Source organism: Pseudomonas cyclaminis (genome assembly GCF_015163715.1).
Lineage (GTDB): Bacteria > Pseudomonadota > Gammaproteobacteria > Pseudomonadales > Pseudomonadaceae > Aquipseudomonas > Aquipseudomonas cyclaminis.
Map to the genome: position 1 here is coordinate 56,955 of NZ_JADDUM010000036.1, position 56,724 is coordinate 113,678.

Consider the following 56,724-nt stretch of genomic DNA (forward strand, 5'->3'; position numbering starts at 1 on the left):
ACGGAACATGCCCATTTCCATATGGAATAGCAGGTGGCAGTGATAGGCCCAGCGACCTAAGGCATCAGCAGTGACTCGGTAGCTGCGTTTGGTTCCAGGCGGCATGTCGATCGTGTGTTTGCGCACCATGAATTTGCCGTTCTCATCCTCAAGGTCGCTCCACATGCCGTGGAGGTGGATGGGGTGGGTCATCATGGTATCGTTCACCAGGGTGATGCGCAGACGCTCGCCATACTTGAGGCGCAACGGCTCGGCGTCAGAGAATTTGATGCCATTGAATGACCACGAGAACTTCTCCATGTGACCGGTCAGATGCAGCTCAATGGTGCGATTGGGTTCGCGGCCGTCAGGATCTTGGAAAGTGCTTTTCAGATCTGAGTAGGTGAGCACGCGACGGCCATTGTTCCGCAAGCCAATGCCAGGATCGTTTAGCTTCGGTGTCGGGCTCATGGCTTGCATGTCAACCAAGGGGTTATTGGTTTCGGAGGCTGGGTGAGTCTGCATTTCGCCACCCATGCCGCCCATGCCTGCCATCTTGCTGTGGTCCATGCCGGCCATGTTGGACATGTCGCCTTTGTCCATTCCCGCCATCTTGCTGTGGTCCATGCCGGCCATGTTGGGCGTGTCGCCTTTGTCCATGCCCGCCATCTTGCTGTGGTCCATACCGGCCATGTTAGTCATGTCACCGCTGTCCATGCCGGTCATCCCGGTCATCCCGGTCATGTTACTTTGGTCCATTCCGGCCATCTTGCTGTGGTCCATGCCAGCCATGCCTGACATGTCGCCGCCGCCCATACCAGCCATGCTGCCATGGTCCATGCCCGCCATACCGCCCATACCCATGTCATCCATGGTCAAAAGCGGCCGAGGATCAATCGCAGGTACCTGTGCCTTTAATCCTTCGCGAACTGCCAAGGTTCCACGTGCATAACCGGTTCTATCCATGGACTGGGCGAAGATTGTGTAAGCCTCTTCGCTGGCAGGTTCTACGATCACGTCATACGTTTCTGCCACGGCGATGCGGAATTCGTCGACGCTCACCGGTTTGACATGTTGGCCGTCGGCGGCCACAACGGTCATTTTCAAGCCAGGAATGCGGACGTCGAAATAGCTCATCGCCGAGCCGTTGATAAAGCGCAGGCGTAGCTTCTCACCCGGTTTGAAAATACCGGTCCAGTTACCGTTAGGCGCCTGGCCATTCATGAGGTAGGTATAAGTATCCCCACTGACGTCTGCGAGATCAGTGGGGTTCATTTTCATTTCAGCCCACATCTTCCGGTCGGCTACGGCAGATGACCAGCCTTCCTTGCTGACATCGTCGATGAAATCGCCAACGGTACGTTTGTGATGGTTGTAGTAGTCAGATTGCTTCTTGAGCTTCGCCATGACGCGACTAGGATCTTCGTCGGTCCAGTCAGTCAACATCACCACGTAGTCGCGGTTGTATTGAAAAGGTTCAGGCTCTTTCGAGTCGATAACGATTGGCCCGTAAACACCGGCCTGCTCCTGTAAACCCGAGTGGCTGTGATACCAGTAGGTACCGTTCTGATGAACCTTGAATTTGTACTCGTACATGCCATCGGGTGCGATGCCATGGAAACTCAAGCCAGGTACACCGTCCATGTTGGCCGGTAGGATGATCCCGTGCCAATGGATTGAGGTGTCTTGGTCCAGGCGATTTTTCACACGCAGTGTGACCGTATCGCCTTCGCGCCAGCGCAGCAAAGGTCCGGGCAACGAACCATTGATGGTCATGGCTGTGCGCGGCGAGCCAGTTATGTTTACAGGGGTTTCACCAATAAACAGATCAAATTCGTTGCCGGTGAGAACGCTCGGCAGACCAGGACTGGTCACTGCCCATACAGGAGTGCGCCACAGACCAAGGCCGCCAAGAATGCCACCAGCGGCCAGGCCTTTAACGAATGTCCGCCTAGAGGTTTTGGAATGCATGCCGTTTATGTCCAATCAGTCAAAAGGGAAGCCGTACGAAACAACCAATGAGTTGCCCGGATGAGCTTCGCCCACCGTCACAAAAAACGAACTCTTACGGCAAGCGAGCTCAGAAATTGCCACATTTAAACCACCACAGTGATTACATTTCTGTCAGCTTGGGAATGTACCCAGCTATTTAGCAATTCTTGTGGTCCATCGCTTTGGCTTGGCTTTCTGCGACGGGAGGTTGGGAGCTTTGCGTTTGAGCTACTTGGTACGACTCCATCGAATTATTCCTAGCCACTTCCATACGTGCGAACGCCCGGTCACCACCGCCTTCAGCCATAGCCAAAGAAGAGACGGTCAGGGCTGCGATGACGAACAAAGTTTTGATGGGGTTCATTTGAATTTCCTCGGATGAGTATTGGTAACCCCTCGAATCCACATCAAGTGACGATTCTTAGGGGAGAGCTTAAGGCTCAATAGGACTATAAGACTCATACCCTGTCAGGAACCTTAGGCCAATATTACAGTTGTGTCAGGTTGCGATATTTCTCTTGAGGAACACGCTATTTAATCCGTAAGGTCTCGATCTTCCAACGTTACACCGCTATTAACTGAGTATCAGTTGAGGCGCTTAACATTGTAAGTGTCCGATAGCTTTCAAGGTGCAGATGTTTTTTTAGTTTCTGCACTGGAACTGCATATGTGAGCCTGGATGCACCGCGTCAACACTTAAGTGTTCGATGCTCATGAAAAATAGCAACGCTACTGAGGGTGATTGAGTGTGAGTATTAATTTTGAGAAAGCGCTTGGCTCCGCAGAAAGAGCGTTAATTTTTCGTAGCCAAAGAGCTGAAATCTTGAGTAACAATATCGCAAACGCTGATACGCCGAACTTCAAGGCCCGAGATTTAGATTTTTCTACTGTGCTTTTGCAAAGCCAGACAAAAGAAACTCCTGCTACTCCGATTTCTTTGAAAACAACAAATGTAAAACACATTACCGGAAAAGAATCAGTAAATGATATTTACGGAGGTGCTTTGCTTTACAGCACACCAGCTCAACCTGCCATTGATCAAAATACTGTCGATCAGCAGGTCGAGATCGCAAAGTACACAGAAAATGGAATACGTTTCGACGCCGCTTTTACTAGGTTGAATGGAGCATTCAAAGGTTTGCTCAAAGCTCTGCGAGGTGATTAGTAGCGCAAGGGCTTGCGAGCGGTAATTGTGGCCGACGTGGCTGCTTCGGTACTTCCTGAGGGTTAACCAAGGGGAGCCCCTGTATACGGGGCTCTGACCATGGAAAGGTGCCAGCATTCAAGCACTGATCTGGGAAGGAAAACCTAACGCCTCGACAGCTTTACGAATCTGCTCTGGGCTTTCGCTGCTTTCAACACTCACCTTACCGGCTGACCGATCCACGGAAACGGTAGCTTCGTTGTCCAGTGACTGAATCGCTTTGGTGATTTTGCTGACGCAACTGCCGCAACCGATGCCTGATACATCTAAGACGAACATGGTTATTCCTCTCGTGCTGAGCGGTCTCTTTTCACCGCACCGATAGCATCAACGTTGACACGACGGCAAGGTCAACAGTTATATGTTTCGGGTTGTGAGTGTCATTGACGGGTAATTGCACAGACTTAATCACTCGTTTGCTTTTGACCTGATAAACGATTTGCAGCGTATTCGACCAGTACGCTTCTTGGTCATGGCCGGGAGAGAACGGTCAGAGGCGGACATTCCAGCTACTCTCGCTCCTCACTCGCAGTTGAAGCCTCTTTACTGCCAGGCACTGTAGTTGCTCTCTCAGCTCCTTGGTCTTTCATAGGTATAGGGGGTATGCCTATCATGCACAATGCATAGCTAGGGAGGGTATCCTATGGGCCATATTGCAGCAAACAAAGAAAATCTTCTCAAACGCGTAAAACGCATAGCCGGACAAATCCAAGCCGTTGAACGGGCATTGGAATCGGATCTCGATTGCGCCAAAACACTACACCTTGTTGCTGCCACTCGCGGAGCAATCAACGGCTTAATGGAGGAAATCATCGAGGACCACGCGCGGGAGCATGTCGCGAACCCTGCGCTCAGCGAAGAAGAGCGTAACAAGGGCGTCGAAGAGCTTCTTGAAGCCATTCGCCGTTACGCCAAGTGAACGCATCTAGGTACAAACTCATGAGCAGCACCAACATCAATTACACACACGACCACGTGTTCCTTGGCTCAGCGCACGACGAAAATGCCAAGCGTACGCTTTGGGTTGTGGCACTGACGGTGGTGATGATGGTTGGCGAGATCACCGCCGGCTATATCACGGGTTCGATGGCGTTACTGGCCGATGGCTTCCACATGGCAACCCATGCCGGCGCATTGGGCATCGCGGCGGCCGCTTACGGATACGCAAAACGCCATGCTTCCAGCCAGCGCTACAGTTTCGGTACCGGAAAGGTTGGAGACTTGGGCGGATTCGCCTCGGCACTGATTCTCGGTATGGTCTCCCTGGGAATTGGCATTGAGTCTGTCATGCGCCTCTTGCAGCCAACGGAAGTTCAGTTCGGCACCGCTACGCTCATCGCGATTGCCGGTTTGATCGTCAACATTGTCAGTGCCTTGTTGCTGGGCCACGGGCACAGTCATGGGCACGATCACGATCACGGCCATGCCCACCACGGGAACGACAACAACCTGAAATCGGCCTACGTCCACGTCATCGCAGACGCGCTGACTTCGGTTCTGGCCATTGCTGCACTGCTCGCCGGCCGGTATCTCGGCTGGGTTTGGCTAGACCCGGTCATGGGCATTGTCGGCGCCATTGTTATCGCGCGCTGGGCATGGACCTTGATGGGGGCAACCGCAGGAGTACTGCTGGATCAGACAGACGCACACGTTGCCGAGGAAATCCGCGAAATGGTTGAGAAACCGGGGGATGCCACTATCACGGACTTGCACGTCTGGCGGATTGGACCGCAAGCCCATGCGGCCATCGTCAGCGTCCTTGGTGAGGCCACTGCGAACGCCGATAGAATTCGTGAACGTCTCAAGCCGGTCTACGAAGTCAGCCATCTGACGGTCGAGTTTCGACCTGTCTGATTCAGCGCCTCCCCACCATTGTCTCCAAAGGAACCCGCAATGCCTCCAGGGAAACGTGAACTGGCACGAATCGAACGTCGGTTGATGACCACGCTCACCGAAGCATGCGAAACAGCAAAAGGTGAAATCGAAGGCTTTACCTGGCTCACTCATGCCGCTGACCTGAACGCATTGGCTGAAACCCTGAATGTAATCTGGGTGTTCGAAACCCAGGCTGACAGAAAGCGCGCCCTGGTTAACGCTAAGGCGCGCATCTTTGAGTTGACGGCCTTAGCGTTGAATGAGGCCAACATCGATCTGATCCCTTCAAACCTTAACGTCCGCTTCGACTCTGAGGAGGAGTGCCAGCGAACTCACGGAGGTGACTGGAACACCCGCCTGACTCAATCACGTGTGTCCAAAGGTGGCTGACAATGGCTAAAGAAATCGAGAATCCCTGCATCTCAGTTTGCCAACTCAGTGGTGATCTGTGTGTGAGCTGTGGGCGAAGCAAGGAAGACATCAGAAAATGGAAACGCATGAAGCGGCCTGAAAAAATGGCCGCTGTTCAAAGGGCGAATGTGCGCTTGAAGGGACTGAAGAAAGCACATGGGTAGTCACTTGCCCAGGTTTACCGCTTTGGGTCGTTATGAGCCCCTCAGCTTTGATTCAACGCTCACCTTACCGGCGGAACGATCCACGGAAACCATGGCTTCGCTGTCCAGTGACTGAATTGCTTTGGTGATTTTGCTGACGCAGCCGCCGCAACCAATGCCTGATACATTTAAGACGAACATGGTTATTCCTCTTGTGCTGAGCGGTCTCTTTTCACCGCAACAACAGGATCAACGTTGACACCATGGCAAGGTCAAGAGTTATGTATTTCGGGCTGCGAGCATCGGTGATGCTCAATCTATTCGGGTATTCCTCAGTCTCAAAGCATTGAAAACTACAGACGCAGAACTGACGCTCATGGCTAGCGCAGCGATCATTGGTGACAGTAGGTGCCCCGTCAGCGGGTAAAGCAGGCCTGCGGCGAGGGGAATACCCATCGAGTTGTAAATAAAAGCGAAACCCAAGTTTTGCCGCATGTTTCTTACTGTTGCGACCGAAAGAGCCCTTGCTCGTAAAATCCCCATCAGGTCGCCTTTTACCAGCGTGAGTTGCGCGCTATTCATCGCAACGTCAGTCCCTGTCCCCATGGCAATGCCCACATCTGCTCGCGCCAGGGCCGGAGCATCGTTGATACCGTCACCAGCCATGGCGACCTTCCGGCCGTATTGCTGGAGGTCTGCGACCAGACGCTCCTTGTCCTGAGGTTTCACTTCACCGTGGACTTCTTCAATCCCCATCTCCCTGGCGACAGCCCGAGCGGTGGTGAGCCCGTCGCCAGTAGCCATGATGATTTTGATGTCATCAGCCTTGAGCTTGGTGACTGCTTCTTTGGAGGTCGGTTTAATTGGATCTGATACTGCCAGCAACCCTGCCAATACCCCGTCGACTGCGAGGTAGATGATGCTGATGCCGTCAAGACGCAACAACTCTGCACGCTTTTGTAGGGGCTTGGTGTTCACGCCTGCGGCTTCCATTAACGCGGTGTTCCCCAGCTGGATCTTCTTGCCATCAACGATGCCACTGACCCCGATACCTGAACCAGACTCAAAGGATTCTGGCTTGGTGAGCTTAATGTTCTCGGTTCGGGCGTGATCGACGATGGCATGAGCCAAGGGATGTTCGCTGCCCTGATCAAGGCTGGCAGCCAGCTGAAGAACATCGTGGGGATTGAAACTGGGTGTGGCCTCCACACTGTGAAACACTGGCCGTCCCTCTGTCAGGGTGCCTGTCTTATCGACAATCAGCGTGTCGATCTTGCAAAGGTTTTCGATGGCACTGGCATCCCTAAACAGCACGCCCATGCTGGCTGCTTTACCTGTCGAAACCATGATCGACATGGGCGTAGCAAGACCCAACGCACAGGGGCAAGCGATGATCAGCACGGCGACAGCGTTGATCAGACCAAACACCCAACTGGGCTCAGGGCCAAAAAGCCCCCAACCGACAAATGTCAGTATCGCAATCGCGATAACACCCATCACAAAGTAACCGGCAATCGAGTCGGCCATTCGTTGCATTGGTGCTTTGGAGCGCTGTGCCCGAGCGACCATCTGTACGATCTGTGACAGCATGGTCTCGGCGCCGACCTTCTGCGCCTCCATTACCAAGCTCCCATGTGTATTCAGCGTGGCGCCGATCAGGCTATCTCCAGCTCTCTTCATTACCGGCACTGGCTCGCCAGTGAGCATGGACTCATCCACCGCACTTTCACCCTCCAGTACTGAACCATCAACTGGCACCTTTTCACCTGGTCTGACCCGTAAGTGGTCTCCTAGGTGAACATGGGTGAGAGGAATGTCTTCCTCCTGGCCATCGGCATTGATCCGGCGTGCGGTTTTGGGCGACAGGCCGAGTAGGGACTTAATGGCGGCGGAAGTTTGCGATCGGGCTTTGAGCTCAAGAATCTGCCCAAGCAAGGTCAGCGAGATGATGACTGCGGCGGCTTCGAAGTAGACGCCGATGCGTCCATCTTGCATGAAAGTGGTGGGAAAACTTTGAGGAAATACCGTTGCCGCGACGCTGTAAAGATAGGCTGCGGCGGTACCCAAACCAATCAGAGTCCACATGTTTGGACTGCGATTTCTAATAGAGGCTATACCCCTTACAAAAAAGGGCCAACCTGCCCATAAGGTCACCGGAGTCGCCAGAGCGAGCTCGATCCAGTTTTGGATCGAGCCATGAAGGAGTTGTAACGGGTGTCCCACCATGGCGAGTACGGTCACTAGCACTGTTAATGGCAGCGACCACCAAAAGCGTCGGGCGAAATCACGGAGTTCAGGATTTTCTTCTTCATCGAGCGCGGGCATGACTGGCTCTAATGTCATGCCACATTTAGGGCAGTTGCCTGGTCCGGGCTGGCGTATTTCCGGGTGCATCGGACAGGTAAATTCAGTGCCTGTTTGTACCGCAGACTCTGGAGTGGTGGCGCGGGATTCGGCGCTCGAAACATTCCCGCTGTAGCGTTCAGGATCCGCTCGAAACTTCTCCTGGCATTTCAGGCTACAAAATTGATATGCCTGTCCCTGATAAGACTCACCAAATTTACTTGGTGAAGTGACTGCCATTCCGCACACCGGGTCACGCAGATCATCGTCATTGAGCGGAGCAGCATGGGCGTGACTGTGTTCGTGGTGGCTCGATATGGTAGGCATGGCTATTTCCCTTTTTCGTCCTTGTTGGTTGCTGTCTGATCGCCATGGCTATGTCCGCCATGTCCATGTCCATGTCCATGTCCAAAAAAATGCATCAATGGACAGATCAACAGAATCAGATAAGGCCAAAATGGATAAACGTGGCTGAAATGCTCCCGCAAAACGTAAAAGGCACCAATCGCAATAAGCATGATCAGTACAACGCCTGTTTTGCGCCTCCAAAATGGTGCGGTGGTGTTTCCATCCGGATGCTGATGGTTATTCATGATCTATACCCCACTGTGTGAGCATTGCTGTGATCTCTGCGACAGAGCGTAGCCAACTCTTGTATCGAAGCGGTGTTAGCAGCCAGCTCTGGCTTATTTCAGGTCAAACTGACCGACCATCCCCGATTGATAATGCGCCGGCATGTTGCAGGCAAACTGAAGCCCAGTGCTGTTGTTGAAGGTCCAGATTAACTCCTGGGTTGCGCCTGGCTCGATCAGGATGCTGTTCGGGTCGTTGTGTTCCATTCCGACCATCTTCATTCCACCCATGCTGTGGCCCATGTCGCTCATCGCTTTCCCGGTACCAGTGGGGGTCAGCGTCCCGTTCTGGAGCATGCTTACCATTTCTTTTTGGTGCGCTGCATGAGCAGCGGCTTTGCCGATGTTGAACTCGTGCAGCATCAAACCCTCATTGCGAAGGACAAATCGAATGGTTTCACCAGGTTTTACGTCGATGCTTTCAGGCTTGAAGAAAAGATCACCCATCTCAACCTCCACCGTACGGGTAACCTCAGAGGCGACTCCAGGACGACCGATGTCCTCTTTCCCATGACCTACGCCTGCCATGGCCGTTGCACCGAATAGCAGGGTGATTGCTGCGATGACTGGGGTAACGAGCTTAGCTTTCATGGTGACCTCGGGAGTAAGTGGGAAGCACCGGCTATGCTAATGATGCGGAGCTGCCAGTTAACTGACCTGAACATTACATTTCCGTCAGTTTTCGAAATAAATACGGCGTCCAGATGACGCCGCATTCAACAAGACTGTTTAAAAAGCTCTTTCCAGCGAGTTGCTCACTGGTGGTTCTCTGAAAGCATCAGCTTGTGCTCGCGTTGCATTTGACTCAGAACGTCGTCGACAATTTTGTCGTGTTTTTCCATCCAGGCCAGGTGCTGCTGGGGTGACATTGAGGCGTCTGGATGATCTTTATGGAGTTGGCTCATGATGTCGCCGAGCATCTTCATATGCTCGGCCATGTGGACATGACGTTGTCCTTCAGGGGCTTTTTCAGCTTGAATCAGTACGGCTTCAGCCCTGTCGCGCAGGCCTTCCATACGCTCTATCACCCGGTCTCCGCCACTTTCAGCCCATACAGAAGCTGAGACGAGTATTGAGCTCACAAAAAACAGCATTTTCAGGCGATTCATGGGGGCAACTCCTTATGGAATGATTTTTCCGGCTCCCAAACGTTTCATGCTGAAGAGTCGGTCGAGCACCAGGAAGTACTCATGCTTGAACCCTAGACAGCGCTCGCTGACATCTACCTGAAGCCAATATTACTTTTCTGTCAGTTGCTGGTTGGCTGGCGTGTTTCGTTGCAGACTGCGCTTCATCATTATCCGAGAGCCACCCTCATGAGACTTCTGGTTGCTGAAGACGAACCCAAAATAGGTATCTATTTGCAGCAAGGACTCACGGAGGCGGGGTTCAATGTGGATCGCTTTACCAATGGCAAAGTGGCGCTACAGCACGCTTTGAGCGAGGCCTATGACCTGCTGATTTTAGACGTCATGATGCCCGGGCTGGATGGCTGGGAAGTACTTCAGAAGGTTCGTGCATCCGGAAAAGATGTTCCCGTGCTCTTCCTCACGGCGCGGGACCGCGTTGAGGATCGAGTGAAAGGACTTGAACTCGGGGCAGATGATTACCTGATCAAACCCTTCGCATTTTCTGAACTGTTGGCTCGCGTCAGAACATTGCTGCGTCGGGGTAACGGCGCTCCCTCGCAAACCTATATGAAATTGGCTGATCTGGAGGTGGACCTGCTCAAGCGTCGGGCCATTCGTGGAGGTAAGCGCATAGACCTTACGGCCAAAGAGTTTGCGTTGCTTGAGCTGTTGCTACGACGTCGAGGGGAGGTGCTGCCAAAGTCACTTATCGCCTCCCAGGTTTGGGATATGAACTTCGACAGCGATACCAATGTTATCGAGGTTGCAGTGAGAAGGTTGAGAGCCAAGATAGATGACGACTTTGAGGTCAAGTTGATTCATACCTCAAGGGGAATGGGTTACATGCTCGACGCACCTGATTCGGAGTCGGAATGAACCGGATGTCCCTGACGACTCGCATGAGTCTGATGTTCATGCTCGCGGTAACGGCCGTTCTCACCGTTGCCGGACTCAGTTTCAATAACCTCAGCCGGCATCACTTCAAGATGCTGGATCAGCAGGCGCTGAACGAAAAACTCCATTCGACTCAAAGAATTCTAACGGGGTTGAACAGCATTGATCAATTCAGTGATGTTAAGCCTGAGCTGGAGGCGTTGCTTGGCGCTCACCGTGATTTGACTGCCCTGATAATCGATGGCGGCGGCAAAATACTGTTTGCTGATCCCGGTCCCGTCGATGTTCCGGAGGAATTCCGCACAATCCCAAACAACAACGTCTGGGAGTGGCGAGATCAAGAGCAGATGTTCCGTGGCGTGACAGCACAAGCCGTTGTGACGGGGCAAGACAAGCCATTGACTGTCATGTTGATCTTTGACGTTACTCAGCACATGTCCTTTTTCGAGACGCTAGAGCGATGGTTTTGGATAGGGCTGGTGATCAGCGCGCTGGTCAGTGCGGCGCTGGGCTGGATGGTTGCAAGCAGTGGCCTGCGGCCTATTCGCCAAGTCACTCAGGTCGCGGCCTCAATGTCAGCTAAATCACTCAAAGAACGAATTCCATTAGCACCGGTTCCCAAAGAACTTCAGCAAATGGTGCTGTCATTCAACGCAATGTTATCTAGGTTGGACGATGCGTTTGTTCGCTTATCGAATTTCTCTGCGGACATTGCTCACGAGTTGCGGACCCCCGTCAGCAACTTGATGACCCACACCGAAGTGGTGCTTTCTAGAAAAAGGAATATCGAGGACTACGAAGACAATCTGTACTCAAATCTTGATGATTTGAAGCGTATGGGGCGAATGATTGATGACATGCTTTTTCTGGCGAAGTCTGACAATGGTCTGATCACGCACGAGAACAAACCGATAGACTTGGTGGAAGTCGTAGAGAAATTGCTCGAATACTACCGCCTGTTGGCTGATGAGCGAGGTATTGAGCTCACGGTTTCAGGAAGGGGCAGTGTTCGAGGCGATGTTCTTATGCTCCACAGAGCCATTTCTAATCTGCTCTCAAATGCGCTGCGCTACACCTATGAAGGGAAGACGATCAGTGTCGAAATCCTCCAGAAGGAGATGTCGGTATTGGTCGTCGTGGAGAACCACGGAGAACCCATTGCCCCCGAACACCTTGAAAAGCTTTTCGATCGTTTTTATCGCGTGGACCCAGCGCGGCGAGAAGGAAGTCCAAGCAACGCAGGGCTAGGTCTGTCGATTACCCGATCAATTATTGAAGCGCATGATGGCAAGATCTGGTGTACGTCATGCGACGGGAAAACGGCCTTTCATCTAGAGTTTCCTAGTGTTGACTTGAAGGTCAGCTGAACAACGGCACATTTGTGATCAACGGCGATCTCTCAGACTGCGCCCCGCGTTCCACTTTCGTTATTTTTGAATGAGTGAAAACCCTGGTATCGCGGGCACGCGGTCTCGTCTTTAAATCCCGCTACGCCCGCCAATTCGCGGCCAAGCACCCGCGTCAAGCTGACTGAAATGTAATCGAACAGTTTGCGTTCGTGTGGCATCGTGTTCTTGCACTGTGACGTTGGGGCCTAGTGAGTTTCTCGTGTTCACCCTGCCCTAGAACAAGGCTACTAGCTAATCATCAGTGGTTTTAACAAGAATCGAAAAGTAAAAACTAGATATTCCCAAACAAACCTCGAATCAACAGCTCTTGCTGTGAGGAGTCTTGCATGTCATTCCTTAAAACTACGACCGTAGCTGTTGCACTTACCGCTGGTTTGCTTCTGAGTGCAGTTGCTCAAGCACATCCAAAGCTCCTTTCTTCGACTCCGGCAGAAGGCTCGAATGCGGCGGCCCCTTCGAAAATTGAACTGCACTTTTCTGAGAATCTCACCACTCAGTTTTCCGGTGCAAAACTGATCATGACCGATATGCCTGGCATGCCGAACTCCCCAATGGGTGTTAAGGCCGCCGTCGCTGGTGGCGGTGATCCGAAAACGATGGTGATTACACCGGCAGCACCTCTGACCACCGGTACCTACAAAGTCGAATGGCGTGCTGTCTCCTCGGATACTCACCCGATCACCGGCAACTTCTCATTTAAAGTGAAATGATTTATGAGCGACTCAATAAATATTGTGGTTCGCTTTGCTCTTTATTTCGACCTGATGTTGTTATTCGGATTGGCAATTTTCGGCTTGTACAGCCTCAGGGGAAAGGAAAGAGTATCGGGCACGGTCTTGAATTTTGAGTCGCTTCTTTACGGTACTTCTGTTGCAGGTGTAGCTCTATCCCTTGTCGCCATGCTGTTGCTTGCGAAAGCAATGAGCGGTGTGTCGGAGCTTATGGAGCTACATCACCATATTTTTGAAATGGTCCTCATGGGGACGACGTCGGGTTGACCTGGATGGTCCGAATAGCTGCCTTGGTGTTGGCAATTATTGGCGTCGCGTTGAACAAGCGATTTCCGACACCCAGTCTCTGGATCGTCACCGTATGCGGAGCGATTGCGTTGGCGACGTTGGCTTGGACAGGGCACGGCGCCATGGATGAAGGCAGCCGACGCTACTGGCATTTCATAACCGATATATTCCATCTTCTAGCCGCAGGTGGCTGGCTGGGTGCTCTATTGGCATTCGCTCTACTGCTGCGGTTGAAATCGCTAAAGGGCGAACAAGAAGCTCGAATTCTTGCACGGGTGCTGACTGGTTTTGAATCGGCCGGCGCTGTAATCGTAGTGATTATAAGCATCACAGGCGTAGTGAATTACCTGTTTGTCATCGGTCCAAATCTCGATGAAGTGATGCTCACTACGTACGGTGTACTGCTGTTTTTGAAGGTCCTGCTCTTTGCCGGGATGATCGTGTTAGCCACGCTGAACCGCTTTCACCTAAGTCCGGTATTGGAGCGGTCAGTTCGAAATGGAGAGTACTCTGCCGCGGTCAATGCCTTGCGCCGCAGCATGACACTCGAGTTTTTAATGGCAGTCATCATAATTTGCCTTGTCGCATGGTTAGGCACTTTAAGTCCGGAAATGGAAATGAGCGCGGAATAGATGTACCTGACTTCGGAGAGGTGACGAGCTTCTTGGAAACCTGCATCTCACCTGACCCGAACGCCAAACTCGACTAATCACAGCGGAGGGCTGATCAGCGTATTTTTGACAACTTTTTGTGATTAACGTCTCAAACAGCAAAATACCGGAATTTGATCGCAAGGTGCTGGAGGTTTTGCGTGAACCCTTGGAGTCGGGCCATATCGTGATTTCCCGCGCCCGCGACCGCGTGAGTTTCCCGGCGCGCTTTCAGCTGGTAGCGGCGATGAACCCCTGCCCTTGCGGTTACATGGGTGAGCCCACTGGGCGTTGTCGCTGCACGCCGGAACAGATCCAGCGGTATCGCAACAAGCTGTCTGGCCCCTTGCTGGATCGGATTGATCTGCACCTGACCGTGGCGCGTGAAACCACTGCGCTCAATCCCACCCAGCAGGCTGGAGATACCACGGCAACGGCCTCAGCCCAGGTGGCCGATGCGCGGGAACGCCAGCAACAGCGCCAGGGTTGTGCCAACGCCTTTCTTGATCTGCCGAGGCTGCGTGAGCACTGTCAGTTGGCGAAAGCCGATGAAAGCTGGCTGGAGAGCGCCTGCGAGCGGCTGACTTTGTCGCTGCGGGCGGCTCATCGGTTGCTTAAAGTGGCGCGCACCCTGGCGGATCTGGATCAAGTGGACAATATCAGCCGGGACCATCTGAAGGAGGCGCTGCAATACCGCCCGGCTGCGATCAATTGAGCCTGGCGCCACCCACATTTTTGTACCGCAATGGCTTCAGCGGAAGCGATCCACTTCATGCCGCAAGCCAGCCGCCAACGTCTCCAGTTCCTTGGCTGTAATCGCCAGGTTCGACACCACTTCCCGCTGCTCGCTGTTGGCCAGCGCAATGCTCTGCAAGTTGCTGCTGAGCAACGTCGCGGTGCTGCTTTGCTCTTGCGTTGCCGTGGTGATCGCCGCGAACTGCTGGCCGGCCGAACGGCTCTGCTCGTCGATACGCGCCAGGGCCGAGGCCACGTCGGCGTTGCGCGACAGGCCTTCCTGCATCAGCGTGTTGCCGTGTTCCATGGTGCTGATGGCGTTCCCTGTCTCCCGCTGGATGCTCTGGATCATCCCGGAAATTTCATCGGTGGCTTCGCGGGTGCGCGAGGCCAGGTTACGTACTTCATCAGCCACCACGGCAAACCCGCGGCCCTGCTCACCGGCGCGTGCAGCTTCGATAGCGGCGTTGAGCGCCAGCAGGTTGGTCTGTTCGGCAATGGAGGTGATCACGCCGACAATGCCGCCGATTTCCTGAGAACGTTGGCCCAAGGTGTTGATCACTGTGGCTGTGCTGTTCAGGGCGGTGGCGATATGTTCCAGTGACGATGAGGCTTCCTGCATCGAGGTACGGCCGATACGGGTTTGCTGGGCATTCTCTTGGGCCAGACGCTCGGTGTTGCCCATGTTGTCGGCGATATTCAGCGACGTTGCACTGAACTCTTCCACCGCGCCGGCCATGCTGGTGATTTCTCCGGACTGCTGCTCCATGCCCTCATAAGCCCCGCCGGACAACCCGGACAACGCCTGGGCACGGCTGTTGACCTCTTCGGCCGCATTGCGGATGTGGGAAACCATGGTCGACAGCGCTTCACCCATCTGATTGAAGCTGCGCGCCAGTTGGCCGATTTCATCATGGCTCGACACGTTGAGACGCGCACTCAAGTCGCCCGCGCCCAAGGCTTCGGCCTGGCGCACCAGGTCGCTCAACGGCTGCAGTTTGCTGCGCAGCAGCCACACCGTAGCGCCTACCGCCAGCAGCATCGCCAGCACGCTGCCGATCACCAGGCGAATGCCTACTGCCCAGGTCACCGCGCGGATTTCAGCTTTCGGCATGCTCGCGACCACGGCCCATGGGCCGCCATCGAAGGGCACCGAAACGCTGTAGAAGTCTTCGTTCTTATCGCTCCAGAAGCGACCTTTACCTGGGGTCTGGCCAAGTCCAACATCACAGGAACCGCTTGATCCAACGCCTGCACACCGGCTGGCGGCACCAGCCAGCGCTTCTGCTCGTCTAGCAACGCCAGGGAACCGGTCTGGCCGATGCGAAAGCGCTTGAGGTTCTCGAACTGCGCGGCCTGGGCGTCGGTGTAGTCAAAACCGATGAACAGCACGGCGATCACTTTGCCGCTGGTGTCGCGCACGGGGCTGTACTGGGTCATGTAGGAGCGGTCGAACAACACCGCGCGGCCGATATACGCCTGGCCACCGAGCACACGCTGGTAAGCCGGCCCCTGGCGGTCAAGCACAGTGCCAATGGCGCGGCTGCCGTCCTGCTTGGTCAGGGAGGTGCTGACGCGGACAAAGTCGTCGCCGCTGCGCACAAACACGGTGGCCACGCCGCCGGACATCTGCTTGAACTCGTCGACTTCAGTGAAGTTGTTGTTGAGCACTTCGCTGCCCAGCAACAAGCTCGGCGTCTGGACCCCGGCCACCGCGACCATCTGGTCCGCCTGCACCCGCAACCCGGCGCTGAAGCGCTTCTCAAACAGTCCGGTCAGCCGCTGGGTGCTCTCGCGCAGCGTGCTGTGGAACGTATTGAGTTGGTCGGCGAGCAATCGCGCTTCGCTGGCCAGGTGCTCCTCGCGGGTATCGAGGTTGGCGGAATCGAGGGAACGCAAGGCGAAAACAGTACTGCCGCTGATGACGACAGCCAAAATCACGGCTAACGCGAGGCCTAACTGCGAGGCGATCCGGGCGCGAGGTTGAGACATGACAGCTCCTGGCCGAGGCCAGGATCATCCTGATCTCATAGCGCTGCTCGGCAAATTATCTGGTGGGAAACGTTGGTGCACGATGGTTCCAACACACCTACTTCGGCTGCGCCTGGCAATACTTGAGCGGATCGCAGGGGTATCACGCAAACGGTTGCGTGATAAGGCGCGAACCCTTCAATTGAGGCGTTCGACGGCAGGTAAAACCATGGAATGCACCTCGCTCTGGAGGAAATCCGCCAGGCGCCGCAAGCGTTCACCACCCGGACGGGTTTTCGGCCACACCAGATAGTAACTTTCCCCACTCGCTACCGCCGTCGGCCACGGCAGACTCAAGCGTCCCTGCGCGACATCTTCGGCCACCATCAGCAGATCGCCCATGGACACGCCATAACCACGAGCGGCAGCAATCATGCCCAGCTCAAGCGTATCGAACACCTGCCCGCCCTTGAGCGATACCTGGTTCGACAGCCCCATGCGCTCCAGCCATTTGCGCCAATCCCTGCGGTCGGGTGTGGGGTGCAGCAACTCGGTACCGGCCAGGCGGTTTACGTCCCAAGGGCCATCGCTCAACAGGTTCGGCGCGCCCACGGGTATCAACAGCTCAGGGAACAAATAGCTGGCCTCCCAATCCGCCGGAAAGTGCCCATAGCTCAACAGCACCGCACAGTCGAAAGGCTCTTGATTGAAATCCACTTCATCCACATTCATCCAGGCGCTGGTCAGTTGCACTTCATTGCCCGGTTGTAACGCCCGAAAGCGGCTGAGCCGCGCCAACAACCAGCGCATGGTCAGGGTGGACGGCGCCTTCATGCGCAGGATGTCATCGTCGGCGTTCAAGGTATGGCAGGCCCGCTCCAGCGCCGCGAACCCCTCGCGCACACCGGGCAACAGCAGGCGCGCAGATTCGGTGAGCTGAAGGTTACGGCCACTTCGTTGGAACAGGCGGCAGGCAAAATGCTCTTCCAGGGTGCGGATATGTCGGCTCACCGCACTCTGGGTAATCGACAGTTCTTCGGCGGCACGGGTAAAGGAGTTGTGCCGGGAGGCTGCTTCAAATGCCCGCAAGGCGTAAAGAGGAGGAAGACGACGCGACATACGGAAAGCTCCGACAGCAGGATGCCTAAACCCTACCAGAATCAATCTTGCATGAGTTTTAATCATGCGAATGATCGCTTTTATCCCTTTGTGCAATAGGCTGAGAGCGCCGAGAATCGAACCCTCCCCGACCCTCCGACTTTCTGAGTGTGATGATCATGCAGCATCCGGCACGTACCGAACTCTGGGCCATCCTGCGGCTGTCAGGGCCGTTGATTGCCTCACAGTTGGCGCACATGCTGATGGTGCTCACCGACACCCTGATGATGGCGCGCCTGAGCCCCGAAGCCTTGGCCGGTGGAGGCCTGGGCGCGGCGAGCTATTCGTTCGTGTCGATCTTCTGCATTGGCGTGATCGCCGCCGTGGGCACCTTGGTGGCGATCCGTCACGGCGCCGGCGACATCGAAGGTGCCACCCGCCTGACACAGGCCGGGCTGTGGCTCGCCTGGCTGATGGCCCTGGCCGCGGCGCTGCTGCTATGGAACCTCAAACCGGTGCTGTTGATGTTCGGCCAGACCGATACCAACGTGCAGTCGGCGGGGCAATTCCTGACCCTGTTGCCATTCGCCCTGCCCGGCTACCTGAGTTTCATGGCCTTGCGCGGCTTCACCAGCGCCATCGGCAAGGCCACCCCGGTGATGGTGATCAGCCTCGGTGGCACGGTACTGAACTACCTGCTCAATCACGCGTTGATCGAAGGCATGTTCGGCCTGCCGAAACTCGGCTTGATGGGTATTGGCCTGGTCACTGCCATCGTCGCCAATGGCATGGCCCTGACATTGATGTGGTACATCCGCAGCAACCGCGCTTACGCCGCCTACCCGCTAAGCGCCGGCCTGCTGCGCCTCAACACCCGGTACCTGCGTGAATTGTGGCGCCTGGGCCTGCCGATTGGCGGCACCTATGCGGTAGAAGTCGGGTTGTTTGCCTTTGCTGCGCTGTGCATGGGCACCATGGGCAGTACGCAACTGGCGGCGCATCAGATTGCCCTGCAAATCGTCTCGGTGGCATTCATGGTCCCGGCGGGCATGTCCTACGCGGTGACCATGCGCATCGGCCAGCACTACGGAGCCGGTCAATTGTTGCAGGCGCGCATGGCCGGTCGCGTCGGTATCAGCTTTGGGGCGACGGTGATGTTGGGATTTGCCGTGATGTTGTGGCTGTTTTCCGACCCGCTGATCGGCCTGTTCCTGGACCATGACGACCCGGCGTTCCACGAGGTGATCGTGCTCGCCGTCAGCCTGCTGGCCGTCGCAGCCTGGTTCGAGTTGTTCGATGGCGTGCAGACCATCGCCATGGGCTGCATCCGGGGGCTCAAGGACGCCAAGACCACCTTCCTGGTGGGGCTGGGCTGCTACTGGTTGATCGGCGCGCCTTCGGCCTGGTTGATGGCGTTCACCCTAGGCTGGGGGCCGACCGGTGTGTGGTGGGGATTGGCGCTGGGGCTGGCCTGTGCGGCAGTCAGCCTGACCTGGGCGTTTGAAGCGAAGATGAAGCGCATGATTCGCCAGGAGCCTGAGGTTCAAGCCTCGTTTCAGGCTGCACAAACAGAGTAAAGCCCTACCCTCCCACAGTTGATTGGGTTTGCAGATCAGCAGCCCAACAGCGCCTGCTGGCCCTTGCCGAATGTCAGGTAATCCACCAACTCCGGCAGGGGCAGCGGCTTGCTGATCAGGTAACCCTGGGCCTGGTCGCAGCCGAACAGCCTCAGCAACGCGAGTTGCTCCGGGGTTTCCACGCCCTCGGCCACCACTTCCAGGTTGAGGTTGTGGGCCAGGTTGATCATCGCGTGCACCAGCTTGCGGTTCTCTTCGCGCTCTTCCATGCCGCCGACAAAACTCTTGTCGATCTTCAACAAGGCAATCGGCAGGCTGTTGAGGTGCACGAACGAGGAGAAACCGGTGCCGAAGTCGTCCAGGGAAAACCGCACACCGAGCCGGCCGAGGGCGTCCATGGTCTGCTTGACCAGATCGCTGCGGCGCATCACAGCCGTTTCAGTCAGTTCGAACTCCAGCCATCGCGCGTCCACACCGCGTTCGGCGATCAGCCGGCTGAGGGTTGAGAGCAACTGGCTGTCCTGGAACTGGCGGAACGACAGGTTGACCGCCATGTGCAACGGCGGCAGGCCGCGCTCGCGCAGGTCTTGCATGTCGCGCAGGGCGCGGGAGATCACCCAGTAGCCCAACGGTACGATCAGGCCGCTCTGCTCGGCCAAAGGCACGAACTCGCTGGGCGGCAGCAGGCCACGCTCGCCGTGGCGCCAGCGCACCAGCGCTTCGAGGCCGACGATGTGGCCGTCATCCAGGTCCAGGCGCGGCTGGTAGTGCAGTTCCAGTTCATCGCGGCGCAAGGCGCGGCGCAGTTCACTTTCCAGATCGGCGAGGCTGCGCGCGTTGCGGTTGATGCGTTCGTTGAAGATATGGAAGGTACAGCCTTGGGTGCTCTTGGCCTGCTGCATGGCGATATGGGCGTGCCACATCAATGGGTCGGCGCCAGCGCGGGCGCGGGCATGGGCCACGCCCAGGCTGCAACCGATCAGCAGGCTTTCGCCATCCACCCAGTACGGCTCGGCCATGGCTTCGGTGATGCGCTCGGCCATCCACTCTGCGCGTTGCGGTGCGCGGCGGGTGTCAATCAGCAAGGCGAACTCGTCGCTGCCCAGGCGTGCCAGTTGGTCGCCGATTTCAAGTTGGCTCTTGAGCCGCGAAACCACTTGCAGGATCAAGCGGTCGCCGGCCTGGTGGCCGAGGGCATCGTTGGCGTGGCGGAAGTTGTCGAGGTCCAGGTGACCGAGGGCCAGGCCACGGCCTTCGTTCTCGGCCAGCCGCGCCGTAAGGAGGGTCTGGAAGCCCTGGCGGTTGGCGATACCGGTGAGCGGGTCTTGCTCGGCCAGGCGTTGCAGGGTGTTTTCCAGCACGCCGCGCTCACGCACATGACGCAGGCAGCGGCGCAGTATGTCGGCGTCCAGTGCATCACGGATCAGCCAGTCACTGACGCCAAGCGGCGAAACCAGCGGCTCCTGCTCCAACAGCAACACGCACGGCAAGCTGCACTGGCCAGGGCCGGGTTGCAGGCTGGACGTGGTCAACAGCACGGCGCTGGCGTCATCGTCGAACAGACGACTCACCGAGTCCCAGTTTGGCGCGCTGATCAGCACAGCCCCATCGCCCATCGGCGCCAGGCACTCGCGCAACAACGCTGCCCACTCAGGCGTATCGGCCAGTAGCAGCAAACGCAAGGGTTCGACAGGCGTAGACAAGCTAGCTCCCTAGACTCTGCAAAATTTCGTTGGCGGCGGGCATTATGACGTGCGGCCTGATAATCACCAATGATAGGGGTTATCAAATGCGCAGGTGTAAGCATTTGTCGCTGTTTTAAGCGCAAAAAGCCTCGACATCCTGCGGCAAAGTAGCAAAACCGGCAAATTTAGATCGAGTGGTACGTCACACCGTCGATCCAGGGCAGCAGAATCTTTCCAGCCTGTTAAAATGCCCGCCCTTTTGAACAACGACTCCCTAAATTCTGTATGTCCCGACTCAATCCCCGGCAGCAAGAAGCCGTGAACTACGTCGGCGGCCCTCTATTGGTGCTCGCCGGTGCCGGTTCCGGCAAGACCAGCGTGATCACCCGCAAGATCGCGCACCTGATCCAGAGCTGTGGCATCCGCGCCCAGTACATCGTCGCCATGACCTTTACCAACAAGGCCGCACGCGAGATGAAAGAGCGGGTCGGCACCCTGCTCAAGGGTGGCGAAGGCCGTGGCCTCACGGTGTGTACCTTCCACAACCTGGGGCTGAACATCATCCGCAAGGAGCATGCACGGCTGGGCTACAAGCCGGGCTTCTCGATCTTTGACGAGACCGACGTCAAGGCCTTGATGACCGACATCATGCAGAAGGAATACGCAGGCGACGACGGCGTCGACGAGATCAAGAACATGATCGGCGCCTGGAAAAACGACCTGATCCTGCCGCCCGAAGCCCTGGAAAACGCACGCAATCCCAAGGAGCAGACCGCCGCCATCGTCTACACCCACTATCAGCGCACGCTCAAGGCGTTCAACGCGGTGGATTTCGACGACTTGATCCTGCAGCCGGTCAAGCTGTTCCAGGAACACGCCGACATCCTCGAAAAGTGGCAGAACAAGGTGCGCTACCTGCTGGTGGACGAATACCAGGACACCAACGCCAGCCAGTACTTGCTGGTGAAGTTGCTGATTGGCAAGCGCAACCAGTTCACCGTGGTGGGCGACGATGACCAGTCGATCTACGCCTGGCGCGGCGCCCGTCCGGAAAACCTGATGCTGCTCAAGGTCGACTACCCGTCCTTGAAAGTGGTGATGCTGGAGCAGAACTACCGCTCCACCAGCCGTATCCTGCGCTGCGCCAACGTGCTGATCTCGAACAACCCCCACGAGTTTGAAAAACAGCTGTGGAGTGAGATGGGCCACGGCGATGAAATCCGCGTGATCCGCTGTCGCAACGAAGATGCCGAAGCCGAGCGCGTGGCCGTCGAGTTGCTCACCTTGCACCTGCGTACCGATCGGCCCTACAGCGACTTTGCGATCCTGTATCGCGGCAACTACCAGGCCAAGCTGATCGAGTTGAAGCTGCAGCACCACCAGATTCCGTATCGGCTGTCGGGGGGCAACAGCTTTTTCGGACGCCAGGAAGTAAAGGACCTGATGGCCTACTTCCGGCTGATCGTGAACCCGGACGACGACAACGCCTTCCTGCGCGTGATCAACGTGCCGCGCCGGGAAATCGGCTCGACGACCCTGGAAAAGCTCGGCAACTACGCCACCGAACGCAAGATTTCGATGTACGCCGCCACCGACGAGATCGGCCTGGGCGAGCACCTGGACACGCGTTTCACCGACCGCCTGGCGCGCTTCAAGCGCTTCATGGACAAGGTGCGCGAGCAATGCGCCGGCGAAGACCCGATCAGCGCCCTGCGCAGCATGGTCATGGACATCGACTATGAAAACTGGCTGCGCACCAACAGTTCCAGCGACAAGGCCGCGGATTACCGCATGGGCAACGTCTGGTTCCTGATCGAAGCGCTGAAGAACACCCTGGAAAAAGACGAAGACGGCGAGATGACCGTCGAAGACGCCATCGGCAAGCTGGTGCTGCGCGACATGCTCGAACGTCAGCAGGAAGAGGAAGACGGCGCCGAAGGTGTACAGATGATGACCTTGCATGCCTCCAAGGGCCTGGAATTCCCCTACGTGTTCATCATGGGCATGGAAGAGGAAATCCTCCCGCACCGCTCCAGTATCGAAGCCGACACCATCGAGGAAGAACGGCGCCTGGCCTACGTGGGCATTACCCGCGCACGTCAGACCCTGGCCTTCACCTTTGCTGCCAAGCGCAAGCAATATGGCGAGATCATCGATTGCGCCCCCAGCCGGTTCCTGGATGAGCTGCCGCCGGATGACCTGGCCTGGGAAGGCAATGACGACACCCCGACCGAGGTGAAGGCCGTGCGCGGCAACACCGCCCTGGCGGACATACGCGCGATGTTAAAGCGCTAGAATCGACTACTTTTTAATCTACTTTCGGCGCAGACCGCGCCATTAGAGGAAGCTTTCCGTGGAAGCACTGCACAAGAAAATTCGCGAAGAAGGCATCGTGCTTTCCGATCAGGTACTCAAGGTCGACGCCTTTTTGAACCACCAGATCGACCCGGCGCTGATGAAGCTGATCGGTGATGAATTCGCCGCGTTGTTCAAGGACTCGGGCATCACCAAGATCGTCACCATCGAAGCATCGGGTATTGCACCGGCGATCATGACCGGCCTGAATCTCGGTGTGCCGGTGATCTTCGCCCGCAAGCACCAGTCCCTGACCCTGACTGAAAACCTGCTGTCGGCGACCGTTTACTCCTTCACCAAGCAAACCGAAAGTACCGTGGCCATCTCGCCGCGTCACCTCACCAGCAGCGACCGCGTGTTGGTGATCGACGACTTCCTGGCCAATGGCAAAGCGTCCCAGGCGCTGATTTCGATCATCAAGCAGGCCGGTGCAACCGTTGCCGGCCTGGGGATCGTGATCGAGAAGTCGTTCCAGGGTGGCCGTGCGGAGTTGGATGCGCAGGGTTATCGGGTTGAGTCGCTGGCGCGGGTGAAGTCGCTGGCCGGTGGTGTGGTTACGTTCATCTGAAGCCAACACCGCTCGACATGTGGGAGGGAGCTTGCTCCCGATAGCAGTGGGTCAGCCAACATTTTCGGTGACTGATACACCGCAATCGGGGGCTTGCCCCCTCCCACATTTGCCTTGTGTTGCTTGTTAGTGCGCGGTGGCTTGGAGGCCGGCAAGTAGCAGGCGCTGGTATAAGTCTTCTTTCAGCCCCTCCGGTTTATCCAACCGCATCCGCTTCAAATGCTCGGGAAACGCTTCCGGCTCCGGTGCATCCAGCGCCGCCTTACCCAACTCCAGAATCTCCGTCAGCTTGAATTTGCTCTTGAGCCAGTTCAATGCGCGCAACAGATCCCGCTCTTCATCCGTGAAATCGCTGCCCAGCGGATACTCCGGGAACAAACGCCGATGCCGCGCCTGGATACCCTGGAGCCGCTCCGGCGTGTTGTCGCTGAAGCGCGGATCAAGCTGGAAATCCTTGGGCAACTTGCCGGCCTTTTGCGCCTGTTCGATCAAGTCGGCCTGGAAGCGTGAATCGGTGATGTTGAGCAACGCCTCAATCACTTTGGCATCCGTCTGACCACGCAGATCGGCGATTCCATACTCGGTAATCACGATATCCCGCAGGTGCCGGGGAATAGTGCAGTGCCCATAATCCCAGACGATATTGGAGCTGACCTCTCCACCCGCTTCGCGCCAGCTGCGCAAAATCAGGATCGACCGCGCACCTTCCAGCGCATGGCCTTGGGCCACAAAGTTGTACTGCCCACCTACGCCGCTGAGCACTCGGCCGTCTTCCAACTGGTCCGCCACGCCCGCGCCGAGCAAGGTCACCATGATCGCGCTGTTGATAAACCGAGCATCCAGGCGCTGCAAACGCTTGAGTTCTTCCTGGCCGTACAGCTCGTTGATGTAGCTGATGCGGGTCATGTTGAATTCAAGGCGCTTGGCGTGGGTCATTTCCTGCAAGCGCTGGTAAAAACTGCGCGGCCCGAGGAAGAAACCACCATGGATGGACACGCCGTCAGGCTGCGCCGCATCGTCCAGCAAGCCGGCATTGGCTTGTTCCTGGGTCGCGATATCCGGGTAAACCTTGCGCCGCACAATTCCCGCATCCGCCAGTACCAGCAGGCCGTTGACAAACATTTCGCTGCAACCGTAAAGGCCACGGGCGAAGGGATCGACACCGCCTTCGTGGCTGATCAGCGGTGCCCATTGGTACACATCCAGGTCGGTCAGCAGCAGGCGGTACGCTTCATTATCGGCCTGGCGTGCCAGCAAGGCGGCGGTCAGCGCATCGCCCATGGAACCGATTCCAATCTGCAAGGTGCCGCCATCGCGCACCAGCGTGCTGGCATGCAGGCCGATGAAGTGGTCCTGGAACCCCACCGGCATGTTCGGTGTGGAGAACAGCGTGGTGCTGTCCTTTGCGTCGATCAGGTAGTCGAACGCATCCATGCCCAATTCGGAATCGCCCGGCATGTAGGGTAAATCGGTGTGAACCTGGCCGACGATCAGGATGGTTTCACCCGCGTCACGGCGCTTGGCGATCATCGGTAACAGGTCGAGGGTGATATCGGGGTTGCAGCTCAGGCTCAGGCGGTCTGGGTGCTCGGCGCTGCTCGCGACCAACTGCGCCACCAGGTTCAGGCCAGCAGCATTGATATCGCGGGCGGCGTGGGAGTAGTTGCTGCTGACGTAATCCTGTTGGGCCGACGTACTGTGCAGCAGACTGCCGGGCTGCATGAAGAACTGCTGCACGTGGATATTCTTCGGCAGGCTGTCGCTGTGCAGTGCGGCGAGAAACTCCAACTCGGGGTAATCCCCAAACACTCGCTCGATAAAGGGTTCAAGAAAGCGCTTCTGCAAGCCATCGCCCATCGTTGGCCGGCCCAGGCTCAGCGCGGTGTAAATCGTCAGCGCCCGCTCCGGCAGCTTGGCGACACGCCGGTACAGCGCATTGACGAACAGATTGGGTTTGCCCAGGCCCAGCGGCATGCCCATGTGGATATGCGCCGGCAAACGCGCCAGTACGTCGTCAACTGCTTGCTCGATTGAACACAACTGCACCATCCGACCCTCCTGAACATTCCATGATTAGGGGTTGGACCGAGCTTGCCGGGTCTTTGCTGCAATCACCAGCCCGAAACCCAAATCACGGGCACAAAAAAGCCGCTCGTAAGCGGCTTTTTTGGCGAAGATCGGCTAATTACAGGCCGGACATCTTCTTGATCGCCCCTTTAAGCTCATCATCCGAGCAATCCGCACACGTACCTTTAGCTGGCATGGCGTTGATGCCGGTGATGGCCTTGGCCAGGATGCCGTCGAGGCCGCCCTGGTGGTCGGCGCGTTCTTTCCAGGCGGCGGTGTCGCCGATTTTCGGCGCGTTCAGCAGGCCGGTGCCGTGGCACGCGTTGCAGTGTTTGGCGATGATGTCATCCGGAGTTTTCGCACCACCGCCGCCGCCTGCGGCCACGGCGACTTCCATGCCTTTGCATTCCTGGCCCTGGACGCAGACCTGGCCCACGGGCTCCAGGCGCTTGGCAATGTCATCGTTGGTCGCAGCTTGTGCGCTCACAGCCCATAGGGCCAGTACGGTTGCTGGTGCAGCCAGCATTTTCATAATTAGGTTCACGCGTTCACCCTCAATGGTGGCTATTCACGCCTGCGGCCACGGTTTCGCAGGCGGCGAAAGTATAACGGTTAGCCCGCCGGGCCGAAACAACCCTATTAAATAAAGGGAGATTCGGCCTCGCGGAATACAGCTCGGGTGTCTCTGCAACACTGGCAGGACGCCTCTATTCTTAAAAGTTCGCGGGTGTGGCTGCGCTGATTAGTCGCGCCGGTACGTCGAACGGATTGCGAAAACGATGAGGCTTGGTACTTTCAAAGTAGTAGCTATCGCCGGCTTCGAGCACAAAAGTTTCAAGACCGACCACCAATTCCAGGCGACCTTCCACCAGAATCCCGGTTTCTTCGCCTTCGTGAGTGAGCATTTCTTCACCGGTGTCGGCGCCCGGTGGGTAGATCTCGTTGAGAAACGCGATGGCCCGGCTCGGGTGCGCCCGACCCACCAGTTTCATGGTGACGGCGCGTCAGAGATGTCGATCAGCTCATTGGCTTTATAGACGATCTGGGTCGGTATTTCCTGGAGGATCTCTTCGGAAAAGAACTCGACCATAGACATGGGGATGCCGCCCAGCACCTTGCGCAGGGAGCTGATCGAGGGGCTGACACTGTTTTTTTCGATCATCGAAATGGTGCTGTTGGTGACGCCCGCACGCTTGGCGAGTTCACGCTGGGAAAGACCCTTCAGCTTGCGGATGGATTGCAGTCGTTCGCCGACGTCCAATGCGGGAGCCTCCTAGGATTCAGGCTTTGTTGTAATTGAGCGTTATCATGGCGACAGCGTTCAGTATTTACAACACTTGGGCCTAAATCCCAGGGGGCTGTGTTCGCGCCTGGCTGTCAAGCCTCGGAATAGAGCCTTGGCACCCGACGCAGGTTGCAGAAGATCTGGTAGGGAATGGTCTCGGCAGCAACTGCGACGTCACTGGCGAGGATGTGCTTGCCCCACAACTCCACCGTGGAGCCCAGACCGGCCTGGGGCACGTCCGTCAGGTCGATACACAGCATGTCCATGGACACACGCCCCAGCAATTGGCTGCGCTGCCCGGCCACCAGCACCGGCGTGCCGGTGGGCGCGTGGCGCGGGTAGCCGTCGGCATACCCCATGGCAACCACACCGATGCGCATCGGCTTGGGCGTGATGAACCGGGCGCCGTAGCCCACCGGCTCGCCAGCCGGCAGTTCGCGTACGCAGATCACTTTCGATTCCAGGGTCATCACCGGCTGCAGACGTGCGGCAATGGCGTGGTCTTCGCCAAATGGCGTCGCGCCGTAAAGCATGATGCCGGGGCGCACCCAGTCGCTGGTCATGCTCGGCCAGCCCAGCACCGACGGCGAATTGCGCAGGCTGACCTCAGCCGCCAGGCCTTGGCGCGCCGCCTCAAACACCGCGACTTGCTCGTTGCTGCTGACGCAATCGAGTTCATCGGCGCGAGCGAAGTGGCTCATCAAGACGATTTTCGCAACTTTGCCGCTGGCCAGCAGGCGCTGGTAGGCCTCGTGATAATCCTTGGGGTGCAGGCCGACGCGATGCATGCCCGAGTCCAGCTTGAGCCAGATCGTCAGCGGCGTGCTCAGCCGAGCCTGTTCGATCGCCTCCAGCTGCCACAGCGAATGCACCACGCACCACAGATCATGCTCGATGATCAGCGGCAGCTCGTCGGCTTCAAAAAAACCTTCCAGCAGCAGCACCGGCGCACGAATCCCGGCAGCGCGCAGCTCCAGGGCTTCCTCGATACACGCGACGGCAAACCCATCGGCCTCGGCTTCCAGCGCCTGAGCCACCCGCACGGCACCATGGCCGTAGGCATCGGCCTTGACCACGGCAAGGGCCTTGGCCCCCGTGACTTCACGGGCCAATTGGTAGTTGTGGCGCAGGGCTTGGAGGTCGATCAGGGCACGGGCTGGACGCATGGCGGCAGGCTTCTAGGCAGCAAAGTGAAGAAAAACCGGCACCGACCAACGGCTTCGGCACCGGGAGAGGGATCTTGGTTTAAGGCAGCGCGGCCACGACGGACAGCTCTACCAGGATTTCTGGCTCACACAGTTTGGCTTCAACCGTGGCGCGGGCCGGAGCGACGCCCTTTGGCAGCCACGTGTCCCACACCGCGTTCATGCCGGCGAAATCGGCGTCGATGTCTTTCAGGTAGATCGTCACTGACAAAAGCTTGGTCTTGTCGGTGCCGGCGAGGTCCAGCAAGCGCTCGATATTGGCCAGGGTTTCACGGGTCTGCTGTTCAATTGCGGCGTTCATGTCGTCACCGACTTGCCCGGCCAGATACACGGTACCGCTGTGGACGACGATCTGGCTCATGCGCTCATTGGTGAGCTGGCGCTGGATTGACATGTTGTGCGGACTCCTGGTGGTTGCCGTAACGGGAAATATCGAGGCCTGCGGCACTGATTTGCGGGGTCTTCCTGGCCATCAGATCCGCCAGCAAGCGGCCGGAACCGCAGGCCATGGTCCAACCGAGGGTGCCATGGCCAGTGTTCAGGAACAGATTCTTGAAGGGAGTGGCACCGACAATCGGTGTGCCATCGGGCGTGGTCGGGCGCAGGCCGGTCCAGAACTCGGCAGCAGCCAGATCGCCGCCCTGAGGATAAAGGTCGTTGACGATCATCTCCAGGGTTTCTCGCCGACGCGGGTTAAGCGACAGGTCAAAACCGGCTATTTCAGCCATGCCACCGACACGGATGCGGTTGTCGAAACGGGTGATCGCGACCTTGTAGGTCTCGTCGAGGATGGTCGAGGTCGGCGCCATCGCAGGATTAGTGATCGGCACGGTCAACGAGTAACCCTTGAGCGGGTACACCGGCGCCTTGATCCCCAGCGGCTTGAGCAGCTTCGGCGAGTAACTGCCGAGTGCCAGCACGTAGCGGTCGGCGGTTTCCAGCTTGCCATCGATCCACACGCCGTTGATGCGCTCACCGGCGTGGTCGAGGCGCTGGATGTCCTGTTCGAAACGGAACTCCACGCCCAGTTGCTTGCACATCTCTGCCAGGCGGGTGGTGAACATCTGGCAGTCGCCGGTCTGGTCGTTCGGCAGGCGCAAGGCACCGGCGAGGATGTCGGTAACGTTGGCCAGGGCCGGCTCAACGCGGGCAATGCCGGCGCGGTCGAGCAGTTCGAAGGGCACGCCGGACTCTTTCAATACGGCGATGTCTTTGGCGGCGCCATCCAACTGGGCCTGGGTGCGGAACAGCTGGGTAGTCCCCAGGCTGCGGCCTTCGTAGGCAATGCCGGTCTCGGCGCGCAGTTCGTCAAGGCAGTCGCGGCTGTACTCGGACAGGCGCACCATGCGCTCCTTGTTCACCGCATAACGACTGGCGGTGCAGTTGCGCAGCATCTGCGCCATCCACAGGTATTGGTCGATATCGGCCGTGGCCTTGATCGCCAACGGCGCGTGACGTTGCAACAGCCACTTGATGGCCTTGAGCGGCACGCCCGGCGCGGCCCATGGCGACGCATAGCCTGGGGACACCTGGCCGGCGTTGGCGAAGCTGGTTTCCATGGCCGCGGCCGGCTGGCGGTCGACGACCACCACCTCAAAACCGGCCCGAGCCAAATAGTAGGCACTGGTCACACCAATGACGCCGCTACCCAAGACCAGAACGCGCATTTTTATATCCTCATCGCGGCTTGGTCGCCGACGTGTGTTGTTCGAGCAATGATGAGCGCAGTATAAAAAGCAATCACCAGTGCATTTCACTATATAAATGCCTATATTTGGCGACAATTCTCGGCAGAAACCCTTTTCACAGAGGCGTATCCCCTATGCGTACCAACACCCAGACCAAGCGGGAGCTGGACAAGATCGACCGCAACATCCTGCGCATCCTGCAGACCGACGGGCGTATCTCGTTCACAGAGCTGGGTGAAAAGGTCGGGCTGTCGACCACGCCATGCACCGAACGGGTCCGCCGGCTGGAGCGCGAAGGGATCATCATGGGCTACAACGCACGGCTCAATCCCCAGCATTTGAAAGGCAGTCTGCTGGTATTTGTCGAGATCAGCCTCGATTACAAATCCGGCGATACTTTTGAGGAATTCCGCCGCGCCGTGCTGAAACTGCCCCATGTGCTGGAGTGCCACCTGGTGTCCGGCGACTTCGACTACCTGGTGAAAGCGCGGATTTCCGAGATGGCGTCGTACCGCAAATTGCTCGGCGATATCCTGCTCAAGCTGCCCCACGTGCGCGAATCCAAGAGCTATATCGTGATGGAAGAGGTGAAAGAGAGCCTGAACCTGCCGATCCCCGACTGACTGACACAGTTGATCGAGTACAGCCGCTACACCAGCACCTGCCGGGTACTCGCCATGTACTCGTGGATCTGCTTCTCCACCCGAGGATGAATCAGCTCCACCGGCCCCCGCCCATTGGGGCATGGCAGGGTCTTGGTGGTACCGAACAAGCGGCAGATCAACGGCCGCTCGTCATACACCGTGCAACCGTTGGGCCCCAGGTGCACACAGTTCAGCTCGTCCATGGCCGCGTCCTGCTCGGCAGCGGTCTTACGCGGCAGGCGCGACATTTCCTCGGGCGAGGTCGTCACCGGCCCACAGCAGTCGTGGCAACCGGGGACGCACTCGAACGAAGGAATCTGGCGGCGCAATGCACTGACTTTCTGGCTGTTGCAACTCATCGAAGCAGGTACCGAACGGTGAATAGGCGTGGATTCTGACGCAAAACGCCCTGCGCAGACAGCTTCGTCCGACCGCTGTATCCTGCGTCAAATTTTCCAAACAGGGATGCTCCCCATGACCGCCAGCGCCCGGCACACCGCTTCCTACTACGCCGCCAGCAGCGTGCCGCAACCCGATTACCCGGCGTTGACGGGCGAAGTGACCGCCGACGTGTGCGTGGTCGGCGGGGGGTTTTCCGGGCTGAACACTGCCCTGGAACTGGCCGAGCGTGGCTTCACCGTGGTGCTGCTGGAAGCGCGCAAGATCGCCTGGGGCGCCAGCGGGCGTAACGGCGGGCAACTGATTCGCGGTGTCGGCCACGGCCTGGACCAGTTCACCAACGTGATCGGCAGCGATGGCGTGCGCGAGCTTAAGCTGATGGGCCTGGAAGCCGTCGAGATCGTGCGTGAACGCGTCGAGCGCTACCAGATCCCCTGCGACCTGACCTGGGGCTACTGCGACCTCGCCAACAAGCCTCGCGACCTGCACGGGCTCGCCGAAGACGCCGAAGAACTGCGCAGCCTCGGCTATCGCCATGAAGTGCGCCTGCTGCAGGCCGCCGAGATGAGCAGCGTCATTGGCTCCCAGCGCTATGTGGGCGGCATGATCGACATGGGTTCAGGTCACCTGCACCCGCTGAACCTGGCGCTCGGCGAAGCGGCCGCCGCGCAGGCGCTAGGCGTGCAATTGTTTGAGCAGTCCGAAGTGACGCGCATCGACTACGGCCCCGAGGTCAAGGTGCACACCGCCCACGGCCATGTGCGCGCCAAGACCCTGGTGCTGGCCTGCAACGCCTATCTTAACGGCCTCAACCCACACCTGAGCGGCAAAGTGCTGCCCGCCGGCAGCTACATCATCGCCACCGAACCCTTGAGCGAAGCGCAGGCCGCCAACCTGTTGCCGCAGAACATGGCGGTGTGTGATCAACGGGTGACGGTGGACTATTTCCGCTTGTCCGCCGACCGTCGCCTGTTGTTCGGTGGCGCCTGCCACTACTCCGGCCGTGATCCCCAGGATATCGGCGCCTACATGCGGCCGAAAATGCTGAAGGTGTTCCCGCAGTTGGCCGAACGCGAAAATCGACTGACCAGTGGGGCGGGATGATCGGCATTGGCGCCAACCGCTTGCCGCAGATCGGCCGGTTGGCGGATCAACCCAACGTGTATTACGCCCAGGCTTATGCGGGCCATGGCCTCAACGCCACGCACCTGGCGGGCAAGCTGCTGGCCGAAGCCATCAGCGGCCAGCAGCAGGGGCGTTTCGATCTGTTCGCAAAGGTGCCGCACATCACCTTCCCCGGCGGCAAGCATCTGCGCTCGCCGCTGCTGGCGCTGGGGATGCTCTGGCACCGCCTCAAAGAGCTGGTGTGATCAACCGCGCCAGAAAGGCTTCAAGCCTTCCTGGCGCGCCTGTTCGGCAGTCAGCCCGATATCCTGCAATTGCTCGCAGGTCAGGTTCAGCAACGCCTTGCGCGTGTGACGGCGGTGCCAGAACAGGCTCCAGCGGTTATCCGTGAGCGCAGACAGTGCCCGCTCCTGCCCTGCTTCCAGTTCCTGACTGTGTAGCGCCAGCCGCACATCGCTCATGCCGTTCATGTTGTTGCCCCTCAGTGGCGTGTTGCCTTGAGTGACAAGCATGGGCGAACGGCAAAAACCATTACAGATTCAACCTACCTTTATTAAATCCATACAGACACTGCCTATGGACGGGTGAATCCTGTATTTTCTTCCTATCTGTACTGGTCCATTGGGAGCGACCGTCATGACCCTTTATGTCAATCTCGCCGAATTGCTCGGCACCCGCATCGAACAGGGCTTCTATCGTCCCGGTGATCGATTGCCGTCCGTGCGGGCCTTGAGCGTCGAACATGGGGTCAGCCTAAGCACCGTGCAACAGGCTTATCGCCTGCTGGAAGACAACGGCCTGGCGATGCCCAAGCCCAAGTCCGGTTACTTCGTTCCCGTTGGCCGTGAGCTGCCGGCCCTGCCGGAAATAGGACGCCCCGCCCAACGCCCGGTAGAAATCTCCCAGTGGGACCAGGTGCTGGAACTGATTCGCGCCGTGCCGCGAAAAGACGTCATACAGATGGGCCGGGGCATGCCGGACGTATTGTCACCCACCCTCAAACCCTTGCTGCGAAGCCTTGCCCGCGTCAGCCGGCGCCAGGATCTGCCGGGGCTGTATTACGACAACATCCTCGGCTGTATGGAACTGCGTGAGCAAATCGCTCGGCTGTCATTGGATTCCGGCTGCCAGTTGACCGCCGAAGACATCGTGATCACCACCGGCTGCCATGAGGCGCTGTCCGCCAGCATCCACGCCATCTGTGACCCCGGCGATATCGTCGCGGTGGACTCGCCAAGCTTCCACGGCGCCATGCAGACCCTCAAGGGACTGGGCATGAAAGCCCTGGAAATCCCCACTGACCCCATCACCGGCATCAGCCTCGAAGCCTTGGAGCTGGCCCTGGAACAGTGGCCGATCAAAGTCATTCAGTTGACCCCCAACTGCAACAACCCCTTGGGCTACATCATGCCGGAGGCACGCAAACGCGCTTTGTTGACCCTCGCACAGCGCTTTGACGTGGCAATCATCGAAGACGATGTGTATGGCGAATTGGCCTACAGCTACCCGCGCCCGCGCACCATCAAATCCTTCGACGAAGATGGCCGCGTGCTGCTCTGCAGTTCCTTCTCGAAAACCCTGGCGCCCGGCCTGCGCATTGGCTGGGTGGCACCGGGGCGCTACTTGGAGCGGGTGCTGCACATGAAATACATCAGCACCGGCTCCACCGCGACCCAACCGCAGATCGCAATTGCCGAATTTCTCAAGGGCGGGCATTTCGAGCCGCATTTGCGGCGGATGCGCACCCAATACCAGCGTAATCGCGACTTGATGCTCGATTGGGTCAGCCGCTATTTCCCGGCGGGCACGCGCGCCAGCCGCCCCCAGGGCAGCTTCATGCTGTGGATAGAACTGCCGGAGGGCTTCGATACTCTGAAACTCAACCGGGTGCTCATAGAACAAGGTGTACAGGTCGCTGTAGGAAGTATCTTTTCTGCATCAGGCAAGTATCGGAACTGCCTGCGTATGAACTACGGTGCCAAGCCAACCCCGCAGATTGAAGAGGCGGTGCGCAAGGTCGGTACCGCGGCGATAAAGATGTTGGCCGAGTCGGCGGACTGACCTTTCGCGAGAAATCGCCGTCATATGCCCGATAACCGCCCTGAACTGGAAGCGCCTCCCTTGATGATTCGACGGCTTTTACCGTTTTGCCTGTTGGGAGCCCTGACCCTGGGTGGCTGCGCCACAGTGAGCACACCGCGCATCCCCAGCGACGCACTGCCGGCAGCACAGTCGTCGTTCGGCCGCTCGATCCAGGCCCAGGCCGCGCCTTACCAGGGCCGCTCCGGTTTCCGCCTGTTGCCCAACAGCAGCGAAGCCTTCATGGCCCGCGCCGAGCTGATCCGGAACGCTCAGACCAGCCTCGACCTGCAGTACTACATCGTCCACGACGGTATCAGCACGCGCATGCTGGTGGATGAACTGCTCAAGGCCGCCGACCGTGGCGTGCGTGTGCGCATCCTGCTGGACGACACCACCAGCGACGGCCTCGACCAGATCATCGCCACCCTCGCCGCCCACCCCAAGATCGAGATTCGCCTGTTCAACCCCCTGCACTTGGGGCGCAGCACCGGTGTAACGCGGGCCATGGGCCGTCTGTTCGACCTGTCGCTGCAACACCGGCGCATGCACAACAAGCTGTGGCTGGCGGACAACAGTGTGGCCATCGTCGGCGGGCGAAATCTGGGGGATGAATATTTCGACGCCGAGCCGAACCTGAATTTCACCGATATCGACATGCTCAGCGTAGGGCCGGTGGCCGAGCAGCTCGGGCACAGTTTCGATCAGTACTGGAACAGCGCCCTGAGCAAACCGATTGACGACTTTGTCTCAAACAGCCCCTCTAAAGGCGACCTGGCCGCCGCGCGCGTGCGCCTGAAGGCGTCGCTGGCCGAGTCACGCCAGCAGAATCACGCACTGTACAACCGCCTGCGCACCTACCAGACCCGACCGCGCATGGACATCTGGCGCCGCGAGCTGATCTGGGCCTGGAACCAGGCGTTGTGGGACGCGCCGAGCAAGGTGCTGGCCAAGGCCGACCCGGACCCACGCCTGCTGCTGACCACCCAACTGGCGCCGGAGCTGGAAGGCGTCAACCATGAGCTGATGATGATCTCGGCGTACTTCGTACCGGGGCAGCCTGGGCTGGTGTACCTGACGGGGCGCGCCGACGCGGGTGTATCGGTGAGCCTGTTGACCAACTCCCTTGAAGCGACCGACGTGCCGGCCGTGCACGGCGGCTATGCGCCTTATCGCAAGGCGCTGCTGGAGCACGGGGTCAAACTCTATGAACTGCGCCGCCAACCCGGCGACGGCGGTGGCAGCGGCCCGCACCTGTTTCACCGGGGCAGCTTCCGAGGTTCGGATTCCAGCCTGCACAGCAAGGCCATGATCTTTGATCGGACGAAGTCGTTTATCGGCTCGTTCAACTTCGACCCCCGCTCTGTACTGTGGAACACCGAAGTCGGCGTGCTGGTGGACAGCCCCGAACTGGCGGAACACGTGCGTAACCTGGCGTTGCAAGGCATGGCACCCGCCTTGAGTTATGAGGCGAAACTGCAGGACGGCAACGTGGTGTGGGTCACCGAGGATGACGGGCAACTGCACACCCTGACCCGCGAGCCTGGCAGTTGGTGGCGGCGGTTCAATGCGTGGTTCGCCACCAGCGTCGGCCTGGAACGCATGCTCTAAAAGCAACAGAGATCATAATGTGGGAGTGGGCAAGCGCCCTCCCACAGCGCATCGCATTTCAAATCAGGCTGGCTGTGCGGCACCGAATGCACCCTGGCGCAGCAACAGCACGACCAACCCCAACGCCCCCGCCGCCATCAACAGCGGCAAAGCATGCCCGTTGATCCACTGGCTGCCCGCCCCGGCCACCAGTGGGCCGATCAGGCAACCGATGCCCCACAGCTGGGCGATGTGGGCATTGGCGCGCACCAGCGCATCGTCGCGATAGCGCTCGCCGATCAGAATCAGCGACAGGGTAAACAACCCACCGGCACTGGCGCCGAACACCACCCAAATCGGCCAGATCAGCAGCGTGTGCAACGTCAACGGAATCGCCAGGCTGGACACCAGCAACAACACAGCACAACTCAGGAACAACGTGCGCCGTGGCAGGTAGTCGGCCAGCGCACCGATGGGCAGTTGCAGCAGCGCATCGCCGACCACCACCGTGCTGACCATCGCCAAGGCAATCTCGGCGGTAAAGCCCTGTTGCAGGCAATACACCGGCAGCAGCGTCAAGATCATCGCCTCGAACGCGGCGAACAGCGCCACCGCCCAGGCAATCGCCGGCAGGCTGCGGCAGAAGTGCCACAGGTCGACGAAGGTCACGCTGAACGCGTCGGCAGTGGGCGCGCCGGAGCGCCCCAGCAGCAACAACGGCGCCACCAGCAACAGGCCAACGCCGACCCAGAAACCGTAGTCATGGTCGGTGCCGATCAGGCCCAACAGCAATGGGCCAGAGAGCTGGCTCAAGGCATAGCTACAGCCATACAGCGCCACCAAGCGGCCACGCCACTGCTCCACCACCAGTTGGTTGATCCAGCTTTCGCCGAGGATAAACACAATGGTCAGGATCACCCCGATCATCAACCGCAGCACCAGCCACACCGGGTAACTGGGCAGAATCGCCAATAGGCCGATGGATACGGCTCCCGCCCACAGGCACAGGCGCATCAGGTTGGCAGTACCAAGCCACGAGGCCAGCCGGCTGGAGACCTTGGCGCCAAGCAATACGCCGAACGCCGGCATGGCCGCCATCACACCAATGGCGAAGCTGCCGTAGCCCCAGCCTTCCAGACGCAGGGACACCAGCGGCATGCTGACACCCAGCGCCAAGCCGACGCTAAGTACCGAGGCCAGGACGGCGAAATAGGTCGCCCAACGCATTGCCACGCTCCTGTGGATAATTCTTGAGAACACACAAAACAGTGTGGGAGGAGGCTTGCCCCCGATGGCGGCGGGTCATTGAGCACGTTAAGCGCCTGACACACTGCTATCGGAGGCAAGCCCCCTCCCACCTTTGACCTGCGGTGCTGCTTAGAGCTTGATCCAGGTCGACTTAAGTTCGGTGTATTTGTCGAACGCATGCAGCGACTTGTCGCGACCGTTACCCGATTGCTTGAAGCCACCAAACGGCGCGGTCATGTCGCCGCCGTCGTATTGATTGACCCACACGCTGCCGGCGCGCAGGGCCTTGGCGGTCAGGTGCGCTTTGGAGATGTCAGCGGTCCACACGGCGGCGGCCAGGCCATACACCGTGTCGTTGGCAATCTTGATCGCCTCTTCGGCGCTGTCGAAGGTGATCACCGAGAGTACCGGGCCGAAGATCTCTTCCTGGGCGATCTTCATGGCATTGGTCACGCCGTCGAAAATCGTTGGCTCGACGTAGGTACCGCCGGTTTCCTCCAGAATGCGCTTGCCGCCGGCCACCAGTTTGGCGCCATCGGCGTGACCCGCTTCGATGTACGACAGCACGGTGTTCATCTGCTGGGTGTCCACCAGCGCGCCGACGGTGGTCGCCGGGTCCAGCGGGTTACCGGGCTTCCAGGCCTTGAGGGCCTCGATGACCAGCGGCAGGAATGTATCTTTGATGGAGCGCTCTACCAGCAAGCGCGAACCGGCGGTGCAGACTTCGCCCTGGTTGAAGGCAATGGCGCTGGCTGCTGATTTTGCGGCGGCTTGCAGGTCCGGCGCGTCGGCGAACACGATGTTCGGGCTTTTGCCGCCGGCTTCCAGCCATACGCGCTTCATGTTCGACTCGCCGGAGCGGATCAACAGCTGTTTGGCGATCTTGGTCGAGCCGGTGAATACCAGCGTGTCGACGTCCATGTGCAGCGCCAGCGCATTGCCGACGGTGTGGCCGTAGCCCGGCAGCACGTTGAACACGCCTTTCGGAATACCGGCTTCAACCGCCAGGGCCGCGATACGGATGGCGGTCAGCGGGGATTTTTCGGACGGTTTGAGGATCACCGAGTTACCGGTGGACAACGCCGGGCCGAGTTTCCAGCAGGCCATCATCAGCGGGAAGTTCCACGGCACGATGGCGCCAACCACGCCGACCGGCTCGCGGGTTACCAGGCCCAGTTGATCGTGCGGCGTGGCGGCGACTTCGTCGTAGATCTTGTCGATAGCCTCGCCGCTCCAGCTCAGGGCATTTGCCGCGCCGGGTACGTCGATGTTCAGGGAGTCGCTGATCGGCTTGCCCATGTCCAGGGTTTCCAGCAGCGCCAGCTCTTCGGCATTGGCCTTGAGCAGCGCCGCGAAACGGATCATGGTGGCTTTGCGTTTGGCCGGCGCCAGGCGCGACCAAGCGCCGGAATTGAAGGTGGCGCGGGCATTTTCGACGGCGCGCTGGGCGTCGGCGGCGTCACAGCTGGCAACGGTGGTCAGCAGGCGGCCGTCGACCGGGCTTATGCATTCGAAGGTGTCACCGGAAACAGCGGCGGTGTATTCGCCATTGATATAGGCGCGGCCTTCGATCTTCAGATCCTTGGCGCGTTGTTCCCAGTCGGCACGGGTCAGGGTGGTCATGCGAGTGTCCTCCTCTTGTTGAATACAAGGGCCAGGCGATGTCCCCCGGCAGCCTCAAAGAATGCTTGCCCGCCAGCCAACTGTTCGGCTCAAAGGCAGCTGCCACCCTAAACCAGCGGCTGGGGATGTTTCAATATATTTGACATAACGCCGGTAAACGCCCTTGCGATGTTCATTTTAATAAACATAGACTTTGGGCTCTCCAACCCCAGGCCAGACGGGACACGCACATGAGCATCCAGGACATCGTCGACTTCAGCCAAGCCACCACCGCCCCCGACCGCTATCGCCCTGCCGCCGAAAAAATCCTCAAGGGCGATCCCGAGCAGACGGTCTACAACCACTACAACAGCCCATGTGGCCAGATGAGTGCAGGGGTCTGGGAAGGTGAGGTCGGACAATGGAAGGTCAGCTACACCGAGCATGAGTACTGCGAGATCGTGCAGGGTGTGTCCGTGCTGCGCGACGCCGAGGGCAACGCCAAGACCTTGCGCGCCGGCGACCGCTTCGTGATTCCCGCCGGCTTCAGTGGCACCTGGGAAGTACTGGAACCTTGCCGCAAGATCTACGTGGTGTTTGAACAGAAGGCCTGATCAACCAAATTCCACGCAAAAAAAAGCCCGACTCGTGAGAGACGGGCTTTTTTTCACAAGGAAGAAAATCAATTACTTGATTTTGCCTTCTTTGTAGATCACGTGCTTGCGAACGCGCGGGTCGAACATTTTCTTTTCGAGCTTGTCCGGGGTAGTACGCTTGTTCTTGTCGGTAGTGTAGAAGTGACCAGTACCGGCGCTAGAGATCATTCGAATCAATTCACGCATGATAGAGCTCCTTAGATCTTGCCAGCGGCACGGATTTCGGCCAGCACGACAGTGATGCCACGCTTGTCGATGATACGCATGCCTTTAGCAGATACACGCAGGCGAACAAAACGTTTCTCTTCTTCAACCCAGAAGCGGTGATGCTGCAGGTTCGGCAGGAAACGACGACGGGTTTTGTTATTTGCGTGGGAAATGTTATTCCCAGTCACCGGACCCTTACCGGTAACTTGACAGACTCTCGACATGCCTCAGCCCTCTAAAACCACATGCCCAACCCGGCATGGGTTGGCCGCTTAATCTCTCAGTCATTTGGCGCCAGGCGCCGCGTTTCTTTAAGGGTCTTACCGGCTACACCTACAGTGAAGGAACCGGGCCCCTAGAAAAGAGCGCTGCTTTATACCAGAAAGACCCTGACGCAACAACAGCGAGTGTGTTTTTACCGGAGTAAATCTCGGCCGTTGACGCCTGAACCGTTGCCAGGAGGGGCCGCTACAACAGCCGACCGCTCGTCGCACAGAATGATTTTCAGCGCCCGCGCGCACCGTAAAGTGCGCGACAAAACAATCTGAGGCGCCATCAAAACAGCATTTGAGCCAAAAGCACAGGCAAAAATGGGCTAGTCATTTATCAATCAGAGCACTACGGTAGGACTTTTCCAGACTGCACTCGCAGATGGGCCTTCGATCTGCAAAGGAAACCGAATATGCGCCTCGCTGCCCTACCGCTGTTGCTTGCCCCTCTCTTTATCGCTCCGCTGGCCTCTGCCGCCACCAACCTGAGCGTGTGCACCGAGGCCAGCCCTGAAGGGTTTGATGTGGTGCAGTACAACTCGCTGACCACCACCAACGCTTCCGCCGACGTATTGATGAACCGCCTGGTGGACTTCGATGCCGCCAGCGGGAAGTTGGTGCCAAGCCTGGCGGACAGCTGGGACGTGTCGCCGGACGGCCTGACCTACACCTTCAAGCTGCACCCGGACGTGAAGTTCCACCGTACCGAGTACTTCACCCCCAGTCGCAGCCTGACCGCCGAAGACGTGCGCTTCAGCTTCGAGCGCATGCTCGACCCGGCCAACCCGTGGCACAAGATCGCCCAGAGCGGTTTCCCCCACGCCCAGTCGCTGCAACTGCCGACACTGGTCAAGAAGATCGATGCCCTCGACCCACTGACCGTGCGCTTCACCCTGGACCACGCCGACTCCACCTTCCTCGCAGCCCTGAGCATGGGCTTCGCCTCGATTTACCCGGCAGAATACGCCGACAAATTGCTCAAGGCCGGCACGCCCGAGAAGCTCAACAGCCAACCGATTGGCACCGGGCCGTTCATTTTCAGTCGTTTCCAGAAAGACGCCGTGGTTCGCTACAAAGCCAACCCGGACTACTTTGGCGGCAAACCGGCTGTGGATAACTTGATCTTCGCGATCACACCGGACGCCAACGTGCGCTTGCAGAAGCTGCACCGCGATGAATGCCAGATCGCCCTGTCGCCCAAGCCACTGGATGTGGGCCAGGCCGAGAAAGACCCGGCCCTCAAAGTGGAAAAAACCGCCGCATTCATGACCGCATTCGTGGCGATCAACAGCCAGCACCCACCCCTGGACAAGCCCGAAGTGCGTCAGGCGATCAACCTGGCCTTCGACAAGGCCAGCTACCTCAAAGCGGTATTTGAAGGCACCGCCGAAGCCGCCAACGGCCCTTATCCACCCAATACATGGAGCTACGCCAAGGACTTGCCGGGTTATCCACAGGACCTCGCCAAGGCCAAGGCCCTGCTCAATCGCGCCGGGCTCAAGGATGGCTTCAAGACCACCATTGGACACGCCCCACCGGCAGCCTGCTGAACCCCAACCCGAACCTCGGCGCGCAACTGCTGCAAGCCGACCTGGCCAAAGTCGGCATCCAGGCCGAGATCCGCGTGATCGAATGGGGCGAGCTGATTCGCCGCGCCAAAGCCGGCGAGCATGACCTGCTGTTCATGGGCTGGGCAGGCGATAACGGCGACCCGGATAACTTCCTGACCCCGCAGTTTTCTTGCGCAGCGGTGAAATCCGGCACCAACTTCGCGCGTTACTGCGACCCGGCGCTGGACAAGCTGATCAGTGCCGGCAAGACCACCAGCGAGCAAGGGGTGCGCAGCAAGCTGTATCAACAGGCCCAGGCGCAGATCCAGCAGCAGGCTTTGTGGCTGCCGCTGGCGCATCCGACCGCGTTTGCCCTGGCCCGCAAAAACGTCGAGGGATATCAGGTGAGCCCATTCGGGCGCCAGGACTTCTCGAAGGTCAGCGTCAAATAGCAGCTGCAAGCTGCAAGCCGACTTGAGGCTTGCAGCTTGAAACTTGCAGCTACCCCTCCCCTACATCCATCCGTATTCCGCCATCGATAATGGATCACCATCCCCCACGATGATGTGATCCAACACCCGCACATCCACCATCTCCAGCGCTTTCTGCAGGACTTTGGTCAATTTTCGATCAGCCGCACTCGGCTCCACGCTTCCCGAAGGATGGTTGTGACACAAGATCAACGCCGCCGCGTTGTTGGCCAGTGCGCGCTTGACCACTTGCCGGGGGTACACCACTGCGGCGTCGATGGTGCCCTCAGATAACGCCTCGAAGCCCAATACCCGATGTTTTGAATCGAGAAACAGGCAGCCAAAGACCTCGTGGGGCTCATGGCGCAACAGCGCCTTGAGGTAGCCCCGCACGACCGCCGGGCTTTCCAGTACCGACTCACTGCGCAATTGTTCGGCCATATGCCGCCGCGACATTTCCAGTACCGCCTGCAGTTGGGCAAACTTCGCCGGCCCCAAGCCCAGTTGCTGGCTGAACAGCGCCTGGTTGGACTCCAGCAGCGGGCGCAAGCCACCAAATTGGGCCAGCAGATGGCGCGCCAGGTCCACCGCACTCCGACCTGCTACACCTGTACGCAGAAAGATTGCCAACAATTCGGCATCCGACAAACTTTCCGCGCCCCATGCCAAAAGCTTCTCCCGCGGACGCTCTGCCGCCGGCCAGTCACGAATACTCATCCCACCTCCCTATGCATGTGCGCCGCTGCTGCCTGACAGACGCTGTGTTATCGTAGGCCCTCTTTTTTGCGTGCGATTTCACCTGGGGAGGGGAGATCGCAGGCGTCACTGAACTGGCTTCACTGAACTGGAAAGGCAAACCAATGCAGCGTCTGTATCGGAAACGCATCGTTCTCGGCGTCGGCGGCGGCATTGCCGCCTACAAGAGCGCAGAGCTGGTTCGCAGGCTCCTGGACCAAGGCGCCGAAGTGCGCGTGGTCATGACCCGTGGTGGCAGTGAGTTCATCACCCCCCTGACCATGCAGGCCTTGTCCGGCCACCCGGTTCACCTGGACCTGCTGGACCCGGCGGCCGAAGCCGCCATGGGCCACATCGAACTGGCCAAATGGGCCGACCTGGTGCTGATCGCCCCAGCCACCGCGGACCTGATCGCCCGCCTTGCCCAAGGCATTGCCGACGACCTGCTGACCACGCTGGTACTGGCCACCGACGCCACCGTGGCCATCGCCCCGGCCATGAACCAGGCCATGTGGCGCGATCCGGCCACCCAAGCCAACACTCAACTCCTGCAAAGTCGTGGCCTCAAGGTGTTCGGCCCGGCGTCCGGCAGCCAGGCCTGCGGCGACGTGGGCATGGGCCGCATGCTCGAAGCCACCGACCTGGCCCTGTGCGCCGCAGAGTGCTTCCAGCACCTGGCCCTGACCGGCAAGCACGTGCTGATCACCGCTGGCCCGACCCAGGAAAACATCGACCCGGTGCGCTACATCACCAACCATAGCTCAGGAAAAATGGGCTTTGCGCTGGCAGAAGCGGCGGTCGAGGCAGGCGCCCGTGTCACCTTGATCACCGGACCGGTGCATTTGCCGACCCCTGATCGCGTCACGCGAATCGACGTAGTCAGCGCCCGGGACATGCTCGCGGCCTGCGAAGCGGCCATTCCCTGCGACCTGTTTATCGCCTCAGCAGCGGTTGCGGACTACCGCCCGGAAGTCGTCGCCCCGCAAAAGCTCAAGAAAGACCCTACAAGCGGCGACGGCCTGCTCCTGCAAATGGTGCGCAACCCGGACATCCTGGCCACCATCGCCACCCGTCCAGACCGCCCGTTCAGCGTCGGCTTCGCGGCCGAGACCGAACACTTGCTGGACTACGCCGCACGCAAATTGAAAGACAAAAACCTCGACCTGATCGTTGCCAATGATGTCGCCAACCCGAGCATCGGCTTCAACAGCGAGGAAAACGCCTGCAGCGTGATTGACCGCGACCTGCACGCGACCCTTTTCGCCCAGACCAGCAAGGGCAAGATTGCCCGACAACTGATCTCTTTTATCGCCCAACGGCTGAACCAGGTTTAATTTCCATGCACGCTTTGCAAGCCAAGATCCTCGACCCACGCATCGGCACCGAATTCCCACTGCCGGCCTACGCCACCCCTGGCTCCGCCGGCCTGGACCTGCGCGCCATGCTCAAGCAAGACACCCTGCTTGAACCGGGCCAGACCGTCCTGATTCCGACCGGCCTGTCGATCTACGTGGGCGACCCTGGCTTGGCGGCGCTGATCCTGCCGCGCTCCGGCCTGGGTCACAAACACGGCATCGTGCTGGGCAACCTGGTCGGTCTGATCGACTCGGACTACCAGGGCGAGCTGATGGTGTCGTGCTGGAACCGTGGCCAGACTGCCTTCAACATCGTGGTCGGCGAGCGCATCGCCCAGCTGGTTCTTGTGCCGGTAGTGCAGGCGCACTTCGAACTGGTGCAGGAATTCGATGAAACCCAGCGCGGCGCAGGCGGCTTCGGGCATTCCGGCAGTCTCTGACTAAGCTGAACCTGGCCGAGTGTTTCTGCCCGGCCAGACGCCACCGCATGGCTTTTCAGGATGAAGAATGCGCGGAATTTATCAGCGAGATTTCCATTGTGAAATCAATGTATTACGCAGAAAAAAGCCAGGCCGCCAAACGCCGATGGCATTTTTGCACCACGAACTCTCTGCCGAAAACACCGTCATACCCTTCAGTTTAAGCCTGCCGGTCAGCCACATTAAGGCCAGCCTTGCCCCCTTCAGATGGAGTTTCCCCCCGCGATGAGTACCGCAGCCCGAGTAGCCCCGACATTTCCCGACAGCATTTTTCGCGCCTATGACATCCGTGGCGTGGTGCCCAAGACCCTGACCGCCGAAACGGCCTACTGGATTGGCCGCGCCATTGGCGCCCAGAGCCTGGCCCAGGATGAGCCCAACGTTTCGGTCGGCCGCGACGGTCGTTTGTCCGGCCCGGAACTGGTGGAACAACTGATCCAGGGCCTGGCCGACGCCGGTTGCCACGTCAGCGACGTCGGCCTGGTGCCAACGCCGGCGCTGTACTACGCCGCCAACGTCCTGGCCGGCAAATCAGGGGTGATGCTCACCGGCAGCCACAACCCGTCGGACTACAACGGTTTCAAGATCGTCATTGCTGGCGACACCCTGGCCAACGAACAGATCCAGGCCCTGCACACTCGCCTGAAGACCAACGACCTGACCAGCGGCAAAGGCAGCATCACCAAAGTCGACATCCTGCCGCGCTACTCCGATGAAATCACCCGCGACGTCAAGCTCGCCCGCCGCCTCAAAGTGGTGGTGGACTGCGGCAACGGCGCGGCCGGCGTGATCGCGCCGCAATTGCTCGAAGCGCTGAACTGCGAAGTGATTCCGTTATTCTGCGACGTTGATGGCAACTTCCCGAACCATCACCCGGATCCAGGCAAACCTGAGAACCTCGTGGACCTGATCGCCAAGGTCAAGGAAACCGGCGCTGACGTCGGCCTGGCCTTCGACGGTGACGGCGACCGCGTCGGTGTAGTGACTGAAACCGGCGAGATCGTCTTCCCCGACCGCTTGCTGATGCTGTTCGCCCGCGACGTAGTGGCGCGCAATCCCGACGCCGAAATCATTTTCGACGTGAAGTGCACCCGTCGCCTGACGCCGCTGATCAAGGAATACGGCGGCCGTCCGCTAATGTGGAAGACCGGTCACTCGTTGATCAAAAAGAAAATGAAGGAAACCGGCGCCCTGTTGGCCGGCGAAATGAGCGGTCACGTGTTCTTCAAGGAGCGCTGGTTCGGCTTTGATGATGGTATTTACAGCGCCGCTCGTCTGCTGGAGATCCTCAGCAAGGAAAAATCCACCTGCGATTCGCTGTTCCAGACGTTCCCGAATGATATTTCTACGCCAGAGATCAATATCCATGTGACCGAGGAGAGCAAATTCAGCATCATTGACGCACTGCACGATGCGCAATGGGGCGAAGGCGCCAACCTGACCACCATTGATGGTGTGCGAGTCGATTACGCCAAAGGCTGGGGCCTGGTTCGCGCGTCCAACACCACACCGGTGCTGGTCCTGCGTTTCGAGGCGGATACCGAGGCTGAGTTGCAGCGCATCAAGGACGTGTTCCACGCCCAGTTGAAACGTGTTGCCCCTGATCTCCAATTACCGTTCTGATTTTTTACCGGAGCCCTGAATGACCCTCGAACGCGAAGCCGCTGCCAACACCGCCAAGGTCCTGTCCGAAGCGTTGCCTTACATTCGACGCTATGTCGGCAAGACGCTGGTGATCAAGTACGGCGGCAATGCCATGGAAAGCGACGAGCTGAAAACCGGCTTTGCCCGCGACATCGTGTTGATGAAAGCCGTCGGGATCAACCCGGTGGTAGTACACGGTGGCGGCCCGCAGATCGGCGACCTGCTCAAGCGTTTGTCGATCGAGAGTCACTTCATCGATGGCATGCGCGTCACTGACGCGCAAACCATGGACGTGGTGGAGATGGTCCTCGGCGGCCAAGTGAACAAAGACATCGTCAACCTGATCAACCGCCACGGCGGCAGCGCCATCGGCCTGACCGGCAAGGACGCTGAGTTGATCCGTGCGAAAAAACTGACCGTAACCCGTCAGACGCCGGAAATGACCCAGCCGGAAATCATCGACATCGGCCAGGTGGGCGAAGTGATCGGCATCAACACCGACCTGCTGAACCTGCTGGTCAAAGGCGACTTCATCCCGGTGATCGCGCCCATCGGCGTGGGCGCCAATGGCGAGTCCTACAACATCAACGCCGACCTGGTGGCGGGCAAGGTTGCCGAAGCGCTGAAAGCTGAAAAGCTGATGCTGCTGACCAACATCGCCGGCCTGATGGACAAGGAAGGCAAGGTTCTGACCGGCTTGACCACCCAACAGGTGGACGAGTTGATCGCCGACGGCACCATCTACGGCGGCATGCTGCCGAAGATCCGTTGCGCGCTGGAAGCGGTGCAAGGCGGCGTCGGTAGCTCGCTGATCCTGGATGGCCGAGTGCCGAACGCGATCCTGCTGGAAATCTTCACCGATACCGGTGTGGGCACGCTGATCAGCAACCGCAAGCGTCCCTGATTTATAAAACACCAAAAAACCGCAGTTTCTTACGCAACCTACGAAAGTACGTATACATGTACGGAACGTTCGTCAGGCAAAGTAGAATCTGCGGTTTTTTATGCGCAATGGAAACGCGGCCTACAACGATGATCACAAAAACGCGGCTGAAGCTTTTTCAGTATTAATAGGTATTTCAACACTCACTGAAATCATCATAAAAGGTGAAACACCTAGACTTTTTTCATCGTGATAGCTATTTTCAACATTCGCTGAAAAGGGCTTAATTAATGAAAGAACTCGAAATTCACTCCAGAGATGCGCTGCGAAGCCTCCTGAGCAAGGTGCCGATTCTCGAGATTAAAAGCCTCAAATCTATGCCTCCTTCAAAAGGCTGGACTCCCGACTTCATTATCGAGATTAACGCATCAGGCAAATCACACCCCCTGGTGTGCGAGGTAAAAGCAAACGGCCAGCCCCGATTCATAAACGCAGCAATACTTCAGCTTCGCGACTATGTGAGCGAGCAAAGGCCAGAGGCTACGCCTATCGTGGTAGCGCCCTATCTTTCACCCGTAGCAAGACAACTGTGTCGGGAAAAGGGGGTGGGATATCTGGACCTGGAAGGTAATGCCTGGATCTCGTTCGATGGTGTATTCATTGATCACAAAGTAGCTGACAAGCCGCTCTCGGAGCACAGGGAGCTTAAGTCTTTCTTCAAACCGAAATCAGCGCAGATCATACGCGCGATGCTTCGGGATCCGGGCCGAGCCTGGCGGGTGGTAGAACTGTGCGAAGCCGCCGGGGTGAGCTTGGGACAAGTCAGCAATGTCCGCACAGCACTACTGAATCGAGAATGGGCAAGAGCGACAAACGACGGCGTATGTCTATCCGATCCTCAAGCGCTCCTGGATGCATGGGCCGAAGCATACGAGCCTCCATCAGGAGAGCGTAAGAGCTTCTATACCACCTTACATGGCAGCGCATTGGAAAATGCCGCGCGCATCGCTATTGGAGAAAGGAGCGGCGGACACGCACTTTTTTCGTCCTTTTCTGCCGCTCAATGGCTCGCACCCTATGCCCGTATCAGCACGAATTACTTTTATGCCGACACTGAAGGGCTAGAGAGACTGGTTAAAGCACTACAGTTGGTTCCCGCATCAAAGGGAGAGAACGTTGTCATCACTTTACCTAACGACGAAGGACTCCTACTAGACACCGTTGAACCCGCACCGGGCGCCCTGTGCACCAGCCTCGTTCAGACATATTTGGATCTATCGGTTGCGGGAGAACGCGGAAAGGAAGCCGCCGAATATCTACGACAGGAAAAACTGACATGGTCTCGTTAATCCCTCAAGAACCTCAATCCGCCTCAGATTATGACGACAGAACGACAGCTGCCGTGAAGGCGGTATTAGTCGAGATCGGTCAGATCCTTGGTTCCTTCAAAGGCAAGTTTGCAGTGATCGGTGGAGCGGTGCCTTGGCTCCTGCTGGCGAACGACGATATGCAGCACGTTGGAACCCTCGATGTCGATTTGAGCTTGGACGCAGAGGCTCTCGGTGATGGCGAGTACGCGACGTTGATTGAAGCACTGATGGGTAATGGGTACGAACAAAGAGGAGAACTGCGGCGATTCCAGCTCGTTCGCCAGGTTCCCGTGCAAGACGGTGGATCGGCGATAGATGTGATCGTGGACTTCTTGATGCCGCGCGACGCCGAAATCATCCAGAACAAACCTCCCATTCTCAACGACTTTGCAGTTCAACGCGCTGACGGTGCCGACTTGGCGATGCGCTTCTATCAAATGGTTGCCATTGAAGGCTCCATGCCTACGGGTGGCAAAAATCGTGTCGAGGTCGCAGTGTGCTCGATCCCCGCCCTGCTGGCGATGAAGGGATACGCCCTGAACGGAAGGCACAAACAGAAGGACGCATATGACATCTACTACTGCGTCCGTAATTTCCCCGGTGGCGTGCAAACGCTTGCAAAGGAATGTCGATCCGTACTGGAAACCGGGAGTGGAGAACAGGGGTTTCAGTTCATCGGCGAAAAGTTTGATATCGCCGAAGGCTATGGCCCGACCGCCGTAAGGCGATTCGTCGAAGACAGCCAAATACTCGGAAACCGCACACCGGACCAATGGCAACAAGACGCTTTCGGGCAGGTTGACGCTTTATTGCGCGCCTTGCGACTGCGGGAGTAGCAGCCCCCCCAAATCCGAGCTGAAAAAAGGCCCCGATCAATTGAATGGAACGGGGCCTTTTTTAGTATGGCGGTTATTGAACGCCGAATTGCTCGCGGTACGCACGCACCGCCGGCAAATGCTGCTTGAGCTGCGGATCATCTTCCAGGAACTGCAACACCTGGTTCAACGACACGATGCTCACCACCGGAATGCCGAAATCGCGCTCCACTTCCTGGATCGCCGACAAGTCACCGTTGCCGCGCTCCTGGCGGTTCAGTGCGATCAACACGCCAGCAGCCTTGGCGCCGTCCTGGGAAGCGATGATCTGCATCACTTCACGGATTGCGGTGCCGGCGGTGATGACGTCGTCGATGATCAGTACGTCGCCGGTCAGCGGCGCGCCCACCAGACTGCCGCCTTCGCCGTGAGCCTTGGCTTCCTTGCGGTTGAAGCACCAAGGCAGATCCCGCCCGTGATGCTCAGCCAAAGCCACTGCCGTTGTGGCCGCCAGGGGGATACCCTTGTAGGCCGGGCCAAACAGCACGTCGAAGGGAATACCGCTTTCAACGATGGCTGCCGCATAGAAACGACCCAACTGAGCCAGGGCCGAACCCGAGTTGAACAAGCCTGCATTGAAGAAGTACGGGCTGGTGCGCCCGGACTTGAGAGTGAACTCACCGAAGCGCAAAACGCCGCGATCGATGGCAAAACGAATGAAATCGCGTTGATACGCCTGCATGAAAAAAGCCTCAGATACCACGGATTTAGCTAATTAGGTAGACGGCGTGTATCATACACGCACGCGATTTTTGGGGCCATTTATGCGGATCATCAGTGTGAACGTTAATGGTATTCAGGCTGCAGTCGAGCGTGGTTTGCTCAGTTGGCTGCAAGCTCAGAATGCCGACGTCATCTGCCTGCAGGACACCCGCGCCTCCGCCTTTGAACTGGACGACCCAGCCTTCCAACTGGATGGCTACTTCCTTTATGCCTGCGATGCCGAAGTGCCCACCCAAGGTGGCGTGGCTTTGTACTCGCGGTTGCAACCCAAGGCGGTCATCAGCGGCCTCGGCTTCGAGACAGCCGACCGCTACGGGCGCTACCTGCAAGCCGATTTCGACAAGGTCAGCATCGCGACCTTGCTGCTTCCTTCGGGGCAGAACGGCGATGAAGACTTGAACCAGAAGTTCAAGCTAATGGACGATTTCGCCCGTTATCTGGATAAACAGCGGCGTAAACGTCGTGAGTACATCTACTGTGGCTCGCTGTACGTGGCGCAACAGAAGCTGGATATCAAGAACTGGCGCGACAGCCAGCAATCCCCAGGCTTCCTGGCGCCGGAACGGGCCTGGATGGACGAGATTGTCGGCAACATGGGCTATGTGGATGCCCTGCGTGAAGTCAGCCGTGAAGGCGACCAGTACAGCTGGTGGCCGGATAACGAACAGGCCGAGATGCTTAATCTGGGCTGGCGTTTCGACTACCAGTTGCTGACCCCAGGTCTGCGCCGGTTTGTTCGCAGCGCACGCTTGCCACGCCAACCACGTTTCTCGCAGCATGCGCCGCTGATCGTGGACTACGACTGGACACTGACCATCTAAGGTCTTTTTCCAGGCACAAAAAAACCGACATCGCTGTCGGTTTTTTTGTGGGCGATCATTATTTAACCAGACGCCAGGTCCACGGGTATCGGTAAGCCGTGCCGTTATTGGCTTTGACGCCACCAATAATGGTCAGCACCAGCGCTGCAACCACCAGCACCAACATCAGCACAAAGCCGATCACCACAAAACCCAGCACCATGCAGACCAGCCAGGCGATGGCCACGGTAATTTGGAAATTCAGCGCTTCCTTGCCCTGATCATCGATAAGCGGGTCCATATCCTTCTTGATCTGCCACACGATCAGCGGCCCCAACAGGCTGCCAAAGGGGAATACCAACCCCAGAAACGCCGCGAAGTGACACAACATCGCCCACTGGCGAACTTCCTTGGTCGGTGCCGGGACCGGCAATTGACTGTCACTCATGGCGCTTCTCCTTGAAGGCGGCTTAGTCAGCCAGTGCGGCGTTCTGCAGTTCGAAGATTTCGGTCATGCCTTTCTGGGCCAGGGCCAGCATTGCATTCAGGTCGGCCGGCTGGAATGGCGCGCCTTCTGCGGTGCCCTGCACTTCGATGAAACCACCGGTGCTGGTCATCACGACGTTCAGGTCAGTCTCGGCAGCCGAGTCTTCCAGGTAGTCCAGGTCCAGCACAGGCTCACCCTGGTACATGCCAACCGATACAGCAGCGATCATCTGCTTGAGCGGGTCGCCGCCTTTCAGGCCGCCACGTTTCTTGATCACTTTCAGTGCGTCGACCAGGGCCACCATCGCGCCGGTGATGGATGCGGTACGGGTGCCGCCATCGGCCTGGATCACGTCGCAGTCGACGTACAGGGTCACGTCGCCCAGCTTGGACATGTCCAGGGCTGCGCGCAGGGAACGACCGATCAGGCGCTGGATTTCCAGGGTGCGGCCGCCTTGCTTGCCACGACTGGCTTCACGCTGGTTACGCTCGCCAGTGGCACGCGGCAGCATGCCGTACTCGGCGGTCAACCAACCCTGGCCCTGGCCCTTGAGGAAGCGCGGCACGCCGTTTTCGACGCTGACGGTGCAAATCACCTTGGTATCGCCAAACTCGACCAGTACAGATCCCTCGGCGTGTTTGGTGTAGTTGCGGGTGATGCGGATCGAGCGGAGCTGATCGGCAGCGCGACCACTTGGACGTTTCATAGGGGATACCTGTACTGAGGACGAAAAACTGCCGAGCATTATAGAGCCGCGAGCCGATTCGGGGCACTGCTAAAAAATCCGGTTACGAATGGACAGCCTATCGCCCATTGTTTGGGCGCGCTCGCCCCACTGCGCTACAATCCTGCGCCTTCTTAACCATCAGCCCGTGTTTGCGGGACTGCATCGCGAGGTACCTCCATGGTGCACAGCATGACCGCCTTCGCCCGCGTCGAAAAAGCCGGCGCCCAAGGCACCCTGAGCTGGGAGCTGCGCTCGGTCAACAGCCGCTACCTGGAGCCGCACCTGCGCCTGCCGGAATCATTTCGCGACCTCGAAGGCGCCGTGCGTGAAGCCCTGCGCCAGGGCATCTCCCGCGGCAAGCTGGAATGCACCCTGCGCTTTACCGAAGAGACCACCGGCAAACCACTGCAAGTGGATCGCGAGCGCGCAGCGCAACTGGTCGCCGCCGCCGAGACCATCGCCGGGCTGATCAAGCAACCCGCCGCGTTGAACCCCCTGGAAGTGCTGGCCTGGCCAGGCGTGCTGGTGGCCGATGCCACCGACCCGCAAGCCCTCAACGCCGAAGCCCTCGCCCTGTTCACCCAGGGTTTGAAGGAACTCAAGGCCGGCCGCGAGCGCGAAGGTGCCGAACTGGCCCGCCTCATCAACGAGCGCCTGACCTCGATAGAAGCCGACGTGATCACCTTGCGCGAGCTGGTGCCGCAGATGCTCGCCACCCAGCGCCAGAAGGTCCTCGACCGCTTCACCGACATGAAGGCCGACCTCGACCCGACGCGTTTGGAGCAGGAAATGGTCCTGCTGGCCCAGAAGAGCGACGTCGCCGAAGAACTGGATCGCCTGAGCACCCACATCCTCGAAGTGCGCCGCGTACTCAAATCCGGCGGCGCCGCCGGTCGGCGCCTGGACTTCCTGATGCAGGAACTCAACCGCGAAGCCAATACACTCGGCTCCAAGGCATTTGACCCGCGCAGCACTACGGCTGCGGTCAACCTCAAAGTGTTGATCGAGCAGATGCGCGAACAAGTACAGAATATTGAGTAAGGCAACTTTCATGACCCACAGCACCGGCACCCTTTACATCATTTCCGCCCCTTCGGGCGCGGGCAAGAGCAGCCTGGTCAAGGCCCTGACCGACGCTGACGAGCAGATCCGCATCTCGGTCTCCCACACCACCCGTGCCATGCGCCCGGGCGAGGTGAACGGCGTGCACTATCACTTCGTCGAACGCACCGAGTTCGTCAAGATGATCGAACACGGCGATTTCCTGGAGCGCGCCGAAGTGTTCGGCAACCTCTACGGCACTTCGCAGAGCCACCTGCAGCAGACCCTGGACGAAGGCCACGACCTGATCCTGGAAATCGACTGGCAGGGCGCCGAGCAAGTGCGCAAGCTGATGCCCCAGGCGCGCTCGATCTTCATCCTGCCGCCTTCGCTCGAAGCCTTGCACCAGCGCCTGACCAACCGTGGGCAGGACAGCGACGAGATCATCGAAGGCCGCATGCGCGAAGCCGTCAGCGAAATGAGCCACTACGTCGACTACGACTACCTGATCATCAACGACGATTTTTCCCACGCACTGGATGATCTGAAAGCGATTTTCCGCACTAATCAGCTCCAGCAAAAGCGTCAACAGCAGCGTTTCGGTAAGTTACTGGCCGAATTACTCGGCTGATTAGCGCTTCCCAAAACCGCTGCAAGGGCTTTACATTGGCACTTGCAGCGGTTTTGCGAGGGCTTGCGAAAAATCAGCGCTTCCCTAAACGCTGGTGATTTTTTAAACTGTTTAGTCCGCTCGCCCAACCGGGCAGCGCGCATCTTGCATCCGCTCCGAGGAATATCATGGCCCGCGTAACCGTTGAAGACTGCCTAGACCACGTGGCAAACCGCTTTGAGCTGGTCATGCTCTCTACCAAGCGTGCCCGTCAACTGGCCACTGGCGGCAAAGAGCCTCTGGTCCAGTGGGAAAACGACAAGCCTACCGTTGTAGCCCTGCGTGAAATCGCTGAAGGCCTGATGAGCTACGAGTTCATCGCCAACGCTGAAATCGTTGAAGACGAACCGCTGTTTGCAGCGTTCGAGGACGAGTCCAACGAGGCCGTCTAAGCCTATGCCTGGTCGACGTAGCACGGCGCGGGGTCAAAGCCTTCGGCAGGAGTTCACATCTTGCCGAGCATAGACGCCCTCGCCGATCGCTTATCGACCTACCTCGGTCCCGACCAGGTCAACCTGGTCCGCCGAGCGTATTTCTACGCCGAACAAGCCCACGACGGCCAACGCCGCCGCAGCGGTGAGGCGTACGTCACCCATCCTCTTGCGGTGGCAAATATTCTTGCCGACATGCACATGGACCATCAGAGCCTGATGGCCGCGATGCTGCATGACGTGATCGAAGACACCGGCATTGCCAAGGAAGCGCTCAGCGCGCAATTTGGCGAAACCGTGGCCGAACTGGTCGATGGGGTCAGCAAACTGACCCAGATGAACTTCGAGACCAAGGCCGAAGCCCAGGCTGAAAACTTCCAGAAGATGGCCATGGCCATGGCCAGGGATATCCGCGTGATCCTGGTCAAGCTGGCCGACCGGCTGCACAACATGCGCACGCTGGAAGTGCTGTCCGGCGAAAAACGCCGGCGCATCGCCAAGGAAACCCTGGAAATCTACGCGCCCATTGCCAACCGGCTGGGTATGCACGCCATTCGTATCGAGTTCGAAGACCTCGGCTTCAAGGCCATGCACCCGATGCGGTCGGCGCGCATCTACCAGGCGGTCAAACGCGCCCGTGGCAATCGCAAGGAAATCGTCAACAAGATCGAAGAGTCGCTAAGCCACTGCCTGGCGATCGACGAGATTGAGGGCGAGGTCAGCGGTAGACAGAAGCACATCTACGGCATCTACAAGAAGATGCGCGGCAAGCGTCGGGCCTTTAACGAAATCATGGACGTGTACGCGTTCCGGATCATCGTCGACAAGGTCGATACCTGCTACCGCGTGTTGGGTGCTGTACATAATTTGTACAAGCCCCTGCCAGGCCGCTTCAAGGACTACATCGCGATTCCCAAGGCCAACGGCTATCAGTCACTGCATACCACGCTGTTCGGTATGCACGGCGTGCCGATCGAGATCCAGATCCGCACCCGCGAAATGGAAGAGATGGCCAACAACGGCATCGCCGCCCACTGGCTGTACAAGTCCAGCGGCGACGAGCAACCGAAAGGCACCCATGCCCGTGCCCGTCAGTGGGTCAAAGGCGTGCTGGAAATGCAGCAACGTGCCGGCAACTCCCTGGAATTCATTGAGAGCGTGAAGATCGACCTGTTCCCGGACGAGGTCTACGTGTTCACGCCCAAAGGCCGGATCATGGAGCTGCCCAAAGGCTCCACGGCGGTCGACTTCGCTTACGCGGTGCACACCGACGTGGGCAACAGCTGCATCGCCTGCCGGATCAACCGGCGCCTGGCCCCACTGTCTGAGCCGCTGCAAAGCGGCTCCACCGTGGAGATCGTCAGCGCGCCGGGCGCACGCCCGAACCCGGCATGGCTCAACTTCGTAGTGACCGGCAAGGCGCGCACGCACATTCGTCACGCCCTGAAACTGCAGCGTCGCTCCGAGTCCATCAGCCTCGGCGAACGCCTGCTGAACAAGGTACTCAACGGCTTCGACAGCGCCCTGGACAAGATCCCACAGGAGCGCGTGCAAGCGATGCTCCACGAGTATCGCCAGGAAACCGTCGAGGACCTGCTGGAAGATATCGGCCTGGGCAACCGCATGGCCTACGTGGTCGCTCGCCGGCTGCTGGGCGAAGGCGAGCAGTTGCCAAGCCCCGAAGGCCCGCTGGCGATTCGCGGTACCGAGGGCCTGGTGCTCAGCTATGCCAAGTGCTGCACGCCGATCCCGGGCGATCCGATTGTCGGCCACCTGTCCGCAGGCAAAGGCATGGTCGTGCACCTGGACAACTGCCGCAACATCACCGAAATCCGTCACAACCCGGAAAAATGCATCCAGCTCTCTTGGGCCAAGGATGTCACCGGCGAATTCAACGTCGAGCTGCGCGTGGAGCTGGAACACCAGCGCGGCCTGATCGCCCTGCTGGCCAGCAGCGTCAACGCGGCCGACGGCAATATCGAAAAAATCAGCATGGACGAACGCGATGGTCGCATCAGCGTGGTCCAACTGGTGGTCAGCGTTCACGACCGCGTGCACCTGGCCCGCGTGATCAAGAAGCTGCGCGCCTTGACCGGTGTGATCCGCATCACCCGCATGCGTGCATAACCCACCCTCTTACAAGGAGTCATTCATGACCAAGACTGTTATCACCAGCGACAAGGCCCCGGCGGCCATCGGCACTTATTCCCAGGCGATCAAGGCAGGCAACACTGTCTACATGTCCGGCCAGATCCCGCTGGACCCGAAGACCATGGAACTGGTGGAAGGCTTCGAAGCACAGACCGTGCAGGTTTTCGAAAACCTCAAGTCTGTAGCCGAAGCGGCGGGCGGTTCGTTCAAGGACATCGTCAAGCTGAACATCTTCCTCACCGACCTGAGCCACTTCGCCAAGGTCAACGAGATCATGGGCAAATACTTCGAACAGCCTTACCCAGCCCGCGCCGCCATCGGCGTTGCTGCTCTGCCAAAGGGCGCACAGGTTGAGATGGACGCGATCCTGGTCATCGAGTAAAACACCCGGCGCAGCCTTCACAGGCCGCGCCGACTTCGTTTTAAAAGGATTTCATGATGCGCAAAGCGCTTGTAGCCACTTCGTTGCTCGCCCTGATGCTCGGCGGCTGTGCCAGCAACCCGGCCGACCTGGATGTGAGCGGCACCTGGATCAACCAGGTCGCCATCGATGCGGCAGCCAAGGGCGGCCCTTTGCGTGAAGCGCTCCAGAGCTTTGG

Annotated in this window: 51 protein-coding genes and 8 pseudogenes (2 of these 59 running past the window's edge); 32 read left to right on the plus strand and 27 right to left on the minus strand. The window is 58.6% G+C overall.

All coding sequences use genetic code 11. The features are described from left to right. A protein-coding gene (locus IQK56_RS05840) for a copper resistance system multicopper oxidase (RefSeq protein ID WP_193901598.1) crosses the window boundary here: on the minus strand, positions 1-1,950 show its 5' portion. Its footprint begins 21 nt before the window's first position; only the first 1,950 of its 1,971 coding nucleotides appear in the window; it begins with the start codon at positions 1,948-1,950; its stop codon lies off the left edge, out of view. A gap of 178 nt (positions 1,951-2,128) precedes the next feature. Beyond that, the gene (locus tag IQK56_RS05845) at positions 2,129-2,335 is read right to left on the minus strand and encodes a co-regulatory protein PtrA N-terminal domain-containing protein (protein ID WP_050683287.1); all 207 of its coding nucleotides are present in this window, start codon (positions 2,333-2,335) and stop codon (positions 2,129-2,131) included. Positions 2,336-2,719: 384 nt separating this feature from the next. Between IQK56_RS05845 and flgB the strand changes: the two genes are divergently transcribed. Further along, on the plus strand, positions 2,720-3,136 hold the full coding sequence (flgB, locus tag IQK56_RS05850) for a flagellar basal body rod protein FlgB (protein WP_077750531.1): 417 nt from the start codon (positions 2,720-2,722) through the stop codon (positions 3,134-3,136). A 117-nt stretch (positions 3,137-3,253) separates the two neighbouring features. On the opposite strand, the gene IQK56_RS05855 is transcribed toward flgB, so the two are convergent. Beyond that, positions 3,254-3,454, minus strand: a complete 201-nt coding sequence (locus IQK56_RS05855) for a heavy-metal-associated domain-containing protein (protein ID WP_019821359.1) — start codon at positions 3,452-3,454, stop codon at positions 3,254-3,256. 364 nt (positions 3,455-3,818) lie between these two features. Between IQK56_RS05855 and IQK56_RS05860 the strand changes: the two genes are divergently transcribed. From IQK56_RS05860 to IQK56_RS05875, 4 genes are read left to right on the plus strand one after another with little or no spacing between them, the layout of a single operon-like run. Then, a complete protein-coding gene (locus IQK56_RS05860) occupies positions 3,819-4,094 on the plus strand; it encodes a metal/formaldehyde-sensitive transcriptional repressor (RefSeq protein WP_050683285.1) in 276 nt (91 codons plus the stop codon). Between the two features lie 20 nt (positions 4,095-4,114). Further along, positions 4,115-5,029: a CDF family Co(II)/Ni(II) efflux transporter DmeF gene (dmeF, locus tag IQK56_RS05865; protein ID WP_193863534.1), complete on the plus strand. Its 915-nt coding sequence runs from the start codon at positions 4,115-4,117 to the stop codon at positions 5,027-5,029. Positions 5,030-5,068: 39 nt separating this feature from the next. Continuing rightward, complete coding sequence (locus IQK56_RS05870) at positions 5,069-5,440, plus strand: hypothetical protein (RefSeq protein WP_050683283.1); 372 nt, start codon at positions 5,069-5,071, stop codon at positions 5,438-5,440. A gap of 2 nt (positions 5,441-5,442) precedes the next feature. Next, the gene (locus IQK56_RS05875) at positions 5,443-5,625 is read left to right on the plus strand and encodes a DUF1289 domain-containing protein (RefSeq protein WP_050683282.1); all 183 of its coding nucleotides are present in this window, start codon (positions 5,443-5,445) and stop codon (positions 5,623-5,625) included. 48 nt (positions 5,626-5,673) lie between these two features. Here IQK56_RS05875 and IQK56_RS05880 read toward each other — a convergent pair. The 5 genes and pseudogenes from IQK56_RS05880 to IQK56_RS05900 form a co-directional block, all read right to left on the minus strand. After that, positions 5,674-5,805, minus strand: a pseudogene (locus IQK56_RS05880) (heavy-metal-associated domain-containing protein); the annotation flags it as partial. Between the two features lie 111 nt (positions 5,806-5,916). Beyond that, a complete protein-coding gene (locus tag IQK56_RS05885; protein WP_193863532.1) occupies positions 5,917-8,274 on the minus strand; it encodes a heavy metal translocating P-type ATPase in 2,358 nt (785 codons plus the stop codon). 2 nt (positions 8,275-8,276) lie between these two features. Beyond that, the gene (locus tag IQK56_RS05890; RefSeq protein ID WP_193863531.1) at positions 8,277-8,540 is read right to left on the minus strand and encodes a DUF2933 domain-containing protein; all 264 of its coding nucleotides are present in this window, start codon (positions 8,538-8,540) and stop codon (positions 8,277-8,279) included. Positions 8,541-8,633: 93 nt separating this feature from the next. Next, positions 8,634-9,170: a cupredoxin domain-containing protein gene (locus IQK56_RS05895; protein ID WP_050683279.1), complete on the minus strand. Its 537-nt coding sequence runs from the start codon at positions 9,168-9,170 to the stop codon at positions 8,634-8,636. A gap of 164 nt (positions 9,171-9,334) precedes the next feature. Beyond that, positions 9,335-9,688, minus strand: coding sequence for a co-regulatory protein PtrA N-terminal domain-containing protein (locus IQK56_RS05900; protein ID WP_024078227.1), 354 nt, complete (start codon positions 9,686-9,688; stop codon positions 9,335-9,337). Positions 9,689-9,895: 207 nt separating this feature from the next. Between IQK56_RS05900 and IQK56_RS05905 the strand changes: the two genes are divergently transcribed. The 5 genes and pseudogenes from IQK56_RS05905 to IQK56_RS05925 all read left to right on the plus strand — a co-directional run. Beyond that, positions 9,896-10,585 (plus strand): heavy metal response regulator transcription factor, encoded by a 690-nt coding sequence (locus tag IQK56_RS05905; protein ID WP_024078225.1) that lies wholly within the window; start codon positions 9,896-9,898, stop codon positions 10,583-10,585. After that, positions 10,582-11,970 carry a heavy metal sensor histidine kinase gene (locus tag IQK56_RS05910; RefSeq protein ID WP_193863530.1) on the plus strand — a complete coding sequence of 463 codons (1,389 nt, stop codon included), beginning with the start codon at positions 10,582-10,584 and terminating at the stop codon, positions 11,968-11,970. Before IQK56_RS05905 ends, IQK56_RS05910 begins: the two co-directional genes overlap by 4 nt. Before the next feature lie 368 nt (positions 11,971-12,338). After that, positions 12,339-12,722, plus strand: coding sequence for a copper homeostasis periplasmic binding protein CopC (gene copC, locus IQK56_RS05915; RefSeq protein ID WP_019821291.1), 384 nt, complete (start codon positions 12,339-12,341; stop codon positions 12,720-12,722). A gap of 3 nt (positions 12,723-12,725) precedes the next feature. Next, a pseudogene (copD, locus tag IQK56_RS05920) lies at positions 12,726-13,663 on the plus strand (copper homeostasis membrane protein CopD). Between the two features lie 139 nt (positions 13,664-13,802). Next, positions 13,803-14,396: pseudogene (locus IQK56_RS05925) on the plus strand (ATP-binding protein); the annotation flags it as partial. A 36-nt stretch (positions 14,397-14,432) separates the two neighbouring features. Here the strand turns inward: IQK56_RS05925 and IQK56_RS05930 are convergent. Both IQK56_RS05930 and IQK56_RS05935 read right to left on the minus strand, forming a co-directional pair. Beyond that, positions 14,433-16,408, minus strand: a pseudogene (locus IQK56_RS05930) (methyl-accepting chemotaxis protein). A gap of 177 nt (positions 16,409-16,585) precedes the next feature. Beyond that, a complete protein-coding gene (locus tag IQK56_RS05935; RefSeq protein WP_122305853.1) occupies positions 16,586-17,506 on the minus strand; it encodes a LysR substrate-binding domain-containing protein in 921 nt (306 codons plus the stop codon). Between the two features lie 152 nt (positions 17,507-17,658). On the opposite strand from IQK56_RS05935, the gene IQK56_RS05940 reads away from it, so the two are divergent. Further along, positions 17,659-19,062, plus strand: a complete 1,404-nt coding sequence (locus tag IQK56_RS05940; RefSeq protein ID WP_193863529.1) for a NorM family multidrug efflux MATE transporter — start codon at positions 17,659-17,661, stop codon at positions 19,060-19,062. Between the two features lie 35 nt (positions 19,063-19,097). Here IQK56_RS05940 and IQK56_RS05945 read toward each other — a convergent pair whose 3' ends face one another. Then, positions 19,098-20,765 carry a putative bifunctional diguanylate cyclase/phosphodiesterase gene (locus tag IQK56_RS05945; RefSeq protein ID WP_122305851.1) on the minus strand — a complete coding sequence of 556 codons (1,668 nt, stop codon included), beginning with the start codon at positions 20,763-20,765 and terminating at the stop codon, positions 19,098-19,100. 267 nt (positions 20,766-21,032) lie between these two features. On the opposite strand from IQK56_RS05945, the gene rep reads away from it, so the two are divergent. Beyond that, entirely contained in the window at positions 21,033-23,042 is a 2,010-nt protein-coding gene (rep, locus tag IQK56_RS05950) for a DNA helicase Rep (protein WP_099586000.1), read from the plus strand. 58 nt (positions 23,043-23,100) lie between these two features. Further along, a complete protein-coding gene (locus IQK56_RS05955; protein ID WP_122305850.1) occupies positions 23,101-23,670 on the plus strand; it encodes a xanthine phosphoribosyltransferase in 570 nt (189 codons plus the stop codon). Positions 23,671-23,796: 126 nt separating this feature from the next. Here the strand turns inward: IQK56_RS05955 and IQK56_RS05960 are convergent, their stop codons facing one another. The 6 genes and pseudogenes from IQK56_RS05960 to dadA all read right to left on the minus strand — a co-directional run bounded on the left by IQK56_RS05960 (position 23,797) and on the right by dadA (position 29,894). Continuing rightward, entirely contained in the window at positions 23,797-25,719 is a 1,923-nt protein-coding gene (locus tag IQK56_RS05960) for an acetyl-CoA hydrolase/transferase family protein (RefSeq protein ID WP_193863528.1), read from the minus strand. Positions 25,720-25,855: 136 nt separating this feature from the next. Then, entirely contained in the window at positions 25,856-26,269 is a 414-nt protein-coding gene (locus IQK56_RS05965; protein ID WP_150674609.1) for a c-type cytochrome, read from the minus strand. A gap of 181 nt (positions 26,270-26,450) precedes the next feature. Next, a pseudogene (locus IQK56_RS05970) lies at positions 26,451-26,998 on the minus strand (cupin domain-containing protein). A gap of 116 nt (positions 26,999-27,114) precedes the next feature. Next, positions 27,115-28,188, minus strand: a complete 1,074-nt coding sequence (gene alr / locus IQK56_RS05975) for an alanine racemase (protein WP_150761676.1) — start codon at positions 28,186-28,188, stop codon at positions 27,115-27,117. Positions 28,189-28,267: 79 nt separating this feature from the next. Continuing rightward, positions 28,268-28,621, minus strand: coding sequence for a RidA family protein (locus IQK56_RS05980; RefSeq protein WP_150761677.1), 354 nt, complete (start codon positions 28,619-28,621; stop codon positions 28,268-28,270). Continuing rightward, positions 28,593-29,894, minus strand: coding sequence for a D-amino acid dehydrogenase (gene dadA, locus IQK56_RS05985; RefSeq protein WP_122307901.1), 1,302 nt, complete (start codon positions 29,892-29,894; stop codon positions 28,593-28,595). The genes IQK56_RS05980 and dadA overlap by 29 nt, the downstream gene beginning before the upstream one ends. A 155-nt stretch (positions 29,895-30,049) precedes the next feature. Between dadA and IQK56_RS05990 the strand changes: the two genes are divergently transcribed. Further along, complete coding sequence (locus IQK56_RS05990) at positions 30,050-30,538, plus strand: Lrp/AsnC ligand binding domain-containing protein (RefSeq protein WP_003176896.1); 489 nt, start codon at positions 30,050-30,052, stop codon at positions 30,536-30,538. Between the two features lie 26 nt (positions 30,539-30,564). Here IQK56_RS05990 and IQK56_RS05995 read toward each other — a convergent pair whose 3' ends face one another. Next, complete coding sequence (locus IQK56_RS05995) at positions 30,565-30,918, minus strand: YkgJ family cysteine cluster protein (RefSeq protein WP_099586006.1); 354 nt, start codon at positions 30,916-30,918, stop codon at positions 30,565-30,567. A gap of 115 nt (positions 30,919-31,033) precedes the next feature. Between IQK56_RS05995 and IQK56_RS06000 the strand changes: the two are divergent. Next, positions 31,034-32,328 (plus strand): annotated as a pseudogene (locus IQK56_RS06000) (NAD(P)/FAD-dependent oxidoreductase). Here IQK56_RS06000 and IQK56_RS06005 read toward each other — a convergent pair. Further along, a complete protein-coding gene (locus tag IQK56_RS06005; protein ID WP_193863526.1) occupies positions 32,329-32,553 on the minus strand; it encodes a DUF1127 domain-containing protein in 225 nt (74 codons plus the stop codon). A 166-nt stretch (positions 32,554-32,719) separates the two neighbouring features. On the opposite strand from IQK56_RS06005, the gene IQK56_RS06010 reads away from it, so the two are divergent. Further along, on the plus strand, positions 32,720-34,144 hold the full coding sequence (locus IQK56_RS06010) for an aminotransferase-like domain-containing protein (RefSeq protein WP_122307904.1): 1,425 nt from the start codon (positions 32,720-32,722) through the stop codon (positions 34,142-34,144). Positions 34,145-34,207: 63 nt separating this feature from the next. Then, positions 34,208-35,773 carry a phospholipase D family protein gene (locus tag IQK56_RS06015; protein ID WP_150674610.1) on the plus strand — a complete coding sequence of 522 codons (1,566 nt, stop codon included), beginning with the start codon at positions 34,208-34,210 and terminating at the stop codon, positions 35,771-35,773. 63 nt (positions 35,774-35,836) lie between these two features. On the opposite strand, the gene IQK56_RS06020 is transcribed toward IQK56_RS06015, so the two are convergent. Together IQK56_RS06020 and IQK56_RS06025 are read right to left on the minus strand one after the other, a co-directional pair. Then, on the minus strand, positions 35,837-36,979 hold the full coding sequence (locus IQK56_RS06020; RefSeq protein WP_150674492.1) for an MFS transporter: 1,143 nt from the start codon (positions 36,977-36,979) through the stop codon (positions 35,837-35,839). Positions 36,980-37,129: 150 nt separating this feature from the next. After that, positions 37,130-38,623, minus strand: coding sequence for an aldehyde dehydrogenase (locus tag IQK56_RS06025; RefSeq protein WP_150761680.1), 1,494 nt, complete (start codon positions 38,621-38,623; stop codon positions 37,130-37,132). Positions 38,624-38,853: 230 nt separating this feature from the next. On the opposite strand from IQK56_RS06025, the gene IQK56_RS06030 reads away from it, so the two are divergent. Continuing rightward, positions 38,854-39,216 (plus strand): cupin domain-containing protein, encoded by a 363-nt coding sequence (locus IQK56_RS06030; protein ID WP_122307908.1) that lies wholly within the window; start codon positions 38,854-38,856, stop codon positions 39,214-39,216. A 72-nt stretch (positions 39,217-39,288) separates the two neighbouring features. Here the strand turns inward: IQK56_RS06030 and rpmG are convergent, their stop codons facing one another. Continuing rightward, complete coding sequence (gene rpmG / locus IQK56_RS06035; protein ID WP_003176906.1) at positions 39,289-39,444, minus strand: 50S ribosomal protein L33; 156 nt, start codon at positions 39,442-39,444, stop codon at positions 39,289-39,291. An 11-nt stretch (positions 39,445-39,455) separates the two neighbouring features. Beyond that, positions 39,456-39,689, minus strand: a complete 234-nt coding sequence (gene rpmB, locus IQK56_RS06040; RefSeq protein ID WP_003176907.1) for a 50S ribosomal protein L28 — start codon at positions 39,687-39,689, stop codon at positions 39,456-39,458. A gap of 458 nt (positions 39,690-40,147) precedes the next feature. Here rpmB and IQK56_RS06045 point away from each other — a divergent pair. Beyond that, positions 40,148-41,736: pseudogene (locus tag IQK56_RS06045) on the plus strand (ABC transporter substrate-binding protein). Positions 41,737-41,796: 60 nt separating this feature from the next. Here the strand turns inward: IQK56_RS06045 and radC are convergent. Then, entirely contained in the window at positions 41,797-42,471 is a 675-nt protein-coding gene (gene radC / locus IQK56_RS06050) for a RadC family protein (protein WP_122307910.1), read from the minus strand. 143 nt (positions 42,472-42,614) lie between these two features. Between radC and coaBC the strand changes: the two genes are divergently transcribed. The 6 genes and pseudogenes from coaBC to IQK56_RS06080 all read left to right on the plus strand — a co-directional run bounded on the left by coaBC (position 42,615) and on the right by IQK56_RS06080 (position 49,056). After that, a complete protein-coding gene (coaBC, locus tag IQK56_RS06055; RefSeq protein WP_016970585.1) occupies positions 42,615-43,823 on the plus strand; it encodes a bifunctional phosphopantothenoylcysteine decarboxylase/phosphopantothenate--cysteine ligase CoaBC in 1,209 nt (402 codons plus the stop codon). A 5-nt stretch (positions 43,824-43,828) separates the two neighbouring features. Further along, positions 43,829-44,284 carry a dUTP diphosphatase gene (dut, locus tag IQK56_RS06060; RefSeq protein WP_032884403.1) on the plus strand — a complete coding sequence of 152 codons (456 nt, stop codon included), beginning with the start codon at positions 43,829-43,831 and terminating at the stop codon, positions 44,282-44,284. A 240-nt stretch (positions 44,285-44,524) separates the two neighbouring features. Then, a pseudogene (locus IQK56_RS06065) lies at positions 44,525-45,946 on the plus strand (phosphomannomutase/phosphoglucomutase); the annotation flags it as partial. A 19-nt stretch (positions 45,947-45,965) separates the two neighbouring features. Continuing rightward, positions 45,966-46,871, plus strand: coding sequence for an acetylglutamate kinase (argB, locus tag IQK56_RS06070; RefSeq protein WP_015886532.1), 906 nt, complete (start codon positions 45,966-45,968; stop codon positions 46,869-46,871). Between the two features lie 269 nt (positions 46,872-47,140). After that, positions 47,141-48,199 carry a type IV toxin-antitoxin system AbiEi family antitoxin gene (locus tag IQK56_RS06075; RefSeq protein ID WP_122307913.1) on the plus strand — a complete coding sequence of 353 codons (1,059 nt, stop codon included), beginning with the start codon at positions 47,141-47,143 and terminating at the stop codon, positions 48,197-48,199. Beyond that, positions 48,187-49,056 (plus strand): hypothetical protein, encoded by an 870-nt coding sequence (locus tag IQK56_RS06080; RefSeq protein ID WP_122307914.1) that lies wholly within the window; start codon positions 48,187-48,189, stop codon positions 49,054-49,056. Before IQK56_RS06075 ends, IQK56_RS06080 begins: the two co-directional genes overlap by 13 nt. A 73-nt stretch (positions 49,057-49,129) precedes the next feature. Here IQK56_RS06080 and pyrE read toward each other — a convergent pair whose 3' ends face one another. After that, positions 49,130-49,777, minus strand: coding sequence for an orotate phosphoribosyltransferase (gene pyrE / locus IQK56_RS06085; RefSeq protein WP_193863524.1), 648 nt, complete (start codon positions 49,775-49,777; stop codon positions 49,130-49,132). A gap of 82 nt (positions 49,778-49,859) precedes the next feature. Between pyrE and IQK56_RS06090 the strand changes: the two genes are divergently transcribed. Further along, positions 49,860-50,639 (plus strand): exodeoxyribonuclease III, encoded by a 780-nt coding sequence (locus IQK56_RS06090; protein WP_003195493.1) that lies wholly within the window; start codon positions 49,860-49,862, stop codon positions 50,637-50,639. Positions 50,640-50,697: 58 nt separating this feature from the next. Here IQK56_RS06090 and IQK56_RS06095 read toward each other — a convergent pair whose 3' ends face one another. Next, positions 50,698-51,066, minus strand: coding sequence for a DUF4870 domain-containing protein (locus tag IQK56_RS06095; RefSeq protein WP_032884406.1), 369 nt, complete (start codon positions 51,064-51,066; stop codon positions 50,698-50,700). Positions 51,067-51,088: 22 nt separating this feature from the next. After that, a complete protein-coding gene (gene rph, locus IQK56_RS06100) occupies positions 51,089-51,811 on the minus strand; it encodes a ribonuclease PH (protein ID WP_003213280.1) in 723 nt (240 codons plus the stop codon). Positions 51,812-52,009: 198 nt separating this feature from the next. Between rph and IQK56_RS06105 the strand changes: the two genes are divergently transcribed. The 6 genes from IQK56_RS06105 to IQK56_RS06130 form a co-directional block, all read left to right on the plus strand. Beyond that, the gene (locus IQK56_RS06105) at positions 52,010-52,873 is read left to right on the plus strand and encodes a YicC/YloC family endoribonuclease (protein ID WP_122307916.1); all 864 of its coding nucleotides are present in this window, start codon (positions 52,010-52,012) and stop codon (positions 52,871-52,873) included. A 10-nt stretch (positions 52,874-52,883) separates the two neighbouring features. Beyond that, a complete protein-coding gene (gene gmk, locus IQK56_RS06110) occupies positions 52,884-53,504 on the plus strand; it encodes a guanylate kinase (protein ID WP_092355860.1) in 621 nt (206 codons plus the stop codon). Between the two features lie 167 nt (positions 53,505-53,671). Beyond that, entirely contained in the window at positions 53,672-53,935 is a 264-nt protein-coding gene (gene rpoZ, locus IQK56_RS06115) for a DNA-directed RNA polymerase subunit omega (protein ID WP_017735757.1), read from the plus strand. Positions 53,936-53,995: 60 nt separating this feature from the next. Continuing rightward, positions 53,996-56,101, plus strand: coding sequence for a bifunctional GTP diphosphokinase/guanosine-3',5'-bis pyrophosphate 3'-pyrophosphohydrolase (spoT, locus tag IQK56_RS06120; RefSeq protein WP_032884411.1), 2,106 nt, complete (start codon positions 53,996-53,998; stop codon positions 56,099-56,101). A 25-nt stretch (positions 56,102-56,126) separates the two neighbouring features. Continuing rightward, complete coding sequence (locus IQK56_RS06125) at positions 56,127-56,507, plus strand: RidA family protein (protein WP_003176922.1); 381 nt, start codon at positions 56,127-56,129, stop codon at positions 56,505-56,507. Positions 56,508-56,563: 56 nt separating this feature from the next. After that, positions 56,564-56,724 carry the beginning of a hypothetical protein gene (locus IQK56_RS06130; protein ID WP_150674501.1) on the plus strand. Its footprint extends 583 nt past the window's final position, so 161 of the gene's 744 nt are visible here — the first part of the coding sequence; its start codon is at positions 56,564-56,566; the stop codon falls past the right edge of the window.

Bases quoted from the DNA above. Each gene is read 5' to 3' on its own strand.
- IQK56_RS05845 (WP_050683287.1), bottom strand. From the start codon at position 2,335: ATGAACCCCATCAAAACTTTGTTCGTCATCGCAGCCCTGACCGTCTCT.
- IQK56_RS05855 (WP_019821359.1), bottom strand. From the start codon at position 3,454: ATGTTCGTCTTAGATGTATCAGGCATCGGTTGCGGCAGTTGCGTCAGC.
- IQK56_RS05860 (WP_050683285.1), top strand. From the start codon at position 3,819: ATGGGCCATATTGCAGCAAACAAAGAAAATCTTCTCAAACGCGTAAAA.
- dmeF (WP_193863534.1), top strand. From the start codon at position 4,115: ATGAGCAGCACCAACATCAATTACACACACGACCACGTGTTCCTTGGC.
- IQK56_RS05870 (WP_050683283.1), top strand. From the start codon at position 5,069: ATGCCTCCAGGGAAACGTGAACTGGCACGAATCGAACGTCGGTTGATG.
- IQK56_RS05875 (WP_050683282.1), top strand. From the start codon at position 5,443: ATGGCTAAAGAAATCGAGAATCCCTGCATCTCAGTTTGCCAACTCAGT.
- IQK56_RS05885 (WP_193863532.1), bottom strand. From the start codon at position 8,274: ATGCCTACCATATCGAGCCACCACGAACACAGTCACGCCCATGCTGCT.
- IQK56_RS05890 (WP_193863531.1), bottom strand. From the start codon at position 8,540: ATGAATAACCATCAGCATCCGGATGGAAACACCACCGCACCATTTTGG.
- IQK56_RS05895 (WP_050683279.1), bottom strand. From the start codon at position 9,170: ATGAAAGCTAAGCTCGTTACCCCAGTCATCGCAGCAATCACCCTGCTA.
- IQK56_RS05900 (WP_024078227.1), bottom strand. From the start codon at position 9,688: ATGAATCGCCTGAAAATGCTGTTTTTTGTGAGCTCAATACTCGTCTCA.
- IQK56_RS05905 (WP_024078225.1), top strand. From the start codon at position 9,896: ATGAGACTTCTGGTTGCTGAAGACGAACCCAAAATAGGTATCTATTTG.
- IQK56_RS05910 (WP_193863530.1), top strand. From the start codon at position 10,582: ATGAACCGGATGTCCCTGACGACTCGCATGAGTCTGATGTTCATGCTC.
- copC (WP_019821291.1), top strand. From the start codon at position 12,339: ATGTCATTCCTTAAAACTACGACCGTAGCTGTTGCACTTACCGCTGGT.
- IQK56_RS05935 (WP_122305853.1), bottom strand. From the start codon at position 17,506: ATGTCGCGTCGTCTTCCTCCTCTTTACGCCTTGCGGGCATTTGAAGCA.
- IQK56_RS05940 (WP_193863529.1), top strand. From the start codon at position 17,659: ATGATCATGCAGCATCCGGCACGTACCGAACTCTGGGCCATCCTGCGG.
- rep (WP_099586000.1), top strand. From the start codon at position 21,033: ATGTCCCGACTCAATCCCCGGCAGCAAGAAGCCGTGAACTACGTCGGC.
- IQK56_RS05960 (WP_193863528.1), bottom strand. From the start codon at position 25,719: ATGGTGCAGTTGTGTTCAATCGAGCAAGCAGTTGACGACGTACTGGCG.
- IQK56_RS05965 (WP_150674609.1), bottom strand. From the start codon at position 26,269: ATGAAAATGCTGGCTGCACCAGCAACCGTACTGGCCCTATGGGCTGTG.
- alr (WP_150761676.1), bottom strand. From the start codon at position 28,188: ATGCGTCCAGCCCGTGCCCTGATCGACCTCCAAGCCCTGCGCCACAAC.
- IQK56_RS05980 (WP_150761677.1), bottom strand. From the start codon at position 28,621: ATGTCAATCCAGCGCCAGCTCACCAATGAGCGCATGAGCCAGATCGTC.
- dadA (WP_122307901.1), bottom strand. From the start codon at position 29,894: ATGCGCGTTCTGGTCTTGGGTAGCGGCGTCATTGGTGTGACCAGTGCC.
- IQK56_RS05990 (WP_003176896.1), top strand. From the start codon at position 30,050: ATGCGTACCAACACCCAGACCAAGCGGGAGCTGGACAAGATCGACCGC.
- IQK56_RS05995 (WP_099586006.1), bottom strand. From the start codon at position 30,918: ATGAGTTGCAACAGCCAGAAAGTCAGTGCATTGCGCCGCCAGATTCCT.
- IQK56_RS06005 (WP_193863526.1), bottom strand. From the start codon at position 32,553: ATGAACGGCATGAGCGATGTGCGGCTGGCGCTACACAGTCAGGAACTG.
- IQK56_RS06010 (WP_122307904.1), top strand. From the start codon at position 32,720: ATGACCCTTTATGTCAATCTCGCCGAATTGCTCGGCACCCGCATCGAA.
- IQK56_RS06015 (WP_150674610.1), top strand. From the start codon at position 34,208: ATGATTCGACGGCTTTTACCGTTTTGCCTGTTGGGAGCCCTGACCCTG.
- IQK56_RS06020 (WP_150674492.1), bottom strand. From the start codon at position 36,979: ATGCGTTGGGCGACCTATTTCGCCGTCCTGGCCTCGGTACTTAGCGTC.
- IQK56_RS06025 (WP_150761680.1), bottom strand. From the start codon at position 38,623: ATGACCACCCTGACCCGTGCCGACTGGGAACAACGCGCCAAGGATCTG.
- IQK56_RS06030 (WP_122307908.1), top strand. From the start codon at position 38,854: ATGAGCATCCAGGACATCGTCGACTTCAGCCAAGCCACCACCGCCCCC.
- rpmG (WP_003176906.1), bottom strand. From the start codon at position 39,444: ATGCGTGAATTGATTCGAATGATCTCTAGCGCCGGTACTGGTCACTTC.
- rpmB (WP_003176907.1), bottom strand. From the start codon at position 39,689: ATGTCGAGAGTCTGTCAAGTTACCGGTAAGGGTCCGGTGACTGGGAAT.
- radC (WP_122307910.1), bottom strand. From the start codon at position 42,471: ATGAGTATTCGTGACTGGCCGGCGGCAGAGCGTCCGCGGGAGAAGCTT.
- coaBC (WP_016970585.1), top strand. From the start codon at position 42,615: ATGCAGCGTCTGTATCGGAAACGCATCGTTCTCGGCGTCGGCGGCGGC.
- dut (WP_032884403.1), top strand. From the start codon at position 43,829: ATGCACGCTTTGCAAGCCAAGATCCTCGACCCACGCATCGGCACCGAA.
- argB (WP_015886532.1), top strand. From the start codon at position 45,966: ATGACCCTCGAACGCGAAGCCGCTGCCAACACCGCCAAGGTCCTGTCC.
- IQK56_RS06075 (WP_122307913.1), top strand. From the start codon at position 47,141: ATGAAAGAACTCGAAATTCACTCCAGAGATGCGCTGCGAAGCCTCCTG.
- IQK56_RS06080 (WP_122307914.1), top strand. From the start codon at position 48,187: ATGGTCTCGTTAATCCCTCAAGAACCTCAATCCGCCTCAGATTATGAC.
- pyrE (WP_193863524.1), bottom strand. From the start codon at position 49,777: ATGCAGGCGTATCAACGCGATTTCATTCGTTTTGCCATCGATCGCGGC.
- IQK56_RS06090 (WP_003195493.1), top strand. From the start codon at position 49,860: ATGCGGATCATCAGTGTGAACGTTAATGGTATTCAGGCTGCAGTCGAG.
- IQK56_RS06095 (WP_032884406.1), bottom strand. From the start codon at position 51,066: ATGAGTGACAGTCAATTGCCGGTCCCGGCACCGACCAAGGAAGTTCGC.
- rph (WP_003213280.1), bottom strand. From the start codon at position 51,811: ATGAAACGTCCAAGTGGTCGCGCTGCCGATCAGCTCCGCTCGATCCGC.
- IQK56_RS06105 (WP_122307916.1), top strand. From the start codon at position 52,010: ATGGTGCACAGCATGACCGCCTTCGCCCGCGTCGAAAAAGCCGGCGCC.
- gmk (WP_092355860.1), top strand. From the start codon at position 52,884: ATGACCCACAGCACCGGCACCCTTTACATCATTTCCGCCCCTTCGGGC.
- rpoZ (WP_017735757.1), top strand. From the start codon at position 53,672: ATGGCCCGCGTAACCGTTGAAGACTGCCTAGACCACGTGGCAAACCGC.
- IQK56_RS06125 (WP_003176922.1), top strand. From the start codon at position 56,127: ATGACCAAGACTGTTATCACCAGCGACAAGGCCCCGGCGGCCATCGGC.